Annotated in this window: 52 protein-coding genes; 23 read left to right on the top strand and 29 right to left on the bottom strand. The window is 68.4% G+C overall.

Translation table 11 applies throughout. The features are described 5' to 3' along the window. Window positions 1–188: 188 nt before the first annotated feature. Together cpaB and FG154_RS14550 are read right to left on the bottom strand one after the other, a co-directional pair. Window positions 189–1,013: a Flp pilus assembly protein CpaB gene (gene cpaB / locus FG154_RS14540; protein WP_145109370.1), complete on the bottom strand. Its 825-nt coding sequence runs from the start codon at window positions 1,011–1,013 to the stop codon at window positions 189–191. Window positions 1,014–1,389: 376 nt separating this feature from the next. Next, window positions 1,390–1,596, bottom strand: a complete 207-nt coding sequence (locus FG154_RS14550; protein ID WP_145109376.1) for a Flp family type IVb pilin — start codon at window positions 1,594–1,596, stop codon at window positions 1,390–1,392. A gap of 352 nt (window positions 1,597–1,948) precedes the next feature. Between FG154_RS14550 and FG154_RS14555 the strand changes: the two genes are divergently transcribed. The 11 genes from FG154_RS14555 (at window position 1,949) to FG154_RS14605 (ending at window position 13,264) form a co-directional block, all read left to right on the top strand. After that, window positions 1,949–2,830, top strand: coding sequence for a lytic transglycosylase domain-containing protein (locus FG154_RS14555; RefSeq protein ID WP_145109379.1), 882 nt, complete (start codon window positions 1,949–1,951; stop codon window positions 2,828–2,830). A gap of 192 nt (window positions 2,831–3,022) precedes the next feature. Further along, window positions 3,023–4,408 carry a type II and III secretion system protein family protein gene (locus FG154_RS14560; RefSeq protein WP_145109382.1) on the top strand — a complete coding sequence of 462 codons (1,386 nt, stop codon included), beginning with the start codon at window positions 3,023–3,025 and terminating at the stop codon, window positions 4,406–4,408. A gap of 3 nt (window positions 4,409–4,411) precedes the next feature. Then, window positions 4,412–5,050 (top strand): OmpA family protein, encoded by a 639-nt coding sequence (locus tag FG154_RS14565; RefSeq protein WP_101340057.1) that lies wholly within the window; start codon window positions 4,412–4,414, stop codon window positions 5,048–5,050. 220 nt (window positions 5,051–5,270) lie between these two features. Continuing rightward, on the top strand, window positions 5,271–6,542 hold the full coding sequence (locus FG154_RS14570; protein WP_145109385.1) for a CpaE/TadZ family protein: 1,272 nt from the start codon (window positions 5,271–5,273) through the stop codon (window positions 6,540–6,542). Window positions 6,543–6,562: 20 nt separating this feature from the next. Further along, on the top strand, window positions 6,563–8,017 hold the full coding sequence (locus tag FG154_RS14575; protein ID WP_145109388.1) for a TadA family conjugal transfer-associated ATPase: 1,455 nt from the start codon (window positions 6,563–6,565) through the stop codon (window positions 8,015–8,017). 7 nt (window positions 8,018–8,024) lie between these two features. Next, entirely contained in the window at window positions 8,025–8,993 is a 969-nt protein-coding gene (locus tag FG154_RS14580; RefSeq protein ID WP_145109392.1) for a type II secretion system F family protein, read from the top strand. Between the two features lie 4 nt (window positions 8,994–8,997). Next, window positions 8,998–9,969, top strand: a complete 972-nt coding sequence (locus FG154_RS14585) for a type II secretion system F family protein (RefSeq protein ID WP_145109395.1) — start codon at window positions 8,998–9,000, stop codon at window positions 9,967–9,969. A gap of 6 nt (window positions 9,970–9,975) precedes the next feature. Continuing rightward, the gene (locus FG154_RS14590; RefSeq protein WP_145109398.1) at window positions 9,976–10,542 is read left to right on the top strand and encodes a tetratricopeptide repeat protein; all 567 of its coding nucleotides are present in this window, start codon (window positions 9,976–9,978) and stop codon (window positions 10,540–10,542) included. A 38-nt stretch (window positions 10,543–10,580) separates the two neighbouring features. Continuing rightward, the gene (locus FG154_RS14595) at window positions 10,581–11,426 is read left to right on the top strand and encodes a tetratricopeptide repeat protein (RefSeq protein ID WP_145109401.1); all 846 of its coding nucleotides are present in this window, start codon (window positions 10,581–10,583) and stop codon (window positions 11,424–11,426) included. A gap of 2 nt (window positions 11,427–11,428) precedes the next feature. Beyond that, entirely contained in the window at window positions 11,429–11,932 is a 504-nt protein-coding gene (locus tag FG154_RS14600) for a prepilin peptidase (RefSeq protein ID WP_145109509.1), read from the top strand. A 21-nt stretch (window positions 11,933–11,953) separates the two neighbouring features. Beyond that, window positions 11,954–13,264, top strand: a complete 1,311-nt coding sequence (locus FG154_RS14605) for a P-loop NTPase family protein (protein ID WP_145109404.1) — start codon at window positions 11,954–11,956, stop codon at window positions 13,262–13,264. Here FG154_RS14605 and FG154_RS14610 read toward each other — a convergent pair. Both FG154_RS14610 and mgtE read right to left on the bottom strand, forming a co-directional pair. Beyond that, on the bottom strand, window positions 13,261–13,824 hold the full coding sequence (locus FG154_RS14610; protein ID WP_145109407.1) for a 5-formyltetrahydrofolate cyclo-ligase: 564 nt from the start codon (window positions 13,822–13,824) through the stop codon (window positions 13,261–13,263). The genes FG154_RS14605 and FG154_RS14610 overlap by 4 nt on opposite strands. After that, window positions 13,821–15,200: a magnesium transporter gene (gene mgtE / locus FG154_RS14615; protein ID WP_145109410.1), complete on the bottom strand. Its 1,380-nt coding sequence runs from the start codon at window positions 15,198–15,200 to the stop codon at window positions 13,821–13,823. The genes FG154_RS14610 and mgtE overlap by 4 nt, the downstream gene beginning before the upstream one ends. Before the next feature lie 129 nt (window positions 15,201–15,329). Between mgtE and guaD the strand changes: the two genes are divergently transcribed. Beyond that, entirely contained in the window at window positions 15,330–16,610 is a 1,281-nt protein-coding gene (gene guaD, locus FG154_RS14620) for a guanine deaminase (RefSeq protein WP_145109413.1), read from the top strand. Window positions 16,611–16,623: 13 nt separating this feature from the next. Here the strand turns inward: guaD and FG154_RS14625 are convergent, their stop codons facing one another. The 7 genes from FG154_RS14625 to FG154_RS14655 all read right to left on the bottom strand — a co-directional run bounded on the left by FG154_RS14625 (window position 16,624) and on the right by FG154_RS14655 (window position 26,152). Continuing rightward, window positions 16,624–16,992 (bottom strand): DUF1850 domain-containing protein, encoded by a 369-nt coding sequence (locus FG154_RS14625; RefSeq protein ID WP_145109416.1) that lies wholly within the window; start codon window positions 16,990–16,992, stop codon window positions 16,624–16,626. Next, complete coding sequence (locus FG154_RS14630) at window positions 16,989–19,097, bottom strand: TRAP transporter permease (protein ID WP_145109418.1); 2,109 nt, start codon at window positions 19,095–19,097, stop codon at window positions 16,989–16,991. Before FG154_RS14630 ends, FG154_RS14625 begins: the two co-directional genes overlap by 4 nt. 108 nt (window positions 19,098–19,205) lie before the next feature. Continuing rightward, a complete protein-coding gene (locus FG154_RS14635) occupies window positions 19,206–20,159 on the bottom strand; it encodes a TAXI family TRAP transporter solute-binding subunit (protein ID WP_145109421.1) in 954 nt (317 codons plus the stop codon). A 209-nt stretch (window positions 20,160–20,368) separates the two neighbouring features. Next, complete coding sequence (locus FG154_RS14640) at window positions 20,369–21,688, bottom strand: sigma-54-dependent transcriptional regulator (RefSeq protein ID WP_145109424.1); 1,320 nt, start codon at window positions 21,686–21,688, stop codon at window positions 20,369–20,371. Continuing rightward, window positions 21,685–23,478, bottom strand: a complete 1,794-nt coding sequence (locus FG154_RS14645; RefSeq protein WP_145109427.1) for an ATP-binding protein — start codon at window positions 23,476–23,478, stop codon at window positions 21,685–21,687. The genes FG154_RS14640 and FG154_RS14645 overlap by 4 nt, the downstream gene beginning before the upstream one ends. A 75-nt stretch (window positions 23,479–23,553) precedes the next feature. Continuing rightward, window positions 23,554–25,056 carry a UxaA family hydrolase gene (locus tag FG154_RS14650; protein WP_145109430.1) on the bottom strand — a complete coding sequence of 501 codons (1,503 nt, stop codon included), beginning with the start codon at window positions 25,054–25,056 and terminating at the stop codon, window positions 23,554–23,556. A gap of 103 nt (window positions 25,057–25,159) precedes the next feature. Beyond that, a complete protein-coding gene (locus tag FG154_RS14655) occupies window positions 25,160–26,152 on the bottom strand; it encodes a zinc-binding alcohol dehydrogenase family protein (protein WP_145109433.1) in 993 nt (330 codons plus the stop codon). 122 nt (window positions 26,153–26,274) lie between these two features. On the opposite strand from FG154_RS14655, the gene FG154_RS14660 reads away from it, so the two are divergent. Together FG154_RS14660 and FG154_RS14665 are read left to right on the top strand one after the other, a co-directional pair. Continuing rightward, entirely contained in the window at window positions 26,275–27,177 is a 903-nt protein-coding gene (locus FG154_RS14660; protein WP_145109436.1) for a GntR family transcriptional regulator, read from the top strand. Window positions 27,178–27,286: 109 nt separating this feature from the next. Beyond that, window positions 27,287–27,916 (top strand): class I SAM-dependent DNA methyltransferase, encoded by a 630-nt coding sequence (locus FG154_RS14665; RefSeq protein WP_145109439.1) that lies wholly within the window; start codon window positions 27,287–27,289, stop codon window positions 27,914–27,916. A 5-nt stretch (window positions 27,917–27,921) separates the two neighbouring features. On the opposite strand, the gene FG154_RS14670 is transcribed toward FG154_RS14665, so the two are convergent. Then, on the bottom strand, window positions 27,922–28,854 hold the full coding sequence (locus FG154_RS14670; protein WP_145109442.1) for a DMT family transporter: 933 nt from the start codon (window positions 28,852–28,854) through the stop codon (window positions 27,922–27,924). 99 nt (window positions 28,855–28,953) lie between these two features. Here FG154_RS14670 and FG154_RS14675 point away from each other — a divergent pair, with 99 nt between their 5' ends. Then, window positions 28,954–30,600 carry an acyl--CoA ligase family protein gene (locus FG154_RS14675; RefSeq protein WP_145109445.1) on the top strand — a complete coding sequence of 549 codons (1,647 nt, stop codon included), beginning with the start codon at window positions 28,954–28,956 and terminating at the stop codon, window positions 30,598–30,600. 83 nt (window positions 30,601–30,683) lie between these two features. Then, window positions 30,684–31,703: a hypothetical protein gene (locus FG154_RS14680; protein WP_145109448.1), complete on the top strand. Its 1,020-nt coding sequence runs from the start codon at window positions 30,684–30,686 to the stop codon at window positions 31,701–31,703. A 122-nt stretch (window positions 31,704–31,825) separates the two neighbouring features. Here FG154_RS14680 and FG154_RS14685 read toward each other — a convergent pair whose 3' ends face one another. The 6 genes from FG154_RS14685 to FG154_RS14710 form a co-directional block, all read right to left on the bottom strand. Next, a complete protein-coding gene (locus FG154_RS14685; protein ID WP_145109451.1) occupies window positions 31,826–32,758 on the bottom strand; it encodes an SPOR domain-containing protein in 933 nt (310 codons plus the stop codon). Between the two features lie 65 nt (window positions 32,759–32,823). Then, on the bottom strand, window positions 32,824–33,456 hold the full coding sequence (gene upp / locus FG154_RS14690) for a uracil phosphoribosyltransferase (protein ID WP_145109453.1): 633 nt from the start codon (window positions 33,454–33,456) through the stop codon (window positions 32,824–32,826). Beyond that, window positions 33,449–34,432, bottom strand: a complete 984-nt coding sequence (locus FG154_RS14695) for an adenosine deaminase (RefSeq protein WP_145109455.1) — start codon at window positions 34,430–34,432, stop codon at window positions 33,449–33,451. Before FG154_RS14695 ends, upp begins: the two co-directional genes overlap by 8 nt. Continuing rightward, window positions 34,429–35,625, bottom strand: a complete 1,197-nt coding sequence (locus FG154_RS14700; RefSeq protein ID WP_145109457.1) for a phosphopentomutase — start codon at window positions 35,623–35,625, stop codon at window positions 34,429–34,431. Before FG154_RS14700 ends, FG154_RS14695 begins: the two co-directional genes overlap by 4 nt. Then, a complete protein-coding gene (locus FG154_RS14705) occupies window positions 35,625–36,932 on the bottom strand; it encodes a thymidine phosphorylase (RefSeq protein ID WP_145109459.1) in 1,308 nt (435 codons plus the stop codon). Before FG154_RS14705 ends, FG154_RS14700 begins: the two co-directional genes overlap by 1 nt. Before the next feature lies 1 nt (window position 36,933). After that, window positions 36,934–37,326, bottom strand: a complete 393-nt coding sequence (locus FG154_RS14710; protein WP_186312382.1) for a cytidine deaminase — start codon at window positions 37,324–37,326, stop codon at window positions 36,934–36,936. Window positions 37,327–37,492: 166 nt separating this feature from the next. Here FG154_RS14710 and FG154_RS14715 point away from each other — a divergent pair, with 166 nt between their 5' ends. From FG154_RS14715 to FG154_RS14730, 4 genes are all read left to right on the top strand, one after another. After that, the gene (locus tag FG154_RS14715) at window positions 37,493–39,772 is read left to right on the top strand and encodes an NADP-dependent malic enzyme (protein ID WP_145109462.1); all 2,280 of its coding nucleotides are present in this window, start codon (window positions 37,493–37,495) and stop codon (window positions 39,770–39,772) included. Between the two features lie 161 nt (window positions 39,773–39,933). After that, window positions 39,934–41,826, top strand: a complete 1,893-nt coding sequence (locus tag FG154_RS14720; RefSeq protein ID WP_145109464.1) for a propionyl-CoA synthetase — start codon at window positions 39,934–39,936, stop codon at window positions 41,824–41,826. A gap of 125 nt (window positions 41,827–41,951) precedes the next feature. Further along, the gene (locus FG154_RS14725; RefSeq protein WP_246100311.1) at window positions 41,952–42,521 is read left to right on the top strand and encodes a hypothetical protein; all 570 of its coding nucleotides are present in this window, start codon (window positions 41,952–41,954) and stop codon (window positions 42,519–42,521) included. Further along, entirely contained in the window at window positions 42,518–43,972 is a 1,455-nt protein-coding gene (locus FG154_RS14730) for a sigma-54-dependent transcriptional regulator (protein WP_145109466.1), read from the top strand. Before FG154_RS14725 ends, FG154_RS14730 begins: the two co-directional genes overlap by 4 nt. On the opposite strand, the gene FG154_RS14735 is transcribed toward FG154_RS14730, so the two are convergent. The 10 genes from FG154_RS14735 to FG154_RS14780 form a co-directional block, all read right to left on the bottom strand. Then, window positions 43,942–44,943: a glutathione S-transferase family protein gene (locus FG154_RS14735; RefSeq protein WP_145109468.1), complete on the bottom strand. Its 1,002-nt coding sequence runs from the start codon at window positions 44,941–44,943 to the stop codon at window positions 43,942–43,944. The genes FG154_RS14730 and FG154_RS14735 overlap by 31 nt on opposite strands. A 47-nt stretch (window positions 44,944–44,990) precedes the next feature. Next, the gene (locus FG154_RS14740; RefSeq protein ID WP_145109470.1) at window positions 44,991–46,769 is read right to left on the bottom strand and encodes a coiled-coil domain-containing protein; all 1,779 of its coding nucleotides are present in this window, start codon (window positions 46,767–46,769) and stop codon (window positions 44,991–44,993) included. Beyond that, entirely contained in the window at window positions 46,766–47,881 is a 1,116-nt protein-coding gene (locus FG154_RS14745; RefSeq protein ID WP_145109472.1) for a protein-glutamate methylesterase/protein-glutamine glutaminase, read from the bottom strand. Before FG154_RS14745 ends, FG154_RS14740 begins: the two co-directional genes overlap by 4 nt. Before the next feature lie 2 nt (window positions 47,882–47,883). Continuing rightward, complete coding sequence (locus FG154_RS14750; RefSeq protein WP_145109474.1) at window positions 47,884–48,720, bottom strand: protein-glutamate O-methyltransferase; 837 nt, start codon at window positions 48,718–48,720, stop codon at window positions 47,884–47,886. Further along, the gene (locus FG154_RS14755; protein WP_145109476.1) at window positions 48,720–49,253 is read right to left on the bottom strand and encodes a chemotaxis protein CheW; all 534 of its coding nucleotides are present in this window, start codon (window positions 49,251–49,253) and stop codon (window positions 48,720–48,722) included. The genes FG154_RS14750 and FG154_RS14755 overlap by 1 nt, the downstream gene beginning before the upstream one ends. Before the next feature lie 104 nt (window positions 49,254–49,357). Then, window positions 49,358–49,849 carry a chemotaxis protein CheW gene (locus FG154_RS14760; protein ID WP_145109478.1) on the bottom strand — a complete coding sequence of 164 codons (492 nt, stop codon included), beginning with the start codon at window positions 49,847–49,849 and terminating at the stop codon, window positions 49,358–49,360. Further along, window positions 49,846–51,813 carry a chemotaxis protein CheA gene (locus FG154_RS14765; RefSeq protein ID WP_186312383.1) on the bottom strand — a complete coding sequence of 656 codons (1,968 nt, stop codon included), beginning with the start codon at window positions 51,811–51,813 and terminating at the stop codon, window positions 49,846–49,848. The genes FG154_RS14760 and FG154_RS14765 overlap by 4 nt, the downstream gene beginning before the upstream one ends. Then, window positions 51,810–52,175: a response regulator gene (locus FG154_RS14770; RefSeq protein ID WP_145109481.1), complete on the bottom strand. Its 366-nt coding sequence runs from the start codon at window positions 52,173–52,175 to the stop codon at window positions 51,810–51,812. Before FG154_RS14770 ends, FG154_RS14765 begins: the two co-directional genes overlap by 4 nt. Then, window positions 52,172–52,438, bottom strand: coding sequence for an STAS domain-containing protein (locus FG154_RS14775; RefSeq protein ID WP_145109484.1), 267 nt, complete (start codon window positions 52,436–52,438; stop codon window positions 52,172–52,174). The genes FG154_RS14770 and FG154_RS14775 overlap by 4 nt, the downstream gene beginning before the upstream one ends. Window positions 52,439–52,806: 368 nt before the next feature. Next, complete coding sequence (locus tag FG154_RS14780; protein ID WP_145109487.1) at window positions 52,807–53,055, bottom strand: accessory factor UbiK family protein; 249 nt, start codon at window positions 53,053–53,055, stop codon at window positions 52,807–52,809. A gap of 104 nt (window positions 53,056–53,159) precedes the next feature. On the opposite strand from FG154_RS14780, the gene lgt reads away from it, so the two are divergent. From lgt to pgeF, 3 genes are read left to right on the top strand one after another with little or no spacing between them, the layout of a single operon-like run. After that, window positions 53,160–54,038, top strand: coding sequence for a prolipoprotein diacylglyceryl transferase (gene lgt, locus FG154_RS14785; protein ID WP_145109491.1), 879 nt, complete (start codon window positions 53,160–53,162; stop codon window positions 54,036–54,038). Continuing rightward, entirely contained in the window at window positions 54,035–55,096 is a 1,062-nt protein-coding gene (locus FG154_RS14790; protein WP_145109494.1) for a class I SAM-dependent methyltransferase, read from the top strand. Before lgt ends, FG154_RS14790 begins: the two co-directional genes overlap by 4 nt. Next, window positions 55,093–55,845 carry a peptidoglycan editing factor PgeF gene (gene pgeF / locus FG154_RS14795; RefSeq protein WP_145109497.1) on the top strand — a complete coding sequence of 251 codons (753 nt, stop codon included), beginning with the start codon at window positions 55,093–55,095 and terminating at the stop codon, window positions 55,843–55,845. The genes FG154_RS14790 and pgeF overlap by 4 nt, the downstream gene beginning before the upstream one ends. Window positions 55,846–55,873: 28 nt before the next feature. Here pgeF and FG154_RS14800 read toward each other — a convergent pair whose 3' ends face one another. Continuing rightward, window positions 55,874–56,374 carry an Lrp/AsnC family transcriptional regulator gene (locus tag FG154_RS14800; RefSeq protein ID WP_011907322.1) on the bottom strand — a complete coding sequence of 167 codons (501 nt, stop codon included), beginning with the start codon at window positions 56,372–56,374 and terminating at the stop codon, window positions 55,874–55,876. Window positions 56,375–56,416: the final 42 nt, after the last annotated feature.

The following is a 56,416-nucleotide window of genomic DNA, read 5'->3' on the forward strand; positions in this document are numbered from 1 at the left end:
CCGAGGCGCCTACCTCCACTCAACCCATTGAAAAGACGTGGGTGGCGCGAGCGAGCAGGCCAAATCCAGCCTTTTGCTGTCGAACTTCGGGGGTTCCGGGCCGAATCCTATGAAATACTGCAGCCCATGGCCACCGAAACCTCGGGTTTATCGCCTTGGATCCACCACTTACGGTTGTTCAGGCCGGACTAGTTAGTACAGGGGATACTTTCCATAAGCTCTGCGCCACGGCGGGTGCGGATGGTGCAGCTGGGCTTTTCCTCGATCTCGACGATCCTGTCCGGCTCGCCGATCAGGATGCGGGTATCGACCGGAGCGGCATCCGCTTCGGTCGTATCGTCACGTCCCACCAGCGACAGCGAGAGGCGGCCGGTCGCCTGTGCCTGAGCGAGGCGCGCAACCTGCTGGGGCGAGACCTCGACGGTCACCGTGCGCGCGATGATCGCCGACGTGGCGAGATCCGCATTCGCCGTCTGGTCCACCGCGACGATCGGGATCGTCTTCTCGATCAGGCGCGTGGTTTCGCCACTGGCCCCGGCGCCCGTCCAGTAGACGTCTACGCGGTCACCCGGCTGCAGGAATCCTGAAACGCCGGAAGCCACATCCACCTTGATGGCGAAGGCGCGCATCCCGTTCGCGAGCCGGAGACCGGCCTCAATGCCCGGCTCCGTCACCTTCACCGCCAGCACGGGCTCGAACTTTTCCATCTGGCGGAGGACGTAGCGCGGCTTGCCAGTGTCGGGGAAAAGGGCCGCCTCATCCCTGAAGATCGTCACGGGCAGCGCATTGGCGGGCCACATGATCTTCTGGACATCGTCCCTGGAGAGCGGCGCACCGTAGTTCAGCGGCTTGTTCGTCACGAAGACCTCGACCATCGGACCGAGCCTCTTGCGCGCCTCGCGCTCCTTCTCGAGTGCGATCTGGGTCTGGCTGATATAGCCCTGCGCCATGTAGACGGCAAAGCCTGCGAGAGCAATGCCAATCATCAAAACAAGCGCAAATGCTGCACGCATCTTTTCATCCCAAACCAATAGGCTTCTCGGCACCAAATGCGCGTAACGCGAAGACGCCGCCGTTTCCGACAAATCGATAGGGTATCAGGGACCGCCTCCTTCACTTACAGCGGACGCGATACCATGAGACACCCCACTAACTGCCAAGACGACCCGGTCAAACGTCGCGAGGCTGCTCAACACCCCCAATGCGACAACAGCTGCCGTCAGAACAACCCAATCTATCGCTACGGCAGCATCGTCGTCGCGGAGGAAGGTCATTAGCCACTTCATGCAGCACCCAATGAGCAGACGATTAGATAGCCGGGACCGCATATAAATTATGCGGTCCCACTGCCGTTTTTGATTCCCTCGCTCGATGTCACCAAGAGTTAGATTAATCCTCGTCGGCGGGGACACCAATTTTGGTGGCGTCGTCAATACCACTTGCGATTTTGTCAGCCGCTTCGGAGAGCGAGTCAGAAACCGTGCCCATCACCAGCAGCCCAAGGCCAACGATGGCAGCGGTCAGCACGACCCAGTCGACGGTCACGGCGCCGTCTTCGTCATTGCGGAAGTTCTTGAAGATGTTCAGCAGTTTCATGGTTCCAACCCTTGCTTGAGGTTCATCCTGTCGCCGCCGGTTCGGTGCGCTCTTCCCGGTCTGGCCCGGTCAGGTTTCCGCTTCGGCATGGGCTCAATTAGCCTGTCGAATGTGGCGGCACTTTGGTCTCCCGCAGGTTTTTTGCGGCACGGAAGTCGGTGGGGCCCATCCAAGGGCAAGCACCTGCATCCGAAAGATAATCCACCCGCGGCAAGGACGGGGCATGGGGGCGGACTGTGGGGATTCGGTCCCATTTTCGGCGAATTCGGCGGAAAGGCGGCGCAACTTCTGGCTCCAGGCGCCGGCTCCTTCTAGAATCACCGGAAAACCGAGACGAGCGGACAGTCCTGCAATGCGAACCCGGAAAGGCTTGCTGTTTCTCGCCGCGGCGCTGGCCGTGCCCGGCATGGCGTGGGCCGAACTCGGTCCGTCCGGGGATTTCACCTTCCGGCGCGTGAAGCCTCCGGGCGAGGGAGCCTCGCGGAGGATCACGGTGCAGATCGACCCCGCAGAACAGGCGCGCAGGCTGGCCGCCCTTCCCAAGGTCCAGCCGCGCAGGCCCGATCCGCCGCAGGCGCCAGAAGCGCCCGTTCAGCCGGGGACGGCGGGGATAAACCCCGGTCCTACCCCGGGCAGCGCCTCCTACGGCTGGTTCTGGGACCGGGTGCCGGTCGCACTGGCGGCGGTGCAGGGTCGCTTTCCGCTCGCGCTGGCCAACCTCTCGCAGGGGCCCGGGGGCGCCGCGGTGCGCGCGCCGAGGATGCAGCACATGCAGCAGATCGCCGAGCGATACGGGCTCGATATCCTGAAGGCCACGCTGGGCACGCGCGTCTCTCCGGCGCTGGTGCTGGCCGTGATCGGGATCGAAAGCGGCGGGCGCGTCAACGCGGTGAGTTCGGCCGGAGCGCAGGGGCTGATGCAGCTCATACCCGCCACCGCGAGGCGCTTCGGCGTCACCGACTCGCTCGACCCGGCGCAGAACATCCGCGGCGGCGTGGCCTATCTCGACTGGCTGATGGGAGAGTTCGGAGGCGATCCGCTGATGGTGCTGGCCGCCTACAACGCCGGCGAGGGGGCCGTGCGGGCGAACGGCGGCGTGCCGCCCTACGCCGAGACGAGGGATTATGTGCCGAAGGTTCTTGCCGCATGGCAGGTGGCCCAGGGCCTGTGCCTGACGCCGCCGGAGCTGGTGTCGGACCCCTGTGTCTTCCGTGTCCTGTCCGCAGGACTCTGACCGCCGTGCGGCGAGGGCGACCGCCCGTTTCGTGCAAGGAAGCGAACAGGCCACGCTCTGTGTTGCCGGTTGTCCACATGCATCTTCACCTGCAAACCCATGAATATTGAATTGATTTGCGCTATGCGTCATCGTGCGGGCCTGCGTGGGCGACAAGACCTGCGGGGAGGCGGCATCCGAAAGGCAGGCCAGATGAGCATGAACCATATACTTCGGATGGGGATGGCCGCGCTCGCGCTCATGGCCTCCGCCGCACCGATGGCCGTCTCGGCCCAGACCCTGCGGGTGATGGAGGGCTCTGCCTCCGGGGCGCTCAATGTGCCGATGAACCGCGCCGTCGTGGTGGAGAGCGACCGCCCCTTTGCCGAACTGTCGATCGCAAACCCGGGCATCGCCGACATCTCCACCCTCTCGGAAACCTCCATCTATGTGCTGGGCAAGGCGCCGGGGCGGACGACGCTCACGCTGCTGGGCGCCGATGGGCGGCTGATCTCGAACGTGGATGTTCATGTCACGCCCGACGTGGCCGAGTTCAAGGAACGCCTCCGCCAGATCCTGCCCGGCGAGAACATCGAGGTGCGCACGGCCAACGACGGGATCGTGCTCTCGGGCACCGTCACCAGCGCCGAGCGGCTCGACCGGGCGCTCGATCTGGCGAACCGCTACGCGCCCGACCGCGTCTCGAACCTCATGAGCGTGGGCGGCACGCAGCAGGTCATGCTGAAGGTGCGGTTCGCCGAGATGCAGCGGTCCGTGGCAAAAAGTCTCGGCTCGTCGATCTATGCCCGCAACGGATCGGGCTCGGTGATCGGCGGCACCGGAACGCTGCTTCAGAACGGCATCCCGCCGTCGGGCAAGCCGATCACCACCGCGGCGACCGGCGCGCTCGGGCTGGGGTTCTCGGTCGGGGCGCTGGAGTTTTCGGTCCTGCTCGAGGCGCTCGAATCAAAGGGCGTGGTGCGCACGCTGGCCGAGCCGAACCTCACCGCGCTGTCGGGACAGGAGGCGAAGTTCCTCGCCGGTGGCGAATATCCGATCCCGGTCGCAAGCGGCGACGACAAGATCGCCATCGAATACAAGCCCTTCGGTGTCGAGTTGAACTTCACCCCGGTGGTGGTGGACGGCAGCCAGATCAACCTGATGATCAATGCCGCGGTCTCCTCGATCGACAACACCGTGTCGCTCGAAAGCGCGGGCTTCACCATCAACGCCTTCAAGCGGCGCGAGACCTCGACGACGGTCGAGATGCGCGACGGCGAGAGCTTTGCCATCGCGGGCCTCCTGCAGGACGATTTCCGCAATCTCAACGGTCAGGTGCCGTGGCTGGGTGACATCCCGATCCTCGGCGCGCTGTTCCGCAGCGCCGAATACCAGAGATCGCAGAGCGAGCTGGTCATCATCGTGACCCCGCATCTGGTGACCCCCACCCGCGGCGAGGCGCTGGCCCTGCCGACCGACCGGATCAAGCTGCCCTCCGAGAAGGAGCTGTTCCTCTTCGGGCGCGTCACCGGACGGGGGGCCGCGGGCGAGGTCGCGCGGCAGGATTTCAGCGGCTCTTACGGCTATGTGATGGAGTGAGCGATGAAGATGCTGCGCAGCTCCCTCCTCGCCGCACCGCTTGCCCTTCTTGCGGCCTGCGGTGACCATCCGGTCTCGTCCGAGATCAACGACGGCACCTTCGGCAACGCCACGATGAACAACTCGCTCCTGCAGATGGGCGAGATCGACGCGACCCAGGCGCTCGGCCAGAGGTTCGCGTCCGAGGTCGAGCCGACCATCACCTTCCCGTTCGACAGCGCCCGGCTGACCCCGGAGGCGCAGCGCGTCCTGCGCGAACAGGCCAACTGGATCCGGCAATTCCCCGAGGTCCGCTTCCGCGTCTATGGCCACACGGACCTCGTGGGATCGGCCGCCTACAACAAGTCTCTGGGCCTGCGGCGCGCCAAGGCGGTGGTCGCCTTCTTCGCCTCGCAAGGCATCAGCCCCTCACGATTGGAGGCGCTTGTTTCCTATGGCGAAACAAGGCCGGTGATTCCCGTTGCCACACCGGAAGAGCGCAACCGCCGCACCGTCACCGAGGTCTCGGGGTTCGTCGCGGGCCGGGGGATGTCGATCAACGGCAAGTACATGGCGGTCGTCTTCCGGGAATATGTAAGCGGCGCGACGCGCGTTCATCCGGCCAACCGCGTGATCGCCACTCAGGTCGCCCCCGGAGGCTGACGGACGGGGCCCTCGCAGGGCCCCGCCTCCCCATCAAACAATAACGTTTTTTTAGCCCAATTCCTGCCACCATTGCGCAGCACCATGTGCGCAATGGGAAACAGTCGGTGCGGCAGGTCGGCTCGTGCCGCAGCTTTGGGTGTTCAGGGCCGCTCGGGTCCGAAATCGGTTTGACGATCGTCACCCGTTCCGGCGCCCGCCAGGGGAAGGACTTGTTGGGATGAACAGCGTGGCGACGCTTCAACCGGATCCGGCGCCGATCGTGGCCTGCACGATCTCGCGCGATGTCCAGAATTTCGAGATCCTGATCAACGACATGGAGATCGAGCTGGGCGAGAGCTGGGGCGACCTGTCGTTCGAGGATGCCGAGCTGTTTCTCCGCCAGCCCGAATCGCGGACGCTGGAATTCGTGGCCCTGGCCGTCGATGGCGAGGATGAGGGCGACCTCGCGCGGCTGACGGACATCATCCGCACGGCGCGGGACAAGGGCATCAAGATCATCCTGATCGCCGATCAGGTCAGCCCGATCGCGCTGCACCAGCTGCTGCGACTCGGGGCCGATGACTTCGTCCCCTACCCCCTGCCCGAGGGGGCGCTGCATGAGGCGATCGACCGGATCCGCAAGGCGCCGCCGCCCGTGTCGGACCTGCCCGCCGCGGTGCCGGTGGCCCCGGGCACGCCCCATGCGCCGACGTTCAAGGCCCGCGGCGACCGCGACGCGATCCTCTTGCCGGTGCATGGCATGGCGGGGGGTGTGGGGGCCTCGACCTTCGCCTGCAACCTCGCGTGGGAGCTGGCCACCGTCACCCGGACCGACGCGCCGAGGGTCTGCCTGATCGACCTCGACTTCCAGTTCGGCGCAATCTCGACCTACCTCGACCTGCCGCGGCGCGAATCGGTGTTCGACATCCTGTCGGACACGGAATCGGCCGACAGCGACAGCTTCCTGCAGGCAATGATCACCTTCAACGAGAAGCTGCATGTCTTCACGGCACCCCCCGACATGCTGCCCCTCGACATCGTGACGGCCGAGGATGTCGGCCGGCTGCTCGACATGGCCCATGCCAACTTCGACTTCGTGGTGGTGGACATGCCCACCACCGTCACCTCCTGGACCGAGGCGGTGCTTGCCCGTTCCCACGCCTACTTCGCGATGATGGAGCTTGACCTCCGGTCGGCGCAGAACGTGCTGCGTCTGGTCCGCGCCCTCAAGGCCGAAAGCCTGCCGCACGATAAGCTCCGCTTCATCCTCAACCGCGCGCCGCGCTTCACCGATCTTTCAGCCAAGAGCCGGGTCAAGCGGATGGCCGAAAGCCTCGACATCACGATCGAGCTTCAGTTGCCCGACGGTGGCGCCGCGGTGACGCAGGCGAACGATCACGGCCTTCCCCTCTCGGAATCGTCCGCCAAGAACCCGCTCCGGCGCGAGTTGCAGAAACTGGCCAAGTCCCTCCACGACCACAGCCGAACCGCCGAGGCCGCCAAGGCCTGATGAACCGGAAGGTGCCCTGAATGTTCTCGCGCTACCGCAAGTCTCCCGACGGCCAGAAGCCCGCGCCCTCGGCGGCGGTGGGGGCGGCGACGCCGTCGGTCACCGCTCCGGCCGCGCCCGCCCCGGCCAAGCCCGTTCCCGCGCGCCCGGGCCCGTCCGTTCCGCGTCCGGGTGCCGAGGCCATCGCAAGCGACAAGGAAAAGAAGCGTCGCGAACGGCTGATGGAGCTGAAGGTCGAGCTTCACCGCCGGTTGCTCGACAACCTCAACCTCGCCGCCCTCGAGAAGGCGTCCGAATCCAGCCTGCGCACCGAGATCGCCGCCATCTGCGGCGAGGCGCTCGAGGAGATGAGCGTCGTCCTCAACAAGGAAGAGCGCACGATCCTCAACCAGGAGCTTTACGACGAGGTGATGGGCCTCGGCCCGCTCGAGCCGCTGCTCAAGGATGAGACGATCAACGACATCCTCGTGAACGGCCCGAACCGGATCTTCGTCGAGCGCGGCGGCCGGCTCGAGCTGACCGACACGACCTTCAAGGACGAGCGGCACCTGCTGCGGATCATCGACAAGATCGTCTCGGCGGTGGGCCGGCGCGTCGATGAATCGACCCCCTATGTCGATGCCCGCCTCGCCGATGGCTCGCGCTTCAACGCGATGGTGCCGCCGATCGCGGTGGACGGCTCGCTGGTCTCGATCCGCAAGTTCAAGAAGGACAAGCTGGGCATCCCGGACCTCGTGCGCTTCGGCGCCTTCACCGAAGAGATGGCGGCCTATCTGCAGGCCGCGGTGGCGACGCGCCTGAACATCATCGTCTCGGGCGGGACGGGCTCGGGCAAGACCACCACTCTGAACGCCCTGTCCTCCTTCATCGACAATTCCGAGCGGATCCTCACCATCGAGGACACGGCTGAACTTCAGCTTCAGCAGGTCCATGTGGGGCGGATGGAAAGCCGGCCCTCGAACGTCGAGGGCAAGGGCGCGGTGACGCAGCGCGACTGCCTGAGGAACGCGCTCAGGATGCGCCCCGACCGGATCATCGTGGGCGAGACCCGCGGCGAAGAGGTCATCGACATGCTGCAGGCCATGAACACCGGCCACGACGGCTCGATGACCACGATCCACGCCAACTCGGCCCGCGACGGCATCAGCCGCCTGGAAAACATGGTGGCGATGGCGGGTATCGAGATGCCGATCAAGGCCGTGCGCGCCCAGATCGCCTCGGCCGTCAACCTCATCGTGCAGGCCAGCCGCCTGCAGGACGGCTCGCGCCGGATGGTCTCGATCACCGAGATCACCGGGATGGAGGGCGACGTGATCTCGATGCAGGAGATCTTCCGCTACGAGCGTCTCGGGATCGAGCCGTCGGGCAAGATCATCGGCCGCTTCAATGCGACGGGCGTGCGCTCGCACTACTCGGACCGCTTCCGCCAGTGGGGCTACAACCTGCCCGCCTCCATCTACGAACCGATCGTCTGAGGGCCCCATGCAGCTGAGCGCGGCACCCATCATCTACATCCTGATCTTCGTGGCGGTGCTGCTGCTGGTCGAGGGGATCTACCTCACCGTCTTCGGCAAGTCGATCAGCCTCAACTCACGGGTCAGCCGACGGCTCGCCCTGCTGGAAAAGAACCAGAACCGCGAGCAGGTGCTGGAACAGCTCCGCAAGGAGATGAGCCAGCACATGAACGCCCGCGGCATCCCGCTCTATGCGGTGCTGGCCTCGAAGGCACAGAAGGCCAACATCGCCTTCTCGCCCAAGGCGCTGGTGGCGATCATGGTGCTGCTCTCGGGCGTGGCCTACATGGGCCTGACGATCGGGACGGCCGCCTCGCCCGCCGTGCGGGTGGCGGTAGCAATCTTCATGGGCGTGGGCGCGGTCTATGTCTGGGTGAACAACAAGGCCAAGAAGCGCATGGCGCTGATCGAGGAGCAGCTGCCCGACGCGGTCGAGCTGATGGTCCGGTCGCTGCGCGTGGGCCACCCCTTCTCATCTGCCATCCAGATCGTCGCAAAGGAGGTGCCGGACCCCCTCGGCACCGAATTCGGCGTCATCGCGGACGAGGCCGCCTACGGCCGCGACGTGGCCGAATGCATCCGGGCCTTCGCCGAACGGATGGACAGCCAGGACCTTCGCTTCCTCGCGGTCGCGGTGAACATCCAGCAGCAGTCGGGCGGCAACCTGGCCGAGATCCTCGAGGGCCTGGCCAAGGTGATCCGCTCGCGCTTCAAGCTTTTCCGCAGGGTCAAGGCCATCACGGCCGAGGCGAAATGGTCGGGCACCTTCCTCTCGGCCTTCCCCATCGTGGCGCTGGTGACGATCTCGGTCCTCAAGCCCGACTACTACGACGGCGTGAAGGAGACGCCGCTCTTCATCCCCGCGGCGCTTGTGGTCGGCGCGTTTCTCGTCGCCAACGTGATCTTCATGAAGATCATGGTCAACATCAAGGTATGAGCCGATGGACCTCATCAACCGTCTCGAAGCCTACCTGATCGACAGCTTCGGCCCGCTCGGGCCGCTGATGGCGATGGGGATGCTGGGCATCCTGCTCATCGCCTTCACGCTTCCGGTCATGCTGAAGAAGCGCGACGAGCCCTTCGACCGGATCAAGGCGCAGCGCACGCTCGGGGCCGCACCGGCAAGCCAGGCGCTGCGGCGCTCGTCGGGCAGCGAAAAGCTCGACCGGTTCGCCAACCTGCTCGAGCCGAAGACGGCCGAGGAGCTGTCCGCCTCGCGCCTCAAGATGATGCGGGCGGGATACCGCTCGAAGGGGGCGGTGCGCGCCTTCCACGCCGCCCAGTTCGCGCTCGGCGTGGGCTTTCTCGTGCTTGGGGTGCTTTATGCGCTGCTGGCCTCGGCCACCGCGCCGCTGACCATGCAGCAGATGGTGACCTACACCCTGTTGCCCGGTGCGATCGGCTACTACCTGCCCGTCTACTGGATCAAGCGCCGCGCGCAGGAGCGGCACGACCAGATCGTCGCAGGGTTTCCCGATGCGCTCGACATGATGCTCGTCTGCGTCGAGGCCGGCCAGTCGCTCGATCAGTCGATCCTGCGGGTCGCGCGCGAGTCGGCGTCAGGCTATCCCGCGCTTGCCGAAGAGTTCGAGATGGTGGCCCATGAGGTGAAGGCCGGCAAGGAGCGCGTCGCCGTTCTCAAGGACATGGCCGAGCGGGTGGGCATTCCCGACGTGTCCTCCTTCGTCACGACGCTGATCCAGTCGGCGACCTTCGGCACCTCCATCGCCGAGGCGCTCCGCGTCTATTCCTCCGAGATGCGCGACAAACGCGTCATGAGGGCCGAGGAAAAGGCAAACACCTTGCCGACCAAGCTGACCCTCGGCACAATGATGCTCACCGTGCCACCGCTGATGCTGATCCTGATCGGCCCTTCGGTCTATGGCATCGCCACGCAGCTGGGCGGACAGTGAGAGAACGTGACCCGAGGCCTGCCGATCCTCCTTTCCTGCGTGATCCTTGCGGCCTGCGGTGCGCCGGACGCGCTGTCCCGACAAGCGGCGGCGCGGAATGCACCCTTTGCCGTGGATCCAGGTCGGAACGGCGTCGATGGGCTCTTGGTCGGGCACCGGCTTCTGGCGGCGGGCGAGGCCGAGCTGGCCCTCCGCGCCTACCTCCGCGCGGCGTCCGAACAGGGAATCAACGCCGACGTCCTCTCGGCGCTCGGCTCGGCGAACCTGCAGCTCGGGCGGCTGAACCAGTCCGAGCAGTTGCTGCGGCAGGCCATCCGGCTGGATCCGGCCTTCGTGCCGGCTGTCAACAATCTGGGCGTGGTCCTGATGGAGCGGGGACGGACGGCCGAGGCGAGGCTTGTCTTTCAGCAGGCCTTCGCGCTCGACAGTGGCGCAACGGACTCCATCCGCGAAAATCTGCAGCGGGCCATCGCGAAAAGCGCATCGACCGTCTATCCCGAAGAGGAAGAGCGACACGAGTTCTCCCTCGTGCGGCGCGGGCAAGGGCAGTATGTGCTGCTTTCGCAGCTCTAGGGGACGACCGGGATCGAGCAGCAAGAGGACGCAAGAACATGCGCCACCCTGTCCTGACCGCCTTGTGCCTTGTCGGCACGACCATGCTGAGCGCCTGTGGCGGCCGCGATGCCGATGTGGATCGCGCCCTGAAGGGCGTCAACATCATCGACGAGAGCAATCTCAACGACATCATGCTGACCGTGGGGGCGCCGGACGAGGCGGTGGCCTACTTCCGCGGCGCCGTGGACAAGGCCCCGGACCGGATCGACCTCAAGCGCGGGCTGGCGAAGTCGCTGGTGCGCGCGCAGCGTCCGGCCGAGGCGGCCACGGTCTGGAGTCAGGTGGTCAACACCCACGAGGGCACGAACGAGGATCGCGTGGCCTTCGCCGACGCGCTGATCCGCGCGAATGACTGGAGCCGGGCCGAGCAGGAGCTGGCCAGCATTCCCCCCACCTACGAAACCTTCCAGCGGTATCGGCTCGAGGCGATGGTGGCCGACAGCCAGAAGCAGTGGAAGAAGTCGGACAGCTTCTACGAGACCGCCGTCGGCATGACGACCCAGCCCGCCGGCGTGCTGAACAACTGGGGCTTCTCCAAGCTGACGCGCGGCGATGCGGCCGCAGCCGAGCGGCTGTTCTACGAGGCGCTGACCTACGACCCGACCTCGTTCACCACCAAGAACAACCTCGTGCTGGCCCGCGGCGCCCAGCGGAAATACGACCTTCCCGTGATCCAGATGACCCAGAAGGAGCGGGCCGAGCTGATCTACACGCTCGCCCTGGCCGCGGTGAAGAAGGGCGATGTGAATGTGGGCAAGGGTCTGCTGCAATCGGCGATCGACACGCATCCGCAATATTTCGAGGCGGCCGTCCGCAGCCTCGAGGCGCTCGACGCGGGCTGATGATGCAGGATCTGGTGGCAACCTCTCCGACGGCGGCGCTCTGGTTCCTGCCCTTCGTCGTGCCGATCGCGCTCTGGGTCGCGTGGAGCGACATGAAATTCATGAAGATCCCGAACAAGGCGGTCATCGCGCTGACGCTGGTCTTTCTGGCCGTCGGGCCGATGGCGCTTCCGTTCGAGGATTGGCTCTGGCGCGGGCTTCACCTGCTGGTGGTGCTGGTCATCGGCTTCCTGATGAACCTGGGCCGGATGGTCGGCGCGGGCGACGCCAAGTTCGCCGCCGCCATGGCGCCGTTCTTCGCCCTGGCGGACCTGCGCCTCGCCATCGGCCTGCTGGCCGCGTCCCTTCTCGGCGCCTTCGCCAGCCATCGGGGGCTGGGCCTCGTGCCCGTATTCCGCAGCGCCGCCGCAGACTGGGAGAGCTGGCGGCGCCGCGACTTTCCCATGGGGCTGGCACTCGCGGGGATGCTGATCCTTTACCTTCTCGTGGCAATCCTTGACGGCTGATCCCCGCTTCCGGTGCAATCCATGAACATCCAGAATTCAGACGTCACAGCCCCTCCGTCGCCGCGCACGCTGGCGGACACGGGCCTGCCCCTGGTCATGTTGCGGGACATCCTGATCAAGACCATGTTCCGCATGAACCTGGACCTCGTGTCGCAGATCGCGCGGGTCATCTGCCTGCCCCCCCAGCTCACGCAGGAGCTGGTGGATCTCGCCCGCGGCCAGCGGCTGATCGAGGCGACGGGGACGCTGCACGCCACCTCGGGCAACGAGATGGGCTACCAGCTGACCGACGGGGGCAAGGCGCGGGCGCTCGATGCGCTGGGCCAGTCGGAATATTACGGCGCCATGCCCGTCCCGCTTGACGACTATCGCAGCCAGGTCGAGCGGCAGTCGGTGCGCAACATCAAGCTCACGCGCGCGCAGCTGACCTCGGCCATGGGGCACCTGATCCTGCCGGACGAGCTGCTGGATCATCTTGGCCCGGCCGTCACCTCGGGCCGGTCGATCCTGATGTATGGCCCGCCCGGCAACGGGAAATCCTCGATCTCGAACGGGATCCGCGACGCGCTCGGCGACCGGATCCATGTGCCGCGCGCGCTGGAATATTCCGGGCAGGTCATCACGGTCTATGACCCGATCGTGCACCGCTCGGCCGAGTCGGCGGTGGATGATCCCAACAGCCTGCGCCGCACCTCGAACCGGTTCGACAACCGCTATGTCTGGTGCGAACGGCCGACCGTCATCACGGGGGGCGAGCTGACGCTCGACATGCTCGACCTGACCTACAACCCGGTGGCGCGCACCTATCAGGCGCCGCTCCAACTCAAGGCGACCGGGGGGATCTTCATCGTGGACGACCTCGGCCGGCAGGCCGAACCTCCGCAGAAGCTGGTCAACCGCTGGATCGTCCCGCTCGAGGAAGGGCGCGACATCCTGGCGCTGCAATCGGGCGAGAAGTTCACCGTGCCCTTCGACACGCTGGTGATCTTCTCGACCAACTTCCACCCGAACGAGATCTTCGACGGCGCGGCCCTGCGGCGGATCTTCTTCAAGATCAAGATCGAGGGCCCGACCCAGGAGAACTTCCTCAAGATCTTCGCGATGGTGGCGCGAAAGCGGAAGATGCCGCTCGACGAGGCGGCCCTGCTGCATCTGATGAAGGTGAAGTTCCCCACGATCGGCAACCGCTACGCCAACTACATGCCGGTCTATCTGATCGACCAGATGGCCGCCGTCTGCGAGTTCGAGGGCCTGCCCTACCAGATGAGCCCCGCCCTGATCGACCGCGCCTGGTCGAACATGTTCGTCCGCGACGAGGCGATCCCCCGCTAGATCCGCGGTCGGCGGAGCGGGATGGGCCCCGTCTCGGTCAGGATCGCGTCGAGCGGCTGGTCGGTGGGCTCGATCGGCACCTCGGGCAACTCCTGCGCGCTGAAGGCAAAGCCCACCGCCGTGACGGGATGCAGCGCACGCAGCCGCTCGAGCGTCCGGTCGTAGAACCCGCCCCCATAGCCCAGGCGATAGCCACGGCGGTCAAAGGCGAGCAGCGGCACGATCAGCACCTGCGGATCGAGCCACGCTCCCTCCTGCGGCACGCGGGCGCCGAACGGCCCCTCGATCATCGGGCAGCCCGGGCTCCATTCGCGAAAGCGCAGCGGCTGGCCGGGGCCCACGATCACCGGCACGCAGACCGGCCCGTCATGGGCCGCCATGGCCGCATGCGGATCGATCTCGGACCGGATCGCCATGTAGCCCGAGAGCACGCGGCCGCGGTGCGGCGCCAGCCAGTCCGCCAGAAGCTCCGCCGCCTGCCCCTGCCCCGCCTCGTGCGCCAGCGCCCGCGCGGCGCCGGCGGCGCGACGGGCCTCGGCCTTGCGCGCCGCGAGCGTCACGTCAGCACCAGCGTGGCAAGCCCGAGGAAGGCAAAGAACCCCATGACGTCGGTCAGCGTGGTGACGAAGGTTCCCGAGGCCAGCGCCGGGTCAAGCCCCAGCCGGTTGAGCCCGAGGGGCACCAGCACCCCGCCCAGGGCCGCCACGACCTGGTTGCAGATCATCGCCATCCCCAGCACGGCCCCCAGCAGCGGGTCGCCGAAGATCACGAAGCCCGCCACCCCGAGGATCAGCGCAAGCCCCAGCCCGTTCAGCAGCCCCGCCATCAGCTCGCGCCGGACGACCCGCGGCGCGTTGGCCGAAGTGAGGTTGCGCGTCGCCAGCGCCCGCACGGCGACGGCGAGCGACTGCGTCCCCGCGATCCCCCCGGTCGAGGCGACGATGGGCATGAGGGCCGCCAGCGTCACGAGCTGCGCAATCGTCGCCTCGAAGCCCGAGATCACGACGGCCGAAAGCGAGGCGGTGAAGAGGTTCGCCACCAGCCAGGGAAGCCGCTGGCGCGCGGTGGCGACCGGCCCGTCCGACAGGCTGCTCTCGTCGCCCACACCGGCCAGACGAAGGATGTCTTCCTCATGCTCCTCGTCGAGCACGTTCATCGCATCGTCGATGGTGATGATCCCGACCAGCCGGTCATTCTCATCCACCACCGGGCAGGAAATCAGGTGATACTGGTTGAAGATATAGGCCACCTCCGACTCCTCGACGGTGGCGCGGATGGTGCGGAAGCTTTCCTCCTCGATCTCGGACAGCCGGACGTCGCGGCGCGACGAGAGCAGCCGGCCGAGCGTGACATAGCCCTGCGGCTTCATCCGCGGATCGACGAGGATGACGTGATAGAACTGGTCGGGCAGCTCCTCGCTGCGGCGCAGGAAGTCAATCGTCTCGCCCACCGTCCAGTGGACGGGCGCCACGACAACCTCGCGCTGCATCAGGCGGCCCGCGGAATATTCCGGGTAGGCCATCGCCTGCTCGACCGCCACCCGGTCGGCGCGGTCGAGGGCGCCGAGGATCGCCTCCTGCTGCGGCTCCTCGAGATCCTCGAGGATGTCCACCACGTCGTCCGTATCGAGTTCGCGCACCGCCTCGGCGATGACCTCCGGCGGGAGATGCTCGATCACCTCCTCGCGGATCGAATCGCTGATCTCCGAGAGGATCTCGCCGTCGATGCCGTCGGACCAGAGCGTCAGCAGCTCGCGCCGCTCGGCTGGGCCGATCTGTTCGAGCACGTCGGCGATGTCGGCGGCGTGCAGCGGCTCGAGCAGGTCGGACAGGCGCGCCTCGTCGCGCTCGTCCACGGCCTCGAGAACCGAGGTCACCACCCGGTCGGGCACACCCGACCGCTCTTCCTCGCGCATGTCGCCCGTTTCTGCCTGCAAGGTGGCGCCCCCGTTCCGCTTACGCCGCGACCATATCGGAGGATGGCGCGCAGAAACAGGGGCGGCAGGAAATTTACGCTGCCCTCGAAAGGGGCTAGGTTGGGCGCTTGACCAGAGGGGAGACCTGTCATGACCGACCTGCTGCTGGGACAGGTCCTGTCCTTCGCCGGCGACCCGTTCCTCGAAGGAGAGGCCGCGGCCCGGCACGAAACCCGCGGCGGCGCGCTTGTGGAGGAAGGGCGGATACTGGCCGTGGGCCCGGCCGACAGGCTGCGCGCGGCCCATCCCGAGGCGCGGGTGACCGACTACGGGCAGGCCCTGATCTCGGCGGGATTCATCGATGCCCATGTGCATTATCCGCAGACCGCCATCATCGCGAGCTGGGGCAAGCGGCTGATCGACTGGCTCGAGACCTACACCTTCCCCGAGGAGATGCGCTTTGGCGATCCGGCCTATGCCGCCGACATCGCCGGCCGCTATCTAGACCTCACGCTGGCGCAGGGCACGACCACCGTCTGCAGCTACTGCACCATCCACACCGAGAGCGTGGACGCCTTCTTCGAGGCGGCGGGCCAGAGGGGTGTGCGCGCCTTTGCGGGCAAGACCTGCATGGACCGCAACGCCCCGGAGGGGCTGCGCGACACGGCCGAAACCGCCTACTCCGACAGCAAGCGGCTTCTGGAGAAGTGGCACGGGCGGGACCGGCTCTCCTATGTCATCACGCCCCGCTTTTCGCCCACCTCGACGCCCGAGCAGCTTGCGGCGCTTGGCACGCTCTGGCGCGAGCATCCCGATTGCCTGATGCAGACCCACCTGTCCGAGCAGCTCGACGAGATCGAATGGGTGAAGGCGCTCCACCCGCAGGCGCGCGACTATCTCGACACCTACGAGGCGCAGGGCCTGCTGCGCGAGGGTGCGGTCTTCGGCCATGCGATCCACCTCGCCCCGCGCGAGCGCGCGCGGCTGGTCGAGGCGGGGGCGAGCCTTGTCCATTGCCCGACCTCGAACAGCTTCATCGGCTCGGGGCTGTTCGACATGGGCCTCGTGGCCGAGGGCATCCGGGTCGGGCTGGCGACCGACACGGGGGGCGGTTCGTCCTTCTCGATGCTGCGCACGATGGCCGCGGCCTACGAGATCGGCCAGCTGCGCGGGCAGGCGCTGCATCCCGCGCAGCTCTGGTGGCTGGCCACCGCGGGCTCGGCCCGCGCGCTCCGGGCCGAGGACCGGATCGGCAACCTCGCGCCGGGGATGGAGGCCGACATCGTGGTGGTGGATCTGGCCTCGACGCCCGCCATCGAACAGGCCACCCGCCGCGCCGAGACGATCTGGCAGGCGCTCTTCCCGACCATCATGATGGGAGACGACCGGGCCATCCGCGCGGTCTGGGTCGGCGGCCGGCCGCGAAGCTGACCCTCGCGGACCTTCAGCCGCAGTCGGGGGCCTGCCAGAGGCGGAGCCCATCGCCCGCCTCGGCGCCGAGTTCGTGGCATTCTCCCGCCGTGCACAGCCGCCAGCCCCCGGCCGCCATGCCCGAGGCCGCCAGCCGGACCTCGCGCTGCGGCGGCAGGCGCGGGATGTAGTGCCAGCCGTCCGCCTCGCGCCAGGCATCCGGCGGAAGCTCCATCCCCGCGCCCGAGCCCTGGATGCGGGCCTCGACCGGCCGCAGGCCCGCCCCGGTCGCCTCCCACCGCTCCCACCATTCGACGCGTTCGACCGAATGGGTCCAGCTCAGCGTGAAGCCCGAGGTGGCGAGCGACAGCACCGCCAACCCGGTCGCGATGCACAGGCTCATGCCGTCCGCGCGCTGCGGCGCAGGCGCAGCCAGTGCACCAGCGCGAAGAGCAGCGCGAGACCGAACCCCGCCTCGTCCGTCACCGGCATCGCGAGGATCAGCGACACGCCCGCCGCCAGCGCCAGCGCCCGCTCGAACAGGTTGGCGCGTCCGATGAACTGGCCGACGACCGCCACCCCCCACAGGCCGATGGCCAGCAACGCCTTGAGGAAGATGTAGATCACCTCGACCGGATAGCCCCACGCCTCGGCGATGGGGCCTGCGTCCTGCAGCATGAGCGCGGGCGTATAGACCGCCATGAAGGGGATCACGAACCCCGCCGCCGCAAGCCGCACCGCCTGCAGCGAGATCTTCAGCCCCGACGCCTTGGCGATCGGACCCGCCGCAAAGCAGGCCAGCGCCACCGGCGGCGTCAGGTCCGCCATGATGCCGAAGTAGAAGACGAACATGTGGCTCACCAGAAGCGGCACGCCCAGATCGAGCAGCGCCGGCCCCGCGAGCGAGGAGGTGATGATGTAGTTGGGGATGGTCGGGATGCCCATGCCGAGCACGAGGCAGGTGATCATGGTCAGCACGAGCGACAGGAAGAGGTTCTCGCGCCCGATGGCGATGATCGCGCCGATGAAGGTCGAGGCGATCCCGGTCAGGGTGAGCGTGCCGATCACGATGCCGACCACGGCGCAGGCGATGCCCACTGGAAGCGCGTTCCGCGCGCCCTGCGCCAGCGCATCGCGCAGGATGCCGATGGTCGGCCGCGTGCCCCGGAAAAGGGCGCAGGCCAGGATCAGCAGCCCGATGACCAGCACGAGGAAGTTGACGCCGAACCTCAGGAAGCTCGCCGCGGCCAGACCCAGCGCGATCCAGAAGACCATGCGGAAGGCCGTCGGCCCGATCATGGCGGCCAGCGGCGTGCCGAGGATCAGCACCGCCACCAGCGCCAGCCCCATCGTGCCGGCAAAGATGGGCGTGTAGCCCGCGAAGAGCAGATAGACGAGCGCCGCCAGCGGCAGGATCAGCGGCCACCGGTCGCGGACCGCGTGCCAGGGGTTCGGCAGCTCGGCCCGCGGCAGGCCGCGCAGCCCGTCGCGCCCGGCCTGCAGCCAGACCATCCAGAAGACCACGCCGAAATAGAGCACCGCGGGCAGGATCGCCGCCTGCACCACGGTCGCATAGGGCACGTTCAGCGTCTCGGCCATGATGAAGGCCACCGCCCCCATGACCGGCGGCATGATCTGGCCGCCCATCGAGGCCGTGGCCTCGACCCCTCCGGCGAAGGCGGGCTTGAAGCCGAAGCGTTTCATCATCGGGATGGTGAACTGCCCCGAGGCCACCACATTGGCCACGCCCGACCCCGAGATCGTGCCCATGAGCGCCGAGGAGAGAACCGCCACCTGCGCCGGGCCGCCCCGCACCCCGCCAACGAGGCCGAGGGCGAAGTCGTTGAACAGGTTCAGCATCCCCGCCCGCTCGAGGAAGGCCGCGAAGACCACGAAGATGAAGATGTAGGCCGAGCTGACATAGACCGGCGTGCCGTAGATCCCCTCGGTGCCGAAGGCGAAATGCTCGACGATCTGCTCGAAGTCATAGCCGCGGTGGATGAAGGGCGCGGGAAGATGCTGGCCGAAGAAGCAGTAGGCCAGGAAGATCCCGGCGATGATGGCCAGCGGCCAGCCCATCAGCCGGCGGCTCGCCTCGAAGACCAGCACCACCAGCACCGTGCCGACCACGAGATCCGCCTGCGTCAGGAAGCCCGTCCGCCGGATCAGCTCTTCGTAGAAGACCCAGTTGTAGATGCCCGTGCCAAAGCCGATCAGCCCCAGCCCCCAGAAGATCGCCCGGGTGAACGCGGTCCGGGCCAGCAGGTTGCCGACCAGACCGAAGCCCAGCAGCAGCAGAAAGGCCACATGCATCGCCCGCACCACCTGGCTCGGCAGGGTCCCGTAGCCGGCGGTCCAGAGCTGGAAGAGCGAGAAGGCGACGGCGATCCAGAAGGCCACATGGCCCATGATGCCGGGCCCGAAGCCGGGCGGCAGGCCCTCGGTGACTTCGGGTTCGGCATGTGCGTGGGGATGGGCCGCCCCCGGTGCGGCGGTCTGTGCAGACATGGCTTTCTCCGAAAGGAACGAGCCGCGGCGCCGGGCGCAGGTGCGCTCCGATCCGCTGCGGCAGGAGCAAGGCCCGGGCGGCTCCGCCCGGGCGGTTCTGCGGGGCGGTTACTGGATCAGGCCGATCTCGCGGTAGTATTTCTCGGCGCCCGGATGCAGCGGGATCGGCAGCGCCTCGATGGCCGTGTCGGGCTTGATGTTCGCCGCGGCGGCGTGGGCCGACTTCAGCCGCTCGATGTTGTCGAACATGAGCTTCGTCATCTGGTAGGCGGTTTCCTCGCTCACGTCCTCATGCGTGACCAGCAGGTTGCCGACGGCCGCCGTCGGCACGTCCTGATCCTGGCCGCTGTAGGTGCCGGCAGGGATGACGGCGGGCACATAGGGCGCGCCGATCTTCTCGACCACCTCCGCGGGGATCCCCACGAGGTTGATCTTGTGGGTCGAGGAGAGGTCCTTGATGAAGGCCACGCCCAGCCCCGATGATTGCAGCGTCGCCTGCAGCTGCCGGTTCTTGATCAGCTCGGCCGATTCCGCATAGGGCAGGTATTCGACCTTGCCAAGATCGTCGTAGCTCATCTCGGCCGCGCCGAAGATCGCGCGGGCGTTGAGTTCGGTCCCCGACGCCGGAGCGCCGACCGAGAGCGTCTTGCCCTTGAGATCCTCGAGCGTGGCCGCACCCGCCGAGGCGTCGGCCACGATCTGGATGTAGTTCGGATAGATCGCCGCGATGGCGCGCAGGTTGGTCAGCGGACGCGGGAAGCCGGCTTCCTCGTTGCCCTCCCAGGCCATCGTGACGGAATCGCCCAGCGCGAAGGCCAGCTCGCCCTTGCGCTGCGCGAGCAGGTTGAGGTTCTCGACCGAAGCCTTGGTGGCCTGCACCTGCGTGCGGGCGCCCTCGATGTTCTCGGCGTAGATCTCGGACAGGCCGACACCGAGCGGGTAATAGACGCCCGAGGTACCCCCGGTCAGGACGTTGATGAACTCCTGCGCGGCGGCCGCTTGCGGCTGAAGGCTCAGCGCGGCAGCGGCCAGGGCCGCGGACAGGGTTGTGCGGCGGAACATGCGTTCTCCTCCCTTGCATGGTCGTCGCACAGAGAGTGGGCAACCCGCGCACGACAGGCAAATGTGCGTGATGGCGGAAGCCGACCGAGATCGGTGACGAAATCATGTCGCATTTTCGGATGTTTAGGCGGCATCGCTTCGGCCAGCGGGCGGGCGTTCTGGCGATCATCCGCCAGATGCCGCTTCCATCTGGGCGGACTTTGGCCCGATCAACCGTCGCGCAGGCCGTAGCGCGCGATCTTCTCGTTCAGCGTCCGCCGGGGGATTCCCAGCCGTTCGGCGGCCAGAGCGGACGAGCCGCCGCACTCCTCCAGCGCCTCGGCAATGAGGCCGGCCTCGATCCGGGCGATGCGGTCGGGCAGCGGCAGGGGCTCGGCCTCGGCGGCCTGCGGGCCCGGGCGCAGGCCCAGCACGGCGCGCTCGGCCGCGGCCTTCAGCTCGCCCATATTGCCCGGCCAGCGGTGGCCGCGCAACGCCCGCAGGTCGGCCTCCCGCAGGGCGGGGACCGGGCGGCCGAAGCGGGCCGCGGCCTCCTCGGCAAAGCGCATGAAGAGGAGCGGGATGTCCTCGGTCCGGTCCCGCAGCGGCGGCAGGTCCAGCGTCACCGGTGAGAGGCGGTAGTAGAGATCCGCCCGGAAGCGCCCGGCCGCCACCTCGGCCGGCAGGTCCACCCGCGTCGCCGCCATGATCCGCAGATCGACCGGGCGCAGCGCGTTGGAGCCCAGCCGCTCCACCCCCCGTTCCTGCATCGCCCGCAGGAGCCGCGACTGGAGCGAGAGCGGCATGGTCTCGATCTCGTTGAAGAAGACCGTCCCTCCGCTCGCATGTTCCAGCTTGCCGATCCTCGCGGCGGCGGTGCCCGACAGATAGCCGCGCTCGTGGCCGAACAGCTCGGTCTCGAACTGCACCTCGGGCAGGCCGGCGCAATGGATCGCCACGAAGGGCCGGCGCGCGCGGCGTGAAAAGTCGTGGAAGGCGCGCGCCAGCTCTTCCTTGCCCGACCCGGTCTCTCCGCGGATCAGCAGGTCCACCGCCACGTCCGACAGATCCTGCACCATCTGGCGCAGCGCCGCGATGGCCGGCGAAGCGCCGATGAGCCGCCCTTCCAGGCGGGCCGAGGCCAGGTCCGACCAGCGGGCTGTCCGCGCCTCGCGCCGCACCCGGCGCAACTCCACCGCCCGGTCGAGAACCTCGACCAGATGCTCGGCGCCGTAGGGCTTTTCCAGAAAGTCGTGCGCGCCCATCCGCATCGCTTCGACGGCGACCGGCACGTCGCCGTGCCCCGAGAGCAGGATCACCGGCAGGTCGGGATCGGCCACGCGCAGCCGCGCCAGCACCTCCTGCCCGTCGAGGCCGGGCATCCTGAGATCCGTCACCACGCAATCGCAGCGCGAGGGATCGATCCGGGCCAGCGCCAGCGCCGCATCGGTGAAGGTCTCGACCTCGAAGCCGGACGCCTCGAGCCAGTCCGCCGCCGCCGCGCAGAGCTGGGGTTCGTCGTCGATGAAGGCGATGGAGCCGCGGGTCATGCGCGTCTGCGTAGCGCCTCGCGGCCCGGCTCGTAAAGCGCGAGATCGACCCGCGTCAGCGTTCCGCCGCCCGGCCGCTCGGCAAAGCTCAGGTGCCCCGCCATCTGGTCGAGCATGGTCCGCACGATCGAGAGGCCCAGCCCCAGCCCGCTGGTGCGGGTCGTGAAGAAGGGTTCGAGGATCTTCTCGCGCATCGCCTCGGGGATGCCGGGGCCGCGGTCGGCGATCGTCAGGCGCAGGCCCCCGCCCGCGCGCTCGAGCCGCACCTCGACCGGATCGCGCCGTCCGCCCGCCGCCGTCGCCTCGGCCGCGTTCAGGATCAGGTTCGTCGCCACCTGCTCGAGCCGGACGGCATGGCCGCGCACGGGCGGCCACTCCTGCACGGGTGGCAGGTCGAGCGTCACGCCCAGCTCGCGCAGGCGCGGGGCCAGCACCTCGGCCGCCGCGGCCAGCGCGCCGCCCATGTCCACCGCCGAGGGAGGCTCGAGCCGCTGGCGCGACCCGAAGCTCTTCAGCGCCTTCACCATCTTCTGCATCCGCACCAGCAGGTCGCGCCCCGACCGCACCGATCGCAGCGCCCGCCCCGCATCCTCGCGCCCCAGGTGCAGTTCGGCGGCCGCCAGCGTCGTGTCCAGCGCCGAGAGCGGCTGGCTCACCTCATGCACGATGGTCGAGGACATCCGCCCCAGCACCGCGAGCTTCGCCGCATGGACGAGATGTTCGTGCGTCTCGCGCAGCTCGCGCTCGGCCCGGCGGCGCTCTTCGATCTCGTGGGCCAACGCCTCGGTCCGCTCGGCCACGGCGCGCTCCAGCAGCGCATGCTGGTTCAGCCGCTCGCGCAGAAGCTGGCGGCGCTCGTGCAGCACGAGAAGGCCCGCCGAGGCGAGAAGCCCCGCCAGCGCCACGATCAGCGCCGAAAGCCGGGCGGTGGCGATGGCGGGCGCAACCGGCAGGCCGACGAGAAGCCGCCAGTCGTCGGGCGCGACCACCGCATCAGCCATGCGCAGCGCGCCACCCGCATCGGTGGCCATCGCCGGGCCCAGCGGCGCGGCCTCATCCACCGCAAGCCCGGAGTAGCGCCGCTCGGCGTGCAACAGATCCAGACTGTCCCCGTCAAGCGGGGCAAGCGGGCGGTAGAGCCAGCCCTGCGGCCCCGCCAAGAACACCACCCCCAGCGGATCGGCCAGCGCCACCGCCTCGCCCGCCCGCACCCAGGTGGCCTGCAGACCGGCCAGATCCACCTTGGCCACGGCCACGCCCAGCGGCCGCTCGGCCGTCCCGAGGCGCGAGGCGAGGAAGTAACCCGGCTTGCCGGTGGTCACCCCCACCGCGTAGTAGCGCGCCTCACCCTCGTCCAGCGCGCGGCGGAAATAGGGGCGGAAGCCGTAGTTCTGGCCGAGAAAGCTGCCGGGCTCGTTCCAGTTGCTTGCAGCCACCGTAGTGCCCGAAGGGTCGATGACATAAAGCTCGTCCACCGCCGACAGTTCGCGCACCCGGCGCAGGTAGAGGTTGGCCTCGTCCGCAGACGCCGTGCCGGCCAGCAGCGCCAGCACCCGCGCGTCCTGCCCCACCACCCCCGGCAGGTAGCGGAACCGCTCGACCTCGGTCACGACCGCATGGCGGGCGATCGTCAGCCGGTCCTGAAGGTCGGCATCGAGGGCGGCAAGCCCCGCGTAGCGGACCCCCAGGAAGGTTGCGATCGACAGGGCCAGCGTGGCCGCCAGCAGCAGGGCCCCGGTGGCGAGGCTGCCGGCACTGCGGCGGAAGGGACTGGGCACGGAACGGGGCACGGCGATCCTCCTGTCCGCATCCTGCGGCGACCTGGGCCGGAGGGGCAAGCGCCTTGCGCCCCTCTTACCCGCGGGTCAGAGCGTGGCGCCGATCTTCCACGGCACGAACTCGTTGTCGCCGTAGCCGAATTCCTCGGACTTCGACCTCTTGCCCGAGGCCGTGTCGAGCAGCAGGTCGTAGATCCGGCGGCCCATCTCCTCGAGGCTCACCCCCTCTTCGACGACCACGCCGCAGTCGATGTCCATGTCCTCGGGCATCCGGCGGGCGAGGTCGCTGTTCGAGGCGAGCTTGATCGAGGGTGCGGGCTTGGCGCCAAAGCAGGAGCCGCGTCCCGTGGTGAAGGCGATGAGGTTCGCTCCCGAAGCCACCTGCCCCGTGGCCGCCACCGGGTCATAGCCGGGGCTGTCCATATAGACGAGGCCCGGAATGCGGATCGGCTCGGCATAGGCGAAGGCGCCCGCAACCGGCGAGAGCCCGCCCTTGGCCACGGCGCCAAGGCTCTTCTCGAGGATCGTGGTCAGCCCGCCGCGCTTGTTCCCCGGCGAGGGGTTGTTGTCGAGCGAGGCGCCGTTCCTCGCGGCATAGTCGCGCCACCAGTCGATCATGCCCTCGATGCGGCGGCCCGTCCCGGCGTCGGCGCGCGCGATCAGCAGATGTTCGGCGCCATAGATCTCCGGCGTCTCCGAGAGGATCGAGGTGCCCCCCGCCGCCACCAGCATGTCCGAGGCCACACCCAGCGCGGGGTTCGCCGTGATGCCCGAGAACCCGTCCGAGCCGCCGCACTGCATCCCCAGCACCAGCTTCGAGACCGGCTGCTCGCTGCGCCGGTCCTGATCGGCCGCCGCGCAGATCGGCTCGAGCAGCTCCAGCGCGCGCCGCAGGGCCGAGGCCGAGCCGCCGACGTCCTGGATGTTGAAGATGCCGATGCGTTCCTCGGTCCAGTCGGTGCGCTTGTACAGCGTGAGCTGGTTGACCTCGCAGCCCAGCCCCACGATCAGCACGCCGCCGAAGTTCGGATGGTCGCGGTAGCCCTTGAGCACGCGCACCAGCGCGTCGAACCCTTCGCCCGCGCTCGCCATGCCGCAGCCCTGATCGTGCACGATGGGCGCAAAGCCGTCGATGCCCGGAAAGCGCGGCAGCAGCGTCCGGTTCGCGGCCTCGGCGATGGCGTTGCAGACGGTCGAAGAGCAGTTCACCGAGGCCATGATGCCGATGTAGTTCCGCGTCCCCACCCGCCCGTCGGGGCGCAGGTAGCCCTGGAAGGTCTGCCGCTCGGGCGCGGCACGGAGCTTGCCCTTGGCGTCAGAGCGGTCCGAGTGGCTGTCGGACATGGCGCAATTGTGGCTGTGAACATGATCGCCCGGCGCGATGTCGGCCGTCGCCACGCCCATCACCTGCCCGTATTTCACCACCGGCGCGCCCACGGGCATCGCCACCACCGCGAACTTGTGGCCGAGCGGCACATCGGCGCGCAGCGTCACCCCCAGCGCCTCCTCGCCCGAGGGCAGGGGGCGAAGCGCGATACCCACCGTGTCGGCGGGGCTCAGATGCATGAAGGCGGGGCGGCTTGCGGTCATTCGCGGGCTCTCTTCAGGATGGCGGTCGGGCCGGACGTGCGGTTGACGGGGCGGGCAGAAGTCCCGCGGCGGGCGCAAGGTCATGCCCGCCCCGGGACGGATCTCAGACGCGGATGATCGCCTTGATCAGGGTGCCCCGGTCCTCGGCCCAGAGAGGCAGGTTGGCGACGGCATCCTCGAAGCTGGTCGCGTGCGTTGCCAGCGCCCCGACCGGCACGCGGCCGTCGCGGATGCAGGCGATCACATGCTCGAAATCCTCCTTCAGCGCGTTCCGGCTCGCAAAGAGGGCGGTTTCGCGCTTGTGAAACTCGGGATCGGCAAAGCAGAGGTCGCCCTTCACCACCGAGAGCAGCACATAGGACCCGCCATGAGCCACATGTTGCAGGCCCGCGTTCATCGCCCGGATGTTGCCGGTCGCGTCGAACACCACGTCGTAGGCGGCGGGGATCTCGACCCCGACCAGTTCGAACCGGGCCTCGGGCAGGACCTTCCGCGCCAGCGCAAGCCGCGAGGCCGACGTGTCGCGCAGCGTCACCTCGGCCCCCTCGATCGCCGCGAAAAGCGCGGCCCCGATCCCGATCGGCCCCGCCCCCACCACGAGCGCCGACATGCCCGCGCGCACGCCGCCCCGCCGCACCCCATGCGCGCCGATGGCCAGGAACTCGACCATGGCGGCCGATTGCTCGGTCAAGCCCTCGGCCGAATAGACGTTGCCCTCGGGCACCACGATTTCCTCGCACATGCCGCCGTCGGTATGAACGCCAAGCACGGCGATGTTCTCGCAGCAGTTGGGCTTGCCGGCCCGGCAGGCCCGGCAGGTGCCGCAGGTGAGGTAGGGGTTTATCACCACCAGATCGCCCTCGGCGATGCGCCCGTCGGCCGAAGGCTCCATCGCGCGGCCGGACAGTTCGTGGCCCATGATGCGCGGATAGGCCAGGAACGGCTGATGACCGGCATAGATGTGATAGTCGGTGCCGCAGATGCCCACCTGAAGGATGCGCACCCGGACATGACCCGGCTTGGCTTCAGGGCGGGGGCGGTCCTGCTGCTCGAACCGGCCGGGTTCGACGCAGACGAGGGCTTTCATCAGGCTCATGGGTCACTTTCGCATGGAGGGCTCGTGTCGGAGCGTCTTGCCCGGCATCGACGTTTTTTATTTAATAAGAACCGTTCGCGTCAAATCAATTCCTGCGGACAGCCGATGGCAAGGGGAGTTGCATGGCGCGCGACAGGAACCTGTTCAAGATGCTGGTGAATCGGCTGCTCGACCGGCTCGGGGGGCTGCCACCGGGGGCCGAGCTGGGCTCCGAGGGCGAGCTTGCGGCCGAGCTTCAGGCCAGCCGGACAACGATCAGGGCCGTTCTGGCGCATCTCGCCGAGGCGGGCCTCCTGTCGTGGGAGGGGCGGCGCAAGGTGCTGCTCCGCCCGCCCTGCCCCGCCGACCGTTTCGACGAGGGCGAGACGCGCCGGCGGCAGGAACTGGTCGAGGAGCCCTTCCTCGCCTGGGTGCTGCAGGGCGACCTGCCGCCCGGAATGCTGCTGCACGAATCCGACCTCGCCCGGCGGTTCGGCGTGCCGCTGGCGACGGTGCGCGAGTTCCTGATCCGGTTCGAGCCGTTCGGCCTGATCGAGAAGCAGCCGAACCGGCACTGGGTGCTCAAGGGGTTTACGCGCGCCTTTGCCGAGGAGATGTTCGCCGTCCGCAAGATGTTCGAGTGCCACGCGCTGTCGGGCCTTCTGGCCGAGGCCGCCCGCGGCGGCGCGCTGCGCGCCGAGCTTGAATCGCTGCGCACCGAGCACGAGGCCATGGCCGCCGGGCCCGAGGCGGGGCTGGCGGCCTTTCCCGCGCTCGATGCGCGCTTTCACCGGCTGCTCTGCCGCGCGGCGCGCAACCGCTTCATCCTCGACTTCAGCCGGACGATCTCGATCATCGTCCATTTCCACTACCGCTGGAACAAGCGCGACGAGCTGCGCCGGAACCGGGCCGCGCTGGCCGAGCATCTCGACCTCATTGCGGCCGTGCTGGCGGGCGATGCCGGGGGCGCCCGCGCCGCGCTGGAGGCCCATCTCGCCACCGCCTACCGCACCCTCATGGATTCGGTCACCTGGGCCGAGGCCTGAGATCCTGAAACCGGATGCAAGGTCGCAGGCCGCCGACATTTGTCCGCGTTCCGCATCGCCGCGCCCGCCGCTATGATCCCGCGCGGGGCTGGCAGCGCGAGGGGACGGAATGGCACAGCATCACGGGCATCTGGGGGCGGTCTATGGCGCGGCCGGACCGCAGGAGGTGGCGGCGCTCTACGACCGCTGGGCCGAGACCTACGAAAGCGAGATGGCCCGCGCGGGCTACCGCCATCCGGCCGTGGGCGTGGCGCTTCTGGCCCGCCACCTGCCCCGCGGCGCCCGGCCGGTGCTCGACGCCGGCGCGGGAACCGGCCTCCTGGGGGAATGGCTGGGGATCGTGGGCTATCCCGAGGTGGAGGCGCTCGACATCTCGGCCGGGATGCTCGAGGTGGCCCGCTCCAAGGGGATCTACTCGCGCTTCCACAACCTGCCGCTCGGGGCGGCGCTGCCGTTCCGGGACGGCGGCTTTGCGGGGATCATCTCGACCGGGGTCTTCACCACCGGCCATGTCGGCGCCGAAGCCCTGCCCGAGCTTCTGCGGATCTGCCGCCCCGGCGGGGTGATCGTGCTGACCGTGAAGGAGTCGCTCTGGCAGGGCGGGTTCGCCGTCAGTCTCGAGGCGGCGGTGGCCTCGGGGCGCGTCAGCCTCGCCGAGATGACCGATCCCTACGTCTCGATGCCCGGCGAGCCCGGAACCACGCCCAGCCGGGCCGTGGCCCTGCGCGTCACCCCCTGACCGGGCTACTCGGCCGCGACCGGCGGCGCGGACTTGCGCCCGCCGAGCGCGATCGTGGCCCCGGCCAGCGCGATCAGCGCCATGCCCGCAACGGCCATCGGCGAGAGCGTCTCGGACCAGAGCAGCCAGCCCCAGAAGGCGGAGGCGGGCAGGATGATGTATTCGAACACCGACACCCGGCTGGCCGTCGCCACCTGGTAGGCCCGGATCATCATGCCGACCGCAAAGAGCGAGCCCGCCGCCTGCACGAAGGTCCAGAACCAGAAGCCCTGCGACGGCAGGACGAGGCCGCGCATCACGAATCCATCCGCCCCTTGCGGCACAGGCAACGGAAAGAGCCCGAGCACGATCAGCCCCAGCGCGCCCATAACCCCCAGCGCCACGAAGAAACCGGCCAGCAGCGTGCCCGCGCTCTCTTGTGCGCACCAGGCGCGGGTGGCGATGTTGCCCATGCCGTAGAGCAGGCCCGCCGCAACCGGCAGCGCCGCCGCCAAGCTCGCCCCCGCCATCGCCTCGGGCCCCAGCACGAGCAGCACGCCGGCGAAACCCACCAGCACCGCCAGCACCCGCAGCGGCCCGATCCGCTCGCCATACACGAAGCGCGAAATGACAAGCACGAAGATCGGCGCTGTGAAAAGCCCGGCGGCCACCTGTGCCACGGGCAGAAAGGCCAGCGCGCCGAAGTAGATCAGCATCGCCGCGCCGTGGATCGCCGAGCGGGCCGTCACCGCCCGCCAGTCCACCGGCCTGAGACGCAGCCGCAGGACCAGCGCCGCCACCGCCAGGATGGTCAGCGCCAGGACCGAGCGCGTCAGATGGAACTGCCACAGCCCCGCCTCGGCGGCGATGACGCGCACATAATTGTCCGTGAATCCGATCACCACGGCATAGAGCGCGATGAAGCCGGCGGCAGCCAGCGTCCGGTCATGGGAAATCATCCGCTCTCCTCCTCGTTCGGCCCTTCCCTAAATGCCGATCCCGCGCCATTCTGCGCGCCGGAAAACGACATATCCGGCACAACGAGGGGAGGCGTTGCAATGGGTTGGCTTGCCGACGAGCGCGGACTGGAAAAATGCGCGGCGAACCACGCGCCGCTCACGCCGCTGTCGCACCTCAGGCGAGCCGCGGACGTGCATGCCGAGCGCACCGCGCTGGTGCACGGCTCGATCCGCCTCACCTACGGTGAGTATCACGCCCGCGTCAGCCGCCTTGCCTCGGCGCTCGCGGGCATGGGCATCCAGCCGGGCGATGTGGTGGCGACGATCCTTCCCAACATAGCGGCCCATGCCGAGGCGCATTTCGGCGTGCCCGCCTGCGGCGCGATCCTGAACGCGATCAACACCCGCCTCGACCTCGATACGGTGACCTACATCCTCGAGCATGGCGGCGCCAAGCTCGTCCTGTGCGACACGGCCTTCCTCAAGCTGGCCTCCGAGGCCGCGGCACGGCTCGGGGCCAGGGCGCCCGTCATCGTCGAGGTCTGCGACCGCGAGTCCGGCTTCACCCCCAGCGGCGACTTCCTGGAATATGAAGAGCTGATGGCCCGCGGCAATCCCTGGGCCGAGTGGGTGATGCCCGAGGACGAATGGGAGAGCCTGGCCCTCAACTATACATCGGGCACGACGGGTCGCCCCAAGGGCGTGGTCTATCACCACCGCGGCGCCTATCTCGCGACCTACGGCAATGCGATCGCCTGGCGGATGCAGCTATTCCCGGTCTATCTGACCATCGTGCCGCTCTTTCACTGCAACGGCTGGTGCCACACCTGGATGGTGCCCATGTTGGGCGGCACGGTCGTCTGCTGCCGCGACATCACTGCAAGGGCGATCTATGCGGCCATCGCCGACGAGCGCGTGACCCATTTCGGCGGCGCGCCGATCGTGCTGAACACATTGATCAACGCAGCCCCCGAGGATCGGCGCCACTTCGATCATGTGGTCGAGGTCTTTACCGCCGGTGCGCCTCCGCCGGCGGCCACGCTGGCCGCGATCGAGCCGCTGGGCTTCAACGTGACCCAGGTCTATGGCCTGACCGAAGTCTACGGACCCGCGACGGAGTGCATCTGGAAGCCCGAATGGGAGGGAACAACCGGCGACGAGCGCGCCGCGCTGAAGGCGCGGACGGGCGTGGCCATGGCGACGCTGGAAGGCGCCGAGGTGCACGACACCCACGGCCAGCCGATCCCGCGCGACACGGTGCATCTGGGCGAGATCGCGATGCGCGGCAACATGGTGATGAAGGGCTATTACAAGAACCCCGAGGCCACGGCCGAAGCCTTCCGGGACGGCTGGTTCCGCTCGGGCGACATCGCCTTCCAGCACGAGGACGGCTACATCAAGATCACCGACCGCGCCAAGGACATCATCATCTCGGGCGGCGAGAACGTGAGCTCGGTCGAGGTCGAGGGGGTGATCGCCCATCACCCGGCCGTCAGCCTCTGCGCCGTGGTGGCCAAGCCCGACGAGCGGTGGGGCGAGGTGCCCTGCGCCTTCGTCGAGCTGAAGCGCGGCCGCGAAGCCACCGAGGACGAGATCATCGCCTTCGCGCGCGAGCGGCTGGCCGGTTTCAAGACACCCAAGCAGGTGATCTTCTGCGAGTTGCCCAAGACCTCGACCGGCAAGATCCAGAAGTTCGAGCTGCGCGCGGTTGCCAAGCTGGCCGTGGAGACGGAAGAGGCCCGTTGATTGTGGGTGGCGGTGATTGTGACTGACGGTGAGGCAGGCTATCGTCGCGCGGCAGGAACTCAGGGCCGGGGCCGACCGCGCGCATGACGGCGCTGAAGAAATACCAGAAACTCGAATGCACGGGCCTCTGGCGCAGCGCGCCGGGCGAGCAACGGCGCGAGGTGGTCGTCAACTTCGGCGAAGCGTCGCTGATCATGTCCGATCCGCGCACCGAGCAGGCGCTGTCGCACTGGTCGCTGCCCGCGGTCGAGCGGTTGAACCCTGGCGAGCGGCCCGCCCTCTACGCGCCGGGCGCCGATTCCGACGAAACGCTCGAGATCGAGGACGGCGACATGATCGCGGCCCTCGGCACGGTGCACGAGGCGCTGGTCTCGGCGCGGCCGCATCCGGGGCGGCTGCGCACCACGATCCTCGCCGGCGCCAGCGCCCTCATCCTGACCTTGGGCATCTTCTGGCTGCCGGGGGCGCTGGTGGATCATACGGTGGCCGTCGTGCCGCCTGCCACGCGGGCCGAGATCGGCCGCCTCGTGCTGGCCGACATGATCCGCCTGACCGGCAAGCCCTGCGCGGAGCCGCTGGGCCGGCGGGCGGCGGACCGGCTGGCGCGGCGGCTCTTTGGCGAAGAGCGGATGCGGATCCTCGTGGTGCGCGACGGGGTGCGGACGCCGGTCTATCTGCCGAACCGCCAGATCCTTTTTGGCCGCACGATGGTCGAGACGGCGGAAGAGCCCGAGGTTCTGGCCGGTCACGCCCTTGCGCTGCAACTGCACGCGCGCCAGCAGGACCCGCTGATCCCCGTGCTCGAGCATGCGGGGCTCACCGCCACCTTCCGCCTGCTGACCACGGGGAACCTGCCCTCGGATGCCGTTCAGGGCTATGCGGCGGAACTCCTGCGACGGGCGGCCGCGCCGCTTTCCGAACAGACCCTGATCGCACGGTTCGAGGAGGCGGCGGTGGCCGCGACGCCCTACGCCTTCGAGCTTGATCCCACGGGCGAGTCCGTGCTGGACCTCATCGAGGCGGACGACCTGCGCAGGGGCTCGGTCCGGCCCGTGCTGACCGACGAGGACTGGGTCAGCCTGCAGGGCATCTGCGCGGACTGAGCCGCGCGGTCATTCGCGAAGCGCGAAATGCAGAAGGCGGTGCCGGCAGGAAAAGACGCGCCCCGCCGCACAAGCGAGGGGCGCGAGGTTTATGGCTGCCCGGGTTTCCGATTGCCCTGTATCTAGCGGATGAATGCGTCGTGAAATCCGGCCCGGCGCAGATCGCGCAGCACGCCGCGGGTTGCGGTGCGGTCCTCGAACGGCCCGGCGAGGATGATCTCGAGGGCGCCGCCTTCAGCCACCGCGACCGGCAGGCCCAGGGCGGTGAGGCGCTGCCGCGTGCCGATGGCGTTGCCGGGACGGGCGAACGCGCCCACCTGCACATAATGCCCGGCCGCCCGGCTGGCCTGTCGAACGTCGGGGGCGCGCGAGAGCAGCGCCATCTCGGGCGCCGGCAGTCGGGGGACGCGCGCGCCCTGCAACCCTCCGCCGGGGCGCGTGCACAGAAGCGTCGAGCCTCCGTCTGAGGTTGCGAAGCGGCGGGGGCGCGGCGCCGAGGCCGGGCAGGAGACACCCGACGGCAGGTCGGCGGCGGCCCGGATCTCGTCTGGCCCGAGCGTCAGCCGCCGCAGGGCCAGCGCCTCGGTGGCATCGGCAGGCTGGATCGTCACGGGCTGCGGCTTGTGCCTGCGCGCGGCCGTGCGGCGCGGAGCGGGCTCGGCCACGGCAGCCGCGACCGTCGCCCGCGCGGCATCGGCCGCAGCCTGCGCCGTGGAACCGGCCGTTGGCGCCCGCTCCGCAGGAGTGTCACCCTGCGGCGCTGCCGCCTCGCCCTCCGGCGGCAGGGGCAGGGCCTCGGCAACGGCCGGTGCGGGCTCGGCGACCGCGAGGGACGGAGGATAGCCGCAGAGCGGCTTGCGGTCCGGCGTCACGCGCGGAACCCACGTCACCGCCCCGCCCAGGCCCGCGCGCAGGAAGACGCAGCCCTGACTGTCCACATATTGCGGGCCGCGGAAGCTGTCCGGCGGCATCTCGGCCGGGGCACCCTGCGCAAGGGCCAGACCCGTCCCTGTGACCAGAGCGCAGATCGCGGCGGAGACAGCCTTGGACAGCATGGAAACTCCCATCGAACCTCGGGCGATCTTGCCTCGGGCCGGGCCTTCTGTAAAGGCGCTTTACCTTATTTGGTGCCGAACATCCGGTCTCCCGCATCCCCTAGACCAGGGACAATATATCCATGGTCATTAAGCCTTTCGTCCACAGCTGCTGTCACGATCGGCACGTCGGGGTGGGCCTCCTTCATGCGCTCGATGCCCTCGGGCGCGGCCAGCAGGCAGAGGAAGCGGATGTTCTTCGCGCCCTTTTCCTTCAGCAGGTCGATGGCCGCGACCGAGGAGTTGCCGGTGGCCAGCATCGGATCGACGGCGATCACCAGACGATCCTCGAGCGCCTCGGGCACCTTGGCGTAATATTGCACGGGCTTCAGCGTCTCGGGGTCGCGGTAGAGGCCGATGAAGCCCACCCGCGCCGCCGGCACCAGTTCGAGGATGCCGTCGAGCAGCCCGTTGCCCGCCCGCAGGATCGAGATCAGCGCCAGCTTCTTGCCGTCGAGGATCGGCGCGTCCATCTCGCAGATCGGCGTCTCGATCCGTGTCGTCGTCATGTCCAGCTCGCGCGTGACCTCATAGGCCAGAAGCAGGCTGATCTCGCGCAGGAGCCGGCGGAACCCGGCCGTCGAGGTCTCCTTGTTGCGCATGATCGTCAGCTTGTGCTGCACGAGCGGGTGGGTCACGACGGTCAGATGGTCAAGCATGGTCGGGCTCCAGTAGCTTGGCGATGCGGGCGCGGGTATCGGTGTCGCAGAAGGCCGCGTCAAGGGCGGTGCGCGCGAGGGTGCGGAACACGCCCTCGTCCCAGTCGAAGGCCTCGGCCAGCCGGTCGTATTCGCGCGCCATGGTGGTGTGGAAGAAGGGCGGATCGTCGGTCGAGACGGTGACCTTGACGCCGCGGTGGAAGAGTTCGCCGATCGGGTGCTTGCGCCAGCCGGGATAGAGGCCGAGCGCGATGTTCGAGCCGGGGCAGCATTCGAGCACGATGCCCCGCTCGGCCAGCTCGTCCACCAGCGCCAGATCCTCGATCGCGCGCACCCCGTGGCCGATGCGCTCGACGCGCAGGTCGCCGAGGGCGTCGCGGACGCTGTCGGGCCCGCCCCATTCACCGGCATGGCAGGTCAGCCGCAGCCCGGCCTCACGCGCCATGTCGAAGGACCAGGCGAAGTCCCGCGGTTTGCCCGCCTTCTCGTCTCCGGCCAGGCCGAAGCCCACGACGAAGCGCCCCGCGGTCTCGGCGGCGCAGAGCGCGGTCTCCTTCGCCTTGTCGGGGCCGAAATGGCGGATCGGCGTGACGATGGCGCGCAGGGTGACGCCCATCGTCCGCTCGGCCTCGGCGGCGGCCTCCTCGATGGCGTGGAGATATTCGCGCCACGCCCCCAGATCGCGGCCGCCGCAGAAATCGGGCGAGAGGAAGGTTTCGGAATAGATCACGCCCGAGGCCGCGCTTTCCTCCAGCACGGCAAGCGTCAGGCGGCGGTAGTCGTCGGGGCTGGTGAGGACGGAGGTCGCCGCCTCATAGACCTTCAGGAAATGCCAGAAGTCGGTGTAGGCGTAGCTTCCGTCGGGCGCGAAGATGCCCGAGATGTCGATGTTCTTCTCGCGCGCGAGGCCCCGGATGAACGCGGGTGGCGCGGCCCCTTCGAGATGGAGGTGAAGCTCGATCTTCGGCAGGCTCATGGCAGCGCCCTCCCCGGCCCCGGGTTGGGCAGGCCCAGATGGGCCGCCACGGTCGCCGCCACATCCGCATAGGCGCAAAGGCCGAGCGGCCCGGCGCCCGTGCCCGCGATCAGCACCGGCACCCGCTCGCGCGTGTGCTCGGTGCCGCGAAAGGTGGGGTCGTTGCCGTGGTCGGCGGTGAAGAACGCCATGTCGCCGGGCCGGAGGCGGGCGAGGAAGCCTCCTGCCCGCCCGTCGAACCATTCGAGCGCCCGTGCGTAGCCCGCCACGTCGCGCCGGTGGCCGTAGAGCGTGTCGAACTCCACGAAGTTGGCGAAGATCAGGGCACCGTCCTCGGCCGTCTCGGCCAGACCGTCCAGCCGGTCAAAGAGGGCGGCATCGTCGCGCCCCTTGTGGAGCTGCCCGATCCCGCGGTGCGAGAAGATGTCGCCGATCTTGCCGACCGCATGGGTCGTCCGCCCCGCCGCCGCCGCCACATCGAGGAGCGTCGGCGCCGGAGGCGCGATGGCATAGTCGCGCCGGTTCGGCGTGCGGGTGAAGGCCCCCGGCTGCCCGACGAAGGGACGCGCGATCACCCGGCCCACGCGCATCCCATGGACGGTGGGCGCCAGCCCCTCGCACAGCGCCAGCAGCCGGTCGAGCCCGAAGCTCTCTTCATGGGCGGCGATCTGGAGCACGCTGTCGGCCGAGGTGTAGCAGATCGGCCAGCCGGTGCGCAGGTGCTCTTCTCCCAGCGCGTCGATGATGGCCGTGCCCGAGGCGTGGCGGTTGCCGAGGATGCCATCGGTGCCCGCCCGCCGGCAGATCTCGGCGGTGAGCTCCTCGGGGAAGGAGGGGCAGGAGTCGGGGAAATAGTGCCAGTCCCAGGGCACCGGCACGCCGGCCAGCTCCCAGTGGCCCGAGGGCGTGTCCTTGCCCTTCGAGACCTCGGTCGCGGCGCCCCAGCGCCCTGCGGGATCGGCGCCGAGACCGGGCGGAAGAAGGCCCGAGGCAAGCTCCACCGCCCGCCCGAGGCCCAGCGCGTCGAGCACGGGCAGCCGCAGCGGGCCGCTGCGTCCGGTGTCGGCATGGCCCTCGGCGCAGGCCTCGGCGATGTGGCCGAGCGTGTTGGCGCCCTCATCGCCAAAGGCCGCAGCGTCGGGCGCCCCGCCGCATCCCACCGAATCCATCACGATGAGAAAGGCGCGCGGCATCAGGCGATCCTCGCATGGACGAGCGGCGGTTCGGCGGGCTCCTGATCCGAGATCACATACGCCGCCTGGATCGCCGATATGGCCGCCTCGGCATCCGCCTCGGTGGCGGCATGGACCATCGCAAGCGGCAGATCCTCGGACACTTCCTCGCCGATGCCCGCGATGTCGGCGAGACCCACCGACGGGTTCACCCGATCGGTTTCACGCAGCCTGCCCCCGCCGAGCCGCACGACCGCCTGGCCCAGCGCCGCCGTGTCGATCCGCAGCACGAAACCCGTGCGCAGGCTGGGCACCTCGCGCATCACCGGGGCCGAAGGCAGCCGGTCGGGCCATCGCTCGACGAAATCGACGGGCCCGCCCTGCGCCGCCACCATGCGGGCGAAATATTCGGCGGCGTGGCCGCTTTCCAGCGCCTGCTCGATCCGGTGCGCGCCATCCTCGGCGTCGGCGGCCAGCCCGCCCAGCGCCAGCGCCTCGCCGCCCAGCGCCACCGTCACATCCCAGAGGGCCGCGTTGATCGAGGTGCCGGTCAGCGTCTCCATCACCTCGATCACTTCGAGCGCATTGCCCGCCGCGGTGGCGAGCGGCTGGCTCATGTCGGTGATGAGCGCCGAGGTCATGCAGCCCGCCCCCTGCGCCGTGCCCACCAGGGCACGCGCCAGCGCCTCGGCCTCGTCCATCGACTTCATGAAGGCACCCGAGCCCACCTTCACGTCGAGCACCAGCCCCTCGAGCCCGGCCGCGAGCTTCTTGGACAGGATCGAGGCGGTGATGAGGTCGATCGACTCGACCGTGCCGGTCACGTCGCGGATCAGGTAGAGCCGCCGGTCCGCCGGGGCCATGCTCTCGTCGGCGGCGACGATGGCGCAGCGCACATCCTCGATCTGCCCGCGCAGGCGGTCCTCACCAAGAGCGACCCGAAAGCCCGGGATCGACTCGAGCTTGTCCAGCGTGCCGCCGGTGTGGCCGAGCCCGCGGCCCGAGATCATCGGCACATAGGCCCCGCAGGCGGCAAGCGCCGGCGCCAGCAGCAGCGAGGTGCAATCGCCGATCCCGCCCGTCGAATGCTTGTCGAGCACCGGCCCCGGCAGGTCCCATTCGAGCACACGGCCCGAGTCGCGCATGGCGCGGGTGAGCGCCACGCGCCCCTCCTCGCCCAGACCCTGCAGGCAGACCGCCATGGCGAAGGCGCCGGCCTGCGCGTCGGTGACATGGCCCGAGGCAAGCCCCTGCGCGAACCAGCCGAGTTCGGCCGCCGAGGGAACCTCGCCGCGGCGCAGCTTGGCGTTGATCGAACGCGCGTCCACGTCAGGCCCTGTCCATATGCGCGGCGCGGAACACCCCGGGCAGCAGGTCGGCGACCGTGGTCCGCAGGGTCTGGCCGTCGGTGGTGCAGAGCGTGACGGAAACCTCGGGCGCGGCGAATTCGGCGATCTTCTGACGGCAGCCGCCGCAGGGGGGCACGGGCTCCGGGCTGTCGGCGATCACCACCATCTCGGCGATCCGCGTCTCGCCCGCGGCCACCATCGCGGCGATGGCGCCGGCCTCGGCGCAGGTCCCCTCGGGGTACGCCACATTCTCGACATTGCAGCCCGCATGGACGGTGCCCGAGACCGTGCGCAGCGCCGCCCCGACCTTGAAGCGGGAATAGGGGGCGTAGGCGTTCTCGCGCACCGCCGTGGCGGCTTCGAGCAGGGACATGAGGTCCTCCATTTCAATTGCGCCGACTTTGGGACGTGGGCGCCCCGGATGCAAGCGGAGGCCTTGGCCGTTCCGGTGGCGCAAGTCCGCTCGGCAGGCGACCGCTTCGCGGTTGCGTGGGGCGGCAGATGGTTTAGTGCTGAACCATCGGAAAGGGAGGCGAGGAATGGACGAGGCACGGCAGGACAACGCACGCCATGCGGCGCTGGATTATCACGAGTTCCCGCAACCGGGAAAACTCGAGATCCGGGCGACGAAGCCTCTGGCCAACGGCCGCGACCTTGCCCGCGCCTACTCGCCCGGCGTGGCCGAGGCCTGCCTCGAGATCAAGGCGGACCCGTCCACGGCCAGCCGCTACACCGCGCGCGGAAACATGGTGGGGGTGGTGACGAACGGCACCGCCGTCCTCGGGCTGGGCAACATCGGGGCGCTGGCCGCCAAGCCCGTGATGGAGGGCAAGGCCGTCCTGTTCAAGAAGTTCGCCGGCATCGACTGTTTCGACATCGAACTGGCCGAGCCCGACCCGGTGAAGCTGGCCGAGATCGTCTGCGCGCTCGAGCCGACCTTCGGCGCCATCAACCTCGAGGACATCAAGGCGCCCGACTGTTTCGTGGTGGAAAAGATCTGCCGCGAGCGGATGAACATTCCCGTCTTCCATGACGACCAGCACGGCACGGCCATCGTGGTGGGTGCGGCCGCGACCAACGCGCTCCATGTGGCCGGCAAGCGGTTCGAGGACATCAAGGTGGTCTCGACCGGCGGCGGCGCGGCCGGCATCGCCTGCCTCAACATGCTGCTGAAGCTGGGGGTGAAGCGCGAGAACGTCTGGCTCTGCGACATTGCGGGCCTCGTCTGGAAGGGCCGCGAGGCCGAGATGACGCCGCAAAAGGCCGAATATGCGCAGCAGAGCGACCTGCGCACGCTGGCCGAGGTGATCGTGGGCGCCGACCTCTTCCTCGGCCTGTCCGGTCCCGGCGTTCTGACGCCGGCGATGGTGGCGCGGATGGCCGAGCGGCCGATCGTCTTTGCGCTGGCGAACCCGACGCCCGAGATCCTGCCCGACGAGGTGCGCTCGGTTCGCCCGAACGCGATCATCGCCACGGGCCGCTCGGACTATCCCAATCAGGTCAACAACGTCCTCTGCTTCCCCTTCATCTTCCGCGGCGCGCTCGACGTGGGGGCCACCACGATCAACGACGAGATGCAGCTGGCCTGCATCGAGGGGATCGCGAGCCTTGCGCGCGCCACCACCAGCGCCGAGGCCGCCGCCGCCTACAAGGGCGAACGGATGAGCTTCGGCCCCGACTACCTGATCCCGAAGCCGTTCGACCCGCGGCTGATCGGGGTCGTGGCCCTTGCCGTCGCGCGCGCAGCAATGGAAAGCGGCGTCGCCAGCCGCCCGATCGCGGACCTCGCGGCCTACCGGCGCAAGCTCGACGGCTCGGTCTTCCGCTCGGCGCTGATCATGCGTCCGGTCTTCGAGGCCTCGGCCGCCGAATCGCGCCGCATCGTCTTTGCCGAGGGCGAGGACGAGCGCGTGCTGCGCGCCGCCAACGCGGTGCTGGAAGAGACCGTCCACAAGCCCATCCTGATCGGCCGCCCCGAGGTGGTCGAGATGCGCTGCGAACGCGCGGGCCTGCCGATCCGGCCGGGCCGCGACTTCGACCTCGTGAACCCCGAAAACGACCCGCGTTACCGCGACTACTGGGAGAGCTACCACGCGCTGATGGCGCGCAGGGGCGTGACCCCCGACACCGCCCGCGCCGTCATGCGAACGAACACCACCGCCATCGGCGCCATCATGGTGCAGCGGGGCGAGGCCGACAGCCTGATCTGCGGCACCTACGGGCAGTATCTGTGGCACCTGAACTACGTCACCCAGATCCTCGCGCACCACGGCCGCCGGCCGATCGGGGCCCTGTCGCTGATGATCCTCGAGGACGGGCCGCTGTTCATCGCCGACACGCATGTCCACCACGAGCCCACCCCGGACGAGATCGCCGAGACGGTGATGGGCGCCGCACGCCATGTCCGCCGCTTCGGCCTCGCGCCCAAGGTCGCGCTCTGCTCTTCGTCGCAGTTCGGCAACCTCGACTGCTCGACCGGCCGCCGCATGCGGGCCGCGCTGGAGATTCTCGACCAGCGCCGGCCGGACTTCGCCTATGAGGGCGAGATGCACATCGACGCCGCGCTGGATGAGAGCATCCGTGACCGGATCTTCCCCGGAGGACGCTTCGAAGGACCGGCAAACGTGCTCGTCTTCGGCAATTCCGACGCCGCGTCCGGTGTGCGCAACATTCTCAAGGTGAAAGCGAACGGACTCGAGGTCGGCCCGATCCTGATGGGCATGGGCAACCTCGCCCACATCGTGACCGCTTCGATTACGGCGCGCGGACTGCTGAACATGTCGGCTCTCGCGGGAACCCCGGTCACGCACTACGGCTGACTTCTTCTCACCCCGACAAGATCCGCCAGCCTCCTGCGGCCGATGGTAGCGCAAAACGTGACCAAAGGCCGCGGAGCCCCTCTCGAAACACCCTTGAAACAATCTTGCGTCGCAGCGCAACCCGACATAACAGAACATGCGCGCCGAGGGGAGGGTATACAATGGCATACGCAAGTCTCTACAAGTGGTCTCTCGAGGATCCCAACGGCTTCTGGATGAAGGCGGCCGAACAGATCGACTGGATGAGCCCGCCCTCGAAGGCGCTGTTCGACGAGAAAGAGCCCTTCTACGAGTGGTTTTCCGACGGCATGGTCAACACCTGCTGGAACGCGGTCGATCGCCATGTCGAGGCCGGTCGCGGCAAGCAGATCGCGATCATGCACGAAAGCCCGATCACCCATTCCTCCAAGGGCATCACCTATGCCGAGCTGCAGCAGCGCGTGGCCTCGCTCGCCGGTGCGCTGCGGGCGAAGGGCGTCGAAAAGGGCGATCGCGTCATCATCTACATGCCGATGATCCCCGAGGCCCTCGAGGCGATGCTCGCCTGCGCCCGCCTTGGCGCGATCCATTCGGTGGTGTTCGGCGGCTTTGCCGCGCATGAACTTGCCGTCCGGATCGACGACTGCAAGCCCAAGGCGATCATCGCGGCCTCCTGCGGTCTCGAGCCGAGCCGCGTGGTGCATTACAAGCCGCTCCTCGACCAGGCGATCGAGGAGGCCAGTCACAAGCCCGACTTCTGCGTGATCTTCCAGCGCGAGCAGGAAGTGGCCAAGCTGATCGAGGGCCGCGACGTGGCCTGGCACACGTTCCAGTATGGCGTGGAGCCGGCCGAATGCGTGCCGGTCGAGGGCAACCACCCGGCCTATATCCTTTACACCTCGGGCACGACCGGCCAGCCGAAGGGCGTGGTGCGGGCGACCGGCGGCCATCTCGTCGCGCTGAACTGGACGATGAAGGCGATCTACGACATCGACGCGGGCGACGTCTTCTGGGCCGCCTCGGACGTGGGCTGGGTCGTGGGCCACAGCTACATCTGCTACGGGCCGCTGATCGCGGGCGCCACCACCATCGTCTATGAAGGCAAGCCCGTCGGCACCCCCGACGCGGGCGCCTTCTGGCGGGTGATGCAGAACCACAAGGTGAAGACCTTCTTCACCGCCCCCACCGCGCTGCGCGCCATCAAGCGCGAGGATCCGCAGGGCGAGCTGATCAAGGACTACAACCTGCGCAACCTCAAGGCGCTCTTCCTCGCGGGCGAGCGCGCGGACCCGGACACGATCGTCTGGGCGCAGAAGAACGTGGGCGTGCCGGTGATCGACCACTGGTGGCAGACTGAAAGCGGCTGGGCGATCGCGGCGAACCCGATGGGGATCCAGCCGCTGCCGGTCAAGGTCGGCAGCCCCTCGGTGCCGATGCCGGGCTATGACGTGCGGGTGCTCGACGAGGGCGGCCACCAGCTTCCGGCCGGCCAACTCGGCGCCATCGCGATCAAGCTGCCGCTGCCCCCCGGCACGCTGCCGACGCTCTGGAACGCGCAGGATCGCTTTGTCAAAAGCTACCTCACCCACTTCCCCGGCTACTATGAGACCGGCGACGCGGGCTACATCGACGAGGACGGCTACGTCTATATCATGGCCCGCACCGACGACGTCATCAACGTCGCGGGCCACCGCCTCTCGACCGGCGCGATGGAAGAGGTGCTCGCCTCGCACAACGATGTGGCCGAATGCGCGGTCATCGGCGTCTCGGACGAGCTGAAGGGCCAGGCGCCGCTCGGGTTCCTTTGCCTCAACAAGGGCTCGAACCGCGCGCCGGACGATGTGGTCAAGGAATGCATCAAGCTCGTGCGCGAGCAGATCGGTCCCGTCGCCGACTTCAAGCGCGCCTGCGTGGTGGACCGCCTGCCCAAGACGCGCTCGGGCAAGATCCTGCGCGGCACCATGGTCAAGATCGCCGACGGGCAGGAGTTCAAGATGCCCGCCACGATCGACGATCCGATGATCCTGGACGAGATCCGCGAGGCCCTGCGGACCGTCGGCTACCCGCGCGCCTGAGCCGCCGAAGTGCGCCGCAGCCCGTGCTGCGGCGCAATACAGCACAACCGAAGGCTGAAGGGCCCACTGGACTTTGGCACCCCAGCAGGTAACCTGCGGGCCACATGCTGCCCCCGAAAAGACCCATGGCAATGACGGTCCCTCAGGATGCTCTCACCGCCGGCTCGGGCGACGCGGCGACTCGCGGACGTCGCGAGGCGGATGTCGCGGCCACCCTCGCGGAGGCGATGGCGCGGCTTGCCGAACTGGAACAGCTCGTCGGACCGGGGCCGACGGCGGCGCTGCGACTGACGCTTTCGCGGCTGGATGCGCAGATCCGGGCGGATGAGCCCGCATCCAAGGCCCCCTCCTCCGAGGCGGTGGATGAGGTCCGGTTCCGCCGTCTGCTCGAGATAGCGGGCCCCGACACGGCGGATGAGCTGGTCCACCGCCTCCACCTCGACCTCAAGAGCACGCGCGAGCGGCTCGACGAGGCGATGGCCGCGGCCGACTGGATGGAGATCCGCGCCCAGACCCATGTGCTCGTGAGCCTGGCAGGCACGGTCGGCGCGGCGGATCTGCAGCGCCTGTCGGAAGAGCTGAACGCGGCGGCCCATCTGCGTGACCGGACCCAGGCCGTCGGCCTCAAGACAGAACTGCTGATGCGTCTTGACGGTCTCCTCGCCTTCGTGGCCAGACAGCGGGATGGTTCATGAGTCCCGCTGCCCGTCCGGTCGGCACGGAAAGCCGCGCCCGCGGCGGGTCGCCCGCCGAAGCGGGGCGCCCCCGGCCGATCCTGCTGATCGAGGACACGCCGTCCCTGCAGATGGTCTATCGCTCGGTCCTCGCCTCGGCCGGACACCGGGTCGCCGTGGCCGGGACGGCCGCCGAAGGCCTGACCCGCTTCGGCGAGGTGCTGCCCAATGTGGTCCTGCTCGACCTGATGCTGCCGGACCGCGACGGGCTGGAGCTCATGCAGGACATGCTCCGGCTGCGCCCCGAGACGAACGTGATCGTGATCACCGCAAACGGCTCGATCAACAAGGCGGTCGAGGCGATGCGGGCCGGCGCGCACGAGTTTCTGGTCAAGCCCTTTGACGAGCAGCGGTTTCTCGGCGCGGTCGAGAATGCCGCCATCGCGCGCGAGACCCGCCAGCTGCGCCGCCCCCTGCCCGAGCCGAACGCGCCTCCGGCGACGACGAGCGCCTTCCTCGGCTCCTCCGACACGATGGCCCGGATCCATGCCAAGATCCGGTCTGCGGCGCGGTCGATGGCGACCGTCTTCATCACCGGCGAGAGTGGCACGGGCAAGGAACTCTGCGCCCTCGCGGTGCACGACACCTCGCCCCGCGCCTCGGGTCCGTTCATCGCCCTCAACTGCGGCGCGATTCCGCAGGACCTGCTCGAATCCGAGGTCTTCGGCCATGTGAAGGGCAGCTTCACCGGCGCGATCGCGGACAAGCCCGGCGCGGCGGCGGCGGCCGACGGCGGGACGCTCTTCCTCGACGAGATCTGCGAGATGGCGCCCGCGCTGCAGACCAAGCTCCTGCGGTTCCTGCAAACCTCGATGGTCCAGCCGGTCGGCGCGACCCGGCCGCGCAAGGTCAATGTGCGCATCGTCTGCGCCACCAACCGCGATCCGCTCGATGCGGTGCGTCGCGGCCAGTTCCGTGAGGATCTGTATTACCGGCTGTTCGTCGTTCCGATCCACATGCCGCCGCTGCGCGATCGCGGCAACGATGTGATCGAGATTGCCGAGGCCGCCCTTGCCCGCTTCGCCGCCGAAGAGGGCCGCGACTTCTTCGGCCTCGACGCCGAGGTGAAGGCGCTGTTCCGGCGCCACCCGTGGCCGGGCAACGTGCGTCAGGTGCTGAACGTGATCCGCAACATCGTCGTGCTGAATGACGGCGGCCTCGTGACGATGCGGATGCTGCCCGACGCCTTCACGGACCATCTCGAGCTGCCGGAAGAAGAGCCGCCCGCCCGCCCGGCGCCGACCGACGAGCCGACGGCTGACAGCCTGATTGGACGGACGCTCGCCGAGATCGAGCAGATCGTGATCGAAGCCACCATCGCGCGCCATGGAGGCTCGGTTCCCAAGGCGGCTCGGGTTCTCGACGTGTCGCCCTCGACACTCTACCGCAAGCGCGAGGCCTGGAAGAGCTGATCCCGCCCGTGCGGCGCATCGAACGCCGGATCGGGCGTCAACGGCACGATCCGGTGCGGGTTTATGTGATCGTGACTGTAGTAATAGTGCTGCAGAATGTGATCGAAATGCACCGTCTGCGCCACTCCCGGCCATTGCCACAGCTCGCGCAGCCACGCCCACAGGTTCGGATACTGGACGATCTGGCGGCGGTTGCACTTGAAGTGCGTGTGATAGACCTTGTCGAACCGCACCAGCGTGGTGAACAGCCGCCAGTCGGCCTCGGTGATGCGGTCGCCCACCAGATAGCGCCGACCCGCCAACCGATCCTCGAGCCAGTCGAGCGTCTGGAACAGGGCGGTGGCCGCCTCGTCGTACGCCTCCTGCGAGGTCGCGAACCCCGCGCGATAGACGCCGTTGTTGACCGTCTCGTAAATTCGCTCGTTGAGCCGGTCGATCTCGTGCAGATGCTCGGCCGGCAGGAAGTCCGCGTCATTGCCGGTCAGACGATCGAAGGCCGAATTGAACATGCGGATGATCTCGGCCGATTCGTTGTTCACGATCGTCTCGCGCTCGCGATCCCACAGCACCGGCACCGTGACACGCGCCGACAGGCCCGGATCGGCCCGCAGATAGACGTCGCGCAGGAACGCCTGGCCGTGAAGCCGATCCCCCGTCGCACCCGCAAAGGAGGCCTCGAAGGTCCAGCCATCGTCCATCATGTGCGGATGCACGACCGAAACGTCGATCAGCGGCTCGAGCCCCTTGAGGCTGCGAAAGATCATCGTGCGATGCGCCCAGGGGCAGGCGTGCGAGACATAGAGATGATAGCGGCCCGCCCGGGCGGCAAATCCGCCCTCTCCCGAGGGGCCGGCCTCGCCGTCGGCCGTGATCCAGTTCCGAAACTGCGCCCGGCTGCGCACGAACCGGCCGCCGCTCGCGCTGGTGTCATACCAGTTCGGGTGCCAGACACCCTCGATCAGTTCACCCATGAGATCCTCCTTCCCCCCAGCTAGCGCGAAGAGCCTGAGGACAAGGGCTAGAAGAAGATGTCGTCCAGCTCGACCTCGGACTCTTCGCCCGCCCCGGCAAGCGGTTGCGCATCGAGCGGCGCGGGATCGGCAGGCGATTCTGCCGGCGCCGCGCTGCCGCCGGCGCATGTGGCGGCCGCCACGATGGCATCATGGATGCGGCGCTCGTCCGGCACCGTGTAGCGGGCCCGCACCGATGCCAGCAGCGTCCCGGCGGCCGAGCCGGGTTCCACCGTCATCGCGCTGCCCTGCAACATCGTGCGCCGCCGCACCATCTGCTCGCGGAAGACCTGCAGACTGGTCAGGTTGCGCCTGTAACCGCTCATGAGGCCGGCCGCCGTCTCCAGGCTGGCGGTCAGGATGCGGCCCGCCTTGCCGAAGGCGTGCCCCGTCTCATCATGCGCCTCGTTCGCTTCCCGCAGGATCTCGCGGATGGACCGCGCCCCTTCGGCCACCCGTTGCATCTCCTGCTCCAGTCCCGATACCGCCTCGGCTCCGATGGCGGACGCCCGCTCCTGCGTCAGTTCAAGGCGGCCGTGGAGCCGCGTGAAAACGGCCGCGGATACCTGCGTGAGGTCGCGGAGCTGGCGCGAAATCTCCTGAAGCGCGCGCCCCTCCTGGCCCAGCTTTGCGCAGACGATCACCGCGTTCAGACCGAAGAGACGCACGAGATCCTCGATCCGGCGCATCCGCTCCTCATGATGACGGATCTTCTCCAGGTGAGAGGCGACGCGCGCGGCATGGCTGGCGAGCAGACGAAGGTGCTCGGTGCACCGCGCCAGCCCCGCCTCCACCGCTTCGGCACGCCCGACCATCGCGTGCAGCGCACCGCCGCCGCGCTGCGCCTCGCCGAGGTAGAGACCGCGGGCAACGGCAATGGCCGCATCGGCATTGCCCTGCACATCGAGAAAGTTGCGGGTGGCGTCGTCGAGATCCCCGGTCAGGCCGCGAACGGTCGCATCCGTCTGGCCCACCCCGATCTCGAGCAGCAGGGACTGCAGATCCGGCTGCCCCTCGGCCTGCTCCAGCGAATCCGAGGTAAGATCCCGGATGTGCTCAAAGCGTTGCCGGGCGCTGTCGCCCGCCTGCAGCGCGAGAATGAGGTGCGAGACGCCGGTGAAGATCCCCTCCATCCGCCGCGCCAGCGCCAGGTTGCCATCGGCCATGCGCTGCTGGTCGGACTGCACCTCGGCTGCGGATGCCCCGATGGCGGCCAGATTGGGCAGCACCAGTTCGCGCAGGGTCTGCGACAGATGCGCAGCCTCTCCGTCCATCGCATCGGTGGCGGCCGCGATCTCGTTCATGGCCTCATCCACCTCGGCCACCAGATCGGCGGCCTCGGCGGCCATGCGCGTCAGACCGCCCGTGAAGGCCTCGACCCGCTGGCGGCTGCTCGTCAGCATGTTGCCGATGATCCGCGCCTGCAGCTTCACGATCGAGATGGCACGGATCGTCGCCATCAGATCGGTCACCTCCGAGCGCATGGCGGACACGGCAGACCGCAACGCTCGGGAGGCCTCTTCGGAGCGTGAGAACTCCTGCGCCAGCGCGGTGATCTGGGCCCCAGTGGCGGCCGTCAGGGCCGCGAACTGGGCGTTGCGGGCAGGCCCGAGCGCCGCATCAAGCCGTGCAAAATCCGCGCGCAACCCGTTCAGCTGTCCGACGGCCATGGAAAGCGTCTCGCCGGCACGCAGGAACGTCTGCTCGGTGCTGAGCAGCACGAAATCGAGAGGATGGGCCGGCTGGGCGATACGAGCATTCTCCCGCAGGCTCGCTTCGTATTTCACCGGACCATCCTTTCTGCAAATCTGCGTCCGAACTCTGTGATGCGGAGCGCGATCCTGTCGAGCGGCTCGACCTTCTGGATGCCGCCGTGGGCCACAGCCTCGCGCGGCATCCCATAGACGACGCAGGTCTCTTCATTCTGGGCGATCGTCTCGGCGCCGGCCGCGCGCATCTCGGCCATGCAGCGCGCACCGTCATCGCCCATCCCGGTCATGATGATGCCAAGGGCGTTGGCGCCGGCCTCCTGTGCGGCCGATCGGAACAGGACATCGACTGAGGGGCGGTGCCGGCAGACATAGGCGCCGTCGAGCACCGAGACGCGGTAGCCCTGGTTCCGGCGCCGGAGCAGCAGATGCCTGTCCCCCTGTGCGATGATCGCCCGCCCGGGCAACACCTGCATCTCGTCCTCGGCCTCGAGCACCTCGATGGCACAGAGGGAATTGAGGCGTCGCGCGAAGGCGGCGGTGAAGCCCCGCGGCATGTGCTGCACGATGACGATCGGCGGGGCCGACGCCGGAAGCGCCGTCAGAACGTCGCGCAGCGCCTCGGTTCCGCCCGTCGAGGCGCCGATGCAGACCACCGGCATCGTGTCGGGCACCGGCCGGGGCGGACGCGCGGGCAGGATTTCATCCGCCGTCAGCTTGGGGCCGGGGGCAAGGGGACGCGGCTCGGGCTGCGAGCGTCGGCGCACCGTTTCGGAAGACGCCCGGATCGCGTCGCAGATGCGGATCGAGGCCTCCTGCCTCTCCAGGTCATTGCGGGCGGCGGGCTTCGAAATCACTTCCCTGGCCCCAAGTTCGAGCGCGGCCACCATTGCGTCCGAGCCCGCGCCGACATGGCTTGAGCAGACGACCACGGGGATCGGGTGCTGCTGCATGATCTTTCGCAGGAAGGTGAGGCCGTCCATGCCCGGAAGTTCCAGATCAAGCAGAATCACATCGGGCAGTTCGGTCCGCATGGCCCGGGCGGCAGCATAGGCATCGGGAACGGCGGCCATGACCTGAAGCGCCGGATCGCTTTCGACGATCACCTTGAACATGGCCCTTGCCGCTGCGGAATCGTCCACGATCAGGACGCGGGTTGGGGTAGAGGGGGCTGCCGCGCGAAGAGCCATGATCAGGTCTTTCGGAAGATGGAGGGGGAGTGCTGTGTCAGATGCGGATGGCTCACCACCATGGATTCGGAATGGCCCACCATCAGGTAGCCACCCGGCCGGAGGTGACTCACCATCCTCGAAACCACCGCGGCCTGATCCTCTGCGCCAAAGTAGATGAGAACGTTCCTCAGGAAGATGACGTCAACATCCCGATCCACGGCGTAGGTCTGATCCATCAGGTTCAGGTGCATGAACTGCACCCGGTCGCGGAGTTCGGGAACAATGCGCGCGGTTCCCGCGTGCGTGGGAGTGCGGGCCTTCATCGTGTAGCGCGCGCGCAACTCGGCCGGCACGGGCGCCAACTGCTCGGTGGAGTAGATGGCGCGCTGCGCTCTTTCGAGCATGCGACGAGAAATGTCGGTCCCCAGGATGGCGAAGGAAAATCGCTGTCCCGACCGCTGCGCCTCGGCCAGGACGATGGCCGTGGTGTAGGCCTCGGCCCCTTCGGAACTGGCCGCGCTCCAGATCTTGAGGCGGGGGGCGTGAGGGCTCGTCCGCCGGATGGCTTCCGGGACGATCTCGCGCACGAGCACATCGAAATGGACCGACTCCCGGTAGAAGTCGGTCTTGTTGGTGGTCAGCAAGTCGATGACCAGCGGCAGCTCTTCCTCGAGAAGACCGTCGTCGAAGAGCCGCGCGAGGTAGCCGTCGAACCCGGTTGCCCCCACCGCCGCAATCCGCGGCCGGAGCCGCGACTCGATCATCTGGCGGCGATGGACCGGCAACTGTATGCCGGTCCGGCTCCGGATCAGATCCGAAAAGCGCTGGTCATGCGGGCAGCGGAGCATCTGGTTCATCAGACGAGGCCCTGACGCGCCTCGGCAAAGACCGTCAGCCGGGCAGGATCCATGAGCCGGTCGATGTCGAGCAGGGTGACGAAGGCGCCGTTGCGCTTGCCGATGCCCAGGACCGCCGTGTCGGTCCAGTTCAGCATGTCGGCGCTGCTCATCTGCTGCATCCGGCCTTCATCGAGAGTTGTGACTTCGATGACCCGCTCGGTCTTGATGCCGACGACATGACGTTCTTCCGGCCCGCCGATCCAGGTGACCAGAATCCGGCTGTGGCCCGTGTCCTCGATCGGAGGAAGACCAAGGAGACTGCGCAGATCCACGACCGGGACCCCGGCTCCGCGAACGTCGCAGAGCCCAAGCAGGTGGGCAGGCGCATTGGGCAGCGGCGCGATGGGGCGCAGGTCCAGGATCTCCTGAACCCGTTCAACGGGCAGAGCGTAGAGCATCTGCCCGGCTGCGAACGTCACCACCGAAGGAGCCTCGGCAGAGGACACCTCTTCGCGCGGCGCCAGTGCGGAGAAATCCGTCATCGTGTTCATTTTCATTCTCCAAAGCCAGGTTCGCAAACGCGCAGACCCGTTGGCCGCGCCCAGGTGATCGTGTGGTGCCGGCACCAGGCCGCCGGACGCGGCCCGCCGCCGCCTCAGGCAGCGGCCGTTCCGGAAGCAGAAGCCAGAGAGGCGAAGATGTTCGACAGATTTGGCAACAGCAGCAGCCCCTTCTTCGTCCGGAAGACGCCCTGGACGAAGGCGTGCGGCCAGCTGCTCCCCTTGGGGGGCAGCGCCTCCATCGTCGCGCGCTCCAGTTCGGTCACTTCAAGCACCGCATCGGCCGAGATCGCGACGATCGTTGGCTCGTCCCCCAGTTCGACCTCGACAACCAGCATCTTGCTTGCGTCGGTCTGCGGCTCTTCCGGGATGCCGAAGGCGAAGCGCAGCTCGGCCATTGGCACGACAGCCCCGCGGACGTTGATCACCCCTGACACTGACTGGTCGGCCGTCGGCACGCGCGTCACGGGCAGCGGATCAAGGATCTCGCGCAGCGCCGAAGCGGGGATCGCCAGCATCTGACGCCCGAGCCGCATGGTGACGACGGTCATCATGGCCGCCGGTTTCAGTTCGACGATGTTGGTCATGCAGCCACTCCCCTCCGATCCTCGACACCCTGGCCCACGCCGGCCAGATGCGGCACATCAAGGATCAATGCCACGGTGCCATCGCCCAGGATCGTGGCACCCGAGAAGGCCCGGACGCCCGAATGGAGGCGAGACATCTGCTTGATCACGATCTGGTTGGTGCCGATGATCCGGTCGACCACCGCCCCGGCGCGAGTCTCGCCCGCGCGGACGATGACGACGGTCTGGAACTCTCCCGGTGCGCCGGGGCTGGCGAACATCCTGCGGAGACGGACCAGCGGAACCAGACGGTCACGAACGTCGAGGAAGTCCGAACTGCCATCCTCTTCGATCCGATCGGCCGGAAGCTCGACGATCTCCTGCACGGCGGCGAGCGGTATCGAGAACCGCTCTCCAGCCACTTCGACCAGCAGACCCTCGATGATGGCGAGCGTCAGCGGCAGGCGCAGCGTGAAGGTGGTTCCCCGGCCTTCGACCGATTGCACCTCGATCGAGCCGCGCAGGCCCTCGATCGTCTTCTTCACCACATCCATGCCAACGCCGCGGCCGGAGATCTCGGTGATCGACTCAGCCGTCGAGAAGCCCGGTTCGAGGATCAGGGCGTTCATCGCGCTTTCGGTCAGGATTGCGTCGGGACCGATGAGGCCATTCGCGATCGCCTTGGCCCTTATTCGGTCGCGGTTGAGCCCGCGTCCGTCGTCGCTGATGCGGATCACGACCTCGGCGCCGGAATATTCCGCCTCGAGCATGATCCGCCCCTCGGCAGGCTTGCCCGCGGCGGCGCGGTCGGCGGGGGACTCAAGTCCGTGATCGACCGAGTTGCGCAGCATGTGCACGATGGGATCGGCGAGCTGTTCGATGACCGTCTTGTCGAGTTCGGTTTCCTCGCCGCGGACGATGAAGCTCACCGGTTTGCCGATGGTTTCCGACAGGCCGTGGATCAGGCGGCGGAAGCGGCCGATCATTGACCGGACCGGCACCATGCGGATCCGCATGGTCGTGTCGCGCAGGCCGGCGGCGAGACGGCTGATCTCTTCCGCGGCCGCCATCAGCGCCGGGTCGCGGCTTTGCTGGGCGAGCTGCAGCAGCCGGGCGTCGGCGATCACGAGTTCGCCCACGCGGTCCATCAGGTGATCCAGACGCTCGGCGGCCACGCGCATCGTCGCGCCGGCCTTGTCCGCCTGCAGTCCCTCTTCCGACGGCTTCCGCGCGGGCGCAGAGACCGGCTCTGCCACGGGCGTTTGGTCTGAAGCCGCTACCGCCGTGCGATCCGACGCCTCGGCCTGGGGCGCCTCGAGCCGCAGATCCACATCGTTGAACAGGAACACGTTGTCGATCGCGTCCCGCGCGATGCCGCTGGGGAAGTCCATCGACCAGCCGATCATGCAGACTTCAGGATCGAGCGCATCCAGCGCCGGCACCTCGGAGAGGTCGGCGCGGATGTCCGTGGCGCCAAGCTCAAGAAGCTCGGCCAGCAGCAGGTCCGGGCGCGCGCCCAGAGCCAGCGCGTTGCCGGTCAGGCGGAACCAGAGGCGGTTCGCCTGCCCCGTGGGCGCCGCCTCCGGCAAAGGCGCCGTGCCGGCGGCATTGCCGGTGGCGCCCACCGCCGCCTCGAGCGCCGCAAGGATCGCGGCGCGCCGACCGTCCGGGTCGGCCTTTTCCGACAGGAAGCCGATGATCTCGTCGCGCGCCTCGAGCGCGAGGCGGATGATCTCGGGCGTGACGGCGGCCTGCCCCGACCTGAGCAGGTCGAACGCCGATTCGAACGCATGGACGAAGGCCGCCATGTCGGCGAAGCCGAACATCGCCCCCGATCCCTTGATCGTGTGGAGGTCGCGGAAAACCGCGTTGATCAGGTCACGATCTCCCGGCTGGTCGCTCAGATCCAGAAGGCCCCGCTCGAGGCTTTCAATAAGATCCGTCGCTTCCTGCCGAAAGACGGCCATCATGTCGTCGTCCATCATCCGAGCACCTTCTTGATGACGGCGAGCAGCTGCGGCTGGGTGAATGGCTTGACCATCCACCCCATCGCCCCTGCCTCGCGGGCCTGTTGCTTGAGAGTGTCGGCGGAATCCGTGGACAAAAAGATAATGGGTTTGCCCTTGCTCTCGGGATGCTGCCGGAAGGCGCGAATGAAGCCGAGGCCGTCGAGGTTCGGCATGTTCTGATCGGTGAGTATCGCATCGACCTGATGGCTGAGGGCCTTTTCAAGGCCCTCCTTCCCGTCGGTGGCCTCGATCACCTGATAGCCCGCCTCGCGCAGGGTCATGGCGACCATGCACCGGATCGAGGGGGAATCATCGACGGCGAGAACGGTCTTGGTCATGCGGCAACCTCGTCCGGCGCGATCCCCAGCGCCTCCAGCAGCGCGGCGAGGGGAGACCCCGCGCACTGCAGCGAGAATGTCCTGCCCAGCATCGACGCGCTGCGCGCCGCCGAAAGCAGCACCTGCACGACCGCCGCATCCGCGCCGGCAAGCTCCGAGGCATCGACCTCGACGTCGCCCGCGGCGAGGGCTGCCTCGAGCCGCTCGATAAGACCGGGCGCATCCTGCAGACGCAGGTCCCCGGAGAGCTTCAGTGGGTTCATCCGCTTCTTCCCTTGGTCTCGTCCAGCCCCGGCAGGCCTGCACCTGGGGGATCATCGGCTGGAGGCTACCGAAAGGAACGGCGCAGCACGCCCCGGGTTTATGGCGAAGGCCGCCTGTCTTGAGGAAAGGGGCGCAGCCTTTCGTTCAAGATACATCCGAAAGAAGGGCTGTCGTCGGGCTGGCGATCGCGGTCAGGGACCGGATTTCGCGCCATGAAAGGTCGCGCCCCGCGGTGCGGGACGGCCAAGGACTTCGGAACGGCAAGGGAGAACGACTCGGTTAACGGCCGCGCAGGGGGCGGGGCCTGCCACACCCGCTGCTCATGGGCGGCGGGCCGAACGGGCCGCCCGCCCCGGCCGGCAAGGCCTCAGCCCCGGGTCTTCGCCTCGAGGGCGGCGATACGGGCGGACAGCGCCTCATTCTCTTCGCGCGCCTTCTGGGCCATCGCGCGGACGGCATCGAACTCCTCGCGGGTCACGAAGTCGCGGTCGGCCAGCCACCGGTCAAGAAGGCCCTTCATCGCCGTCTCGGCCTCGGTCTTGGCGCCCTGCGCCACACCCATGGCGTTGGTCATGAGCTGCGACATGTCGTCGAAGAATTTGTTGCGGGTCTGCATGCGGTTCCCTCCAGCGATCGGCCCTATATGGTCTTGCACCTCCTTGCGCGCAAGGTTGACTTCGCCGCAGCCGCGCCGGACAACCCCGGCCGAAAGGAAAAGCCATGGCCTATATCCCCTTCCCCGACATCTCGCCCGAGATCTTTTCGGTCGAGCTGTTCGGAACGACCTTCGCGCTCCGCTGGTATGCGCTGGCCTATATCGCGGGCCTGCTGATCGGCTGGCGGCTGGTGCTGCGCATGATCCGGTCGGACCGGCTCTGGACCTTCGGCGCCCCCATGACCGAAGACCAGCTCGAGAGGCTGCTGACCTGGGTGATCCTCGGCGTGATTCTCGGAGGCCGGCTGGGCTTCGTGCTCTTCTACCAGCCGTCCCACTACCTCGCCCATCCGCTGGACGCGCTGAAGGTGTGGGAGGGGGGCATGTCCTTCCACGGCGGCTTCCTCGGGGTGATGGTTGCCGTCATCGCCTTCTGCCTCAGGGAACGCATTTCCGTCCTGCCGGTGGCGGACCTGCTGGCGGCGGCCACGCCGCCGGGCCTGTTCCTCGGGCGGATCGCCAACTTCATCAATGCCGAGCTGTGGGGCCGGCCGACCACCCTTCCCTGGGGCGTGGCCTTCCCCGGAGAAGCCGCGCAGACCTGCCCCGGCATCGAGGGCATCTGCGCCCGCCACCCGTCGCAGCTCTATGAGGCGGCGCTCGAGGGGATCGTGCTGTTCGCGATCCTCGCGATCCTCATCTGGCGGCGCGGCTGGCTGCGCTGGCCGGGGGCCGTGACCGGCGCTTTCCTCGCGGGCTACGGCTGCGCACGCTTCCTCGTCGAGTTCGTGCGCCAGCCCGACGCGCAGTTCGTGACACCCGGCAATCCGCTCGGCCTTGCGTGGGAAATCGGCGGCTACGGGCTCACGATGGGGCAGATCCTGTCGCTGCCCATGATCCTCGTGGGGATCTACTTCATGCTCCGCACCCGGCGGACCGCGTGACGGCGCTGGCCGGCATCCTTGCGCGGCGGATCGGCGCCACGGGGCCGATCACGGTGGCCGACTACATGGCGGAGTGCCTGCTCCATCCCGAGCACGGCTACTATTCCACGCGAGAGCCCTTTGGCGCGGCGGGCGACTTCACCACGGCGCCGGAAATCAGCCAGATGTTCGGGGAGCTTCTGGGCCTCTGCCTCGCGCAGGCCTGGCTCGACCAGGGGGCGCCGGCGCGCTTCACGCTGGCCGAGCTGGGGCCGGGGCGCGGGACGCTGATGGCGGACGTGCTGCGCGCCACGCGCGGCGTTCCGGGCTTTCACGCGGCCGCGCAGGTGCGGCTGGTGGAAGCCTCGCCCCGGCTGCGCACGCTCCAGCGCCAGAGGCTCGGGGACCATCCGGCCGAGTGGCTCGATCGGGTGGCGGACCTGCCCGAGGCGCCGCTCTTCCTTCTGGCCAACGAATTCTTCGATGCGCTGCCGATCCGCCAGTTCGTGCGCGGGCCCACCGGCTGGCGCGAACGGATGATCGGCCTTGACGGCGGCCGCCTCGCCTTCGGGCTCGGTCCCGAAACCAGCTTGGCAAGCCTTGAGCATCGGCTGAAGGACACGCAGCCCGGCGAGATCGTCGAGCTTTGCCCGGCGGCGGGCCCCATAATGTCCGAGATCGCCCGGCGCATCGACGGCCACGGAGGGCTGGCGCTGGTGGTGGATTATGGCGGGTGGCGGTCGCTCGGGGACACGCTGCAGGCCCTTCGCCGTCACCAGTTCGACGATCCGCTGGCCGCGCCCGGCGAAGCGGACCTGACGGCCCATGTGGATTTCGAGGCCCTGGCCACGGCGGCCCGCCCCTGCGCCACCGCCTTCACGACGCAAGGCGCGCTGCTGCTGCGCCTCGGCCTTGCCGAACGCGCCGAGCGGCTCGCCCGCGCCCTCGAGGGAGGGGCACTTGCCAGTCACCGCGCCGCATCTCACCGCTTGACCGACGCTGCCGAAATGGGAACGCTCTTCAAGGCGCTGGCGGTGTTTCCGCCGCAAGGACCGGCGCCCGCAGGATTTGACGCATGATGGAACTTATTACGGCCGACGCTCTCGCCCCCCTCCGCCACGGGTTCTTCACCCGGAAGGGAGGCGCCTCGTCGGGCATCTTCTCGGGCCTGAACTGCGGCCCCGGCTCGAGCGATCTGGCAGAGGTCGTCACCATCAACCGCGCCCGCGTGGCCGAGGCGATGGGTGTGCCCGCGGATCATCTGGTCACGGTGAACCAGGTTCACTCGCCGGACGTGCTGCATGTGACGGGCCCGGTGGCGGACCGGCCGCGGGCGGATGCGCTGGTCACGGCGACGCCCGGCATCGCCATCGCGGTGCTGACGGCCGATTGCCAGCCGGTGCTGATGGCCGATGTCCAGGCAGGCGTCATCGCCGCCGCCCATGCGGGTTGGCGCGGCACAAGGGCCGGCGTGCTCGAGGCGACCGTCACCGCGATGGAGGGGCTCGGCGCCCGGCGCGAGCGGATCGTCGCGGTGATCGGCCCGACCATCAGCCAGCGCGCCTACGAGGTGGGCCCCGAATTTGTCGAGGATCTCATCGACGAGGACCCGGAGGCGGCGCGCTTCTTCGCCACAGGCACGGGCGATCGGGCCCTGTTCGACCTGCCGGCCTTCGGGCTCGCGCGGCTGCGCGCGGCGGGGGTGGGACACGCCGAATGGACGCGGCACTGCACCTATCACGATCCCGAGCGGTTCTTTTCCTACCGTCGCACGACACATGCCGGCGAAGCCGACTACGGGCGGCTGATTTCGGCCATCCGGCTCTGAGCGCCGCGGGCCCCGACGGGATGCCGGCTCAGGCGCTGCGCTGGAGCCGCGCCTCGAGCACGTCGAAGGGGACCCCCGGCTCGTCCTTGGCGCAGCGGATCACGAGGCTCGTCTTGACCGAGGCCACGTTCTCGGCGGCCGTCAGTTCCTGCGTCAGGAAGCTCTGGAAGCTGGGCAGGTCGGGGGCCACGCATTTCAGGATGAAGTCGATCTCGCCGTTCAGCATGTGGCACTCACGCACCAGGGGCCAGGCGCGGCAGCGTGCCTCGAAGGCCGAAAGATCGCTCTCGGCCTGGCTGTGCAGCCGCACCATGGCAAAGACCTGAACCTCGAACCCAAGCTCGCGCGGGTCGATGTCGGCGTGATAGCCGCGGATATAGCCCGCCTCCTCCAGCGTGCGGACGCGCCGCAGGCAGGGCGGCGCCGAGATCCCCACGCGCTTGGCAAGCTCGACATTGGTCATTCGGCCGTCGCCCTGCAGCTCCGCCAGAATGTGACGGTCGATGGGGTCCAGTTTCGATCCGGCCATGAAGCTCTCCTTGCTGCCGGGAGATTCTAGAGGCTCTGGCCG

It is taken from the genome of Cereibacter sediminicola (assembly GCF_007668225.1).
Lineage (GTDB): Bacteria > Pseudomonadota > Alphaproteobacteria > Rhodobacterales > Rhodobacteraceae > Cereibacter_A > Cereibacter_A azotoformans.

What these genes read in the sequence shown, in the direction of transcription:
- FG154_RS14720 (WP_145109464.1), top strand. Translation starts at nt 39,934, where the DNA reads ATGGCATACGCAAGTCTCTACAAGTGGTCTCTCGAGGATCCCAACGGC.
- FG154_RS14570 (WP_145109385.1), top strand. Translation starts at nt 5,271, where the DNA reads ATGAACAGCGTGGCGACGCTTCAACCGGATCCGGCGCCGATCGTGGCC.
- FG154_RS14660 (WP_145109436.1), top strand. Translation starts at nt 26,275, where the DNA reads ATGGCGCGCGACAGGAACCTGTTCAAGATGCTGGTGAATCGGCTGCTC.
- FG154_RS14755 (WP_145109476.1), bottom strand. Translation starts at nt 49,253, where the DNA reads ATGAACACGATGACGGATTTCTCCGCACTGGCGCCGCGCGAAGAGGTG.
- FG154_RS14775 (WP_145109484.1), bottom strand. Translation starts at nt 52,438, where the DNA reads ATGAACCCACTGAAGCTCTCCGGGGACCTGCGTCTGCAGGATGCGCCC.
- FG154_RS14670 (WP_145109442.1), bottom strand. Translation starts at nt 28,854, where the DNA reads ATGATTTCCCATGACCGGACGCTGGCTGCCGCCGGCTTCATCGCGCTC.
- FG154_RS14730 (WP_145109466.1), top strand. Translation starts at nt 42,518, where the DNA reads ATGAGTCCCGCTGCCCGTCCGGTCGGCACGGAAAGCCGCGCCCGCGGC.
- FG154_RS14560 (WP_145109382.1), top strand. Translation starts at nt 3,023, where the DNA reads ATGAGCATGAACCATATACTTCGGATGGGGATGGCCGCGCTCGCGCTC.
- FG154_RS14555 (WP_145109379.1), top strand. Translation starts at nt 1,949, where the DNA reads ATGCGAACCCGGAAAGGCTTGCTGTTTCTCGCCGCGGCGCTGGCCGTG.
- FG154_RS14760 (WP_145109478.1), bottom strand. Translation starts at nt 49,849, where the DNA reads ATGACCAACATCGTCGAACTGAAACCGGCGGCCATGATGACCGTCGTC.
- FG154_RS14630 (WP_145109418.1), bottom strand. Translation starts at nt 19,097, where the DNA reads ATGTCTGCACAGACCGCCGCACCGGGGGCGGCCCATCCCCACGCACAT.
- FG154_RS14745 (WP_145109472.1), bottom strand. Translation starts at nt 47,881, where the DNA reads ATGGCTCTTCGCGCGGCAGCCCCCTCTACCCCAACCCGCGTCCTGATC.
- FG154_RS14800 (WP_011907322.1), bottom strand. Translation starts at nt 56,374, where the DNA reads ATGGCCGGATCGAAACTGGACCCCATCGACCGTCACATTCTGGCGGAG.
- FG154_RS14750 (WP_145109474.1), bottom strand. Translation starts at nt 48,720, where the DNA reads ATGAACCAGATGCTCCGCTGCCCGCATGACCAGCGCTTTTCGGATCTG.
- FG154_RS14700 (WP_145109457.1), bottom strand. Translation starts at nt 35,625, where the DNA reads ATGCCGCGCGCCTTTCTCATCGTGATGGATTCGGTGGGATGCGGCGGG.
- FG154_RS14725 (WP_246100311.1), top strand. Translation starts at nt 41,952, where the DNA reads ATGGCAATGACGGTCCCTCAGGATGCTCTCACCGCCGGCTCGGGCGAC.
- FG154_RS14680 (WP_145109448.1), top strand. Translation starts at nt 30,684, where the DNA reads ATGACGGCGCTGAAGAAATACCAGAAACTCGAATGCACGGGCCTCTGG.
- cpaB (WP_145109370.1), bottom strand. Translation starts at nt 1,013, where the DNA reads ATGCGTGCAGCATTTGCGCTTGTTTTGATGATTGGCATTGCTCTCGCA.
- FG154_RS14650 (WP_145109430.1), bottom strand. Translation starts at nt 25,056, where the DNA reads ATGACCGCAAGCCGCCCCGCCTTCATGCATCTGAGCCCCGCCGACACG.
- FG154_RS14595 (WP_145109401.1), top strand. Translation starts at nt 10,581, where the DNA reads ATGCGCCACCCTGTCCTGACCGCCTTGTGCCTTGTCGGCACGACCATG.
- FG154_RS14655 (WP_145109433.1), bottom strand. Translation starts at nt 26,152, where the DNA reads ATGAGCCTGATGAAAGCCCTCGTCTGCGTCGAACCCGGCCGGTTCGAG.
- FG154_RS14575 (WP_145109388.1), top strand. Translation starts at nt 6,563, where the DNA reads ATGTTCTCGCGCTACCGCAAGTCTCCCGACGGCCAGAAGCCCGCGCCC.
- FG154_RS14765 (WP_186312383.1), bottom strand. Translation starts at nt 51,813, where the DNA reads ATGATGGACGACGACATGATGGCCGTCTTTCGGCAGGAAGCGACGGAT.
- FG154_RS14695 (WP_145109455.1), bottom strand. Translation starts at nt 34,432, where the DNA reads ATGAGCCTGCCGAAGATCGAGCTTCACCTCCATCTCGAAGGGGCCGCG.
- FG154_RS14585 (WP_145109395.1), top strand. Translation starts at nt 8,998, where the DNA reads ATGGACCTCATCAACCGTCTCGAAGCCTACCTGATCGACAGCTTCGGC.
- FG154_RS14770 (WP_145109481.1), bottom strand. Translation starts at nt 52,175, where the DNA reads ATGACCAAGACCGTTCTCGCCGTCGATGATTCCCCCTCGATCCGGTGC.
- FG154_RS14665 (WP_145109439.1), top strand. Translation starts at nt 27,287, where the DNA reads ATGGCACAGCATCACGGGCATCTGGGGGCGGTCTATGGCGCGGCCGGA.
- FG154_RS14710 (WP_186312382.1), bottom strand. Translation starts at nt 37,326, where the DNA reads ATGTCCCTGCTCGAAGCCGCCACGGCGGTGCGCGAGAACGCCTACGCC.
- FG154_RS14580 (WP_145109392.1), top strand. Translation starts at nt 8,025, where the DNA reads ATGCAGCTGAGCGCGGCACCCATCATCTACATCCTGATCTTCGTGGCG.
- FG154_RS14685 (WP_145109451.1), bottom strand. Translation starts at nt 32,758, where the DNA reads ATGCTGTCCAAGGCTGTCTCCGCCGCGATCTGCGCTCTGGTCACAGGG.
- FG154_RS14635 (WP_145109421.1), bottom strand. Translation starts at nt 20,159, where the DNA reads ATGTTCCGCCGCACAACCCTGTCCGCGGCCCTGGCCGCTGCCGCGCTG.
- FG154_RS14715 (WP_145109462.1), top strand. Translation starts at nt 37,493, where the DNA reads ATGGACGAGGCACGGCAGGACAACGCACGCCATGCGGCGCTGGATTAT.
- FG154_RS14625 (WP_145109416.1), bottom strand. Translation starts at nt 16,992, where the DNA reads ATGAGCCTGTGCATCGCGACCGGGTTGGCGGTGCTGTCGCTCGCCACC.
- FG154_RS14605 (WP_145109404.1), top strand. Translation starts at nt 11,954, where the DNA reads ATGAACATCCAGAATTCAGACGTCACAGCCCCTCCGTCGCCGCGCACG.
- FG154_RS14640 (WP_145109424.1), bottom strand. Translation starts at nt 21,688, where the DNA reads ATGACCCGCGGCTCCATCGCCTTCATCGACGACGAACCCCAGCTCTGC.
- lgt (WP_145109491.1), top strand. Translation starts at nt 53,160, where the DNA reads ATGGCCTATATCCCCTTCCCCGACATCTCGCCCGAGATCTTTTCGGTC.
- FG154_RS14550 (WP_145109376.1), bottom strand. Translation starts at nt 1,596, where the DNA reads ATGAAACTGCTGAACATCTTCAAGAACTTCCGCAATGACGAAGACGGC.
- guaD (WP_145109413.1), top strand. Translation starts at nt 15,330, where the DNA reads ATGACCGACCTGCTGCTGGGACAGGTCCTGTCCTTCGCCGGCGACCCG.
- FG154_RS14565 (WP_101340057.1), top strand. Translation starts at nt 4,412, where the DNA reads ATGAAGATGCTGCGCAGCTCCCTCCTCGCCGCACCGCTTGCCCTTCTT.
- FG154_RS14780 (WP_145109487.1), bottom strand. Translation starts at nt 53,055, where the DNA reads ATGCAGACCCGCAACAAATTCTTCGACGACATGTCGCAGCTCATGACC.
- FG154_RS14600 (WP_145109509.1), top strand. Translation starts at nt 11,429, where the DNA reads ATGCAGGATCTGGTGGCAACCTCTCCGACGGCGGCGCTCTGGTTCCTG.
- FG154_RS14675 (WP_145109445.1), top strand. Translation starts at nt 28,954, where the DNA reads ATGGGTTGGCTTGCCGACGAGCGCGGACTGGAAAAATGCGCGGCGAAC.
- upp (WP_145109453.1), bottom strand. Translation starts at nt 33,456, where the DNA reads ATGCTTGACCATCTGACCGTCGTGACCCACCCGCTCGTGCAGCACAAG.
- pgeF (WP_145109497.1), top strand. Translation starts at nt 55,093, where the DNA reads ATGATGGAACTTATTACGGCCGACGCTCTCGCCCCCCTCCGCCACGGG.
- FG154_RS14735 (WP_145109468.1), bottom strand. Translation starts at nt 44,943, where the DNA reads ATGGGTGAACTGATCGAGGGTGTCTGGCACCCGAACTGGTATGACACC.